At 70.9% G+C, this 56,218-nt stretch carries 51 protein-coding genes and 1 pseudogene (2 of these 52 running past the window's edge); 31 read left to right on the forward strand and 21 right to left on the reverse strand.

The genetic code is table 11. The annotated features are described in order from the left end of the window. From MFF64_RS04495 to MFF64_RS04505, 3 genes are all read left to right on the forward strand, one after another. Positions 1–435 carry the 3' portion of a serine hydrolase domain-containing protein gene (locus MFF64_RS04495; RefSeq protein WP_099908134.1) on the forward strand. The gene continues 927 nt to the left of window position 1, outside the view, so 435 of the gene's 1,362 nt are visible here — the last part of the coding sequence; its start codon lies beyond the left edge, outside the window; it ends in the stop codon at positions 433–435. Positions 436–554: 119 nt separating this feature from the next. Beyond that, entirely contained in the window at positions 555–1,724 is a 1,170-nt protein-coding gene (locus tag MFF64_RS04500; protein ID WP_099908136.1) for a M20 aminoacylase family protein, read from the forward strand. A 147-nt stretch (positions 1,725–1,871) separates the two neighbouring features. After that, positions 1,872–2,303 (forward strand): HIT family protein, encoded by a 432-nt coding sequence (locus MFF64_RS04505; protein WP_099908137.1) that lies wholly within the window; start codon positions 1,872–1,874, stop codon positions 2,301–2,303. A gap of 400 nt (positions 2,304–2,703) precedes the next feature. Here the strand turns inward: MFF64_RS04505 and MFF64_RS04510 are convergent, their stop codons facing one another. The 4 genes from MFF64_RS04510 to MFF64_RS04525 form a co-directional block, all read right to left on the reverse strand. Then, positions 2,704–4,857 (reverse strand): GumC family protein, encoded by a 2,154-nt coding sequence (locus tag MFF64_RS04510; protein WP_238189796.1) that lies wholly within the window; start codon positions 4,855–4,857, stop codon positions 2,704–2,706. Between the two features lie 97 nt (positions 4,858–4,954). Further along, a complete protein-coding gene (locus tag MFF64_RS04515; RefSeq protein WP_099907504.1) occupies positions 4,955–6,325 on the reverse strand; it encodes an O-antigen ligase family protein in 1,371 nt (456 codons plus the stop codon). Next, positions 6,319–7,644 carry a lipopolysaccharide biosynthesis protein gene (locus MFF64_RS04520; RefSeq protein WP_099907502.1) on the reverse strand — a complete coding sequence of 442 codons (1,326 nt, stop codon included), beginning with the start codon at positions 7,642–7,644 and terminating at the stop codon, positions 6,319–6,321. Before MFF64_RS04520 ends, MFF64_RS04515 begins: the two co-directional genes overlap by 7 nt. Next, positions 7,641–8,654: a lipid II:glycine glycyltransferase FemX gene (locus tag MFF64_RS04525; RefSeq protein ID WP_099907500.1), complete on the reverse strand. Its 1,014-nt coding sequence runs from the start codon at positions 8,652–8,654 to the stop codon at positions 7,641–7,643. The genes MFF64_RS04520 and MFF64_RS04525 overlap by 4 nt, the downstream gene beginning before the upstream one ends. Before the next feature lie 199 nt (positions 8,655–8,853). On the opposite strand from MFF64_RS04525, the gene MFF64_RS04530 reads away from it, so the two are divergent. From MFF64_RS04530 to ssb, 8 genes are all read left to right on the forward strand, one after another. After that, a complete protein-coding gene (locus tag MFF64_RS04530; protein ID WP_238189798.1) occupies positions 8,854–9,648 on the forward strand; it encodes a polysaccharide deacetylase family protein in 795 nt (264 codons plus the stop codon). Position 9,649: 1 nt separating this feature from the next. Further along, positions 9,650–10,753: a glycosyltransferase family 4 protein gene (locus MFF64_RS04535; protein WP_099907497.1), complete on the forward strand. Its 1,104-nt coding sequence runs from the start codon at positions 9,650–9,652 to the stop codon at positions 10,751–10,753. A 149-nt stretch (positions 10,754–10,902) separates the two neighbouring features. Next, the gene (locus MFF64_RS04540) at positions 10,903–11,175 is read left to right on the forward strand and encodes a hypothetical protein (RefSeq protein ID WP_099907495.1); all 273 of its coding nucleotides are present in this window, start codon (positions 10,903–10,905) and stop codon (positions 11,173–11,175) included. A 244-nt stretch (positions 11,176–11,419) separates the two neighbouring features. Then, on the forward strand, positions 11,420–12,697 hold the full coding sequence (locus tag MFF64_RS04545) for an O-acetylhomoserine aminocarboxypropyltransferase (RefSeq protein ID WP_099907493.1): 1,278 nt from the start codon (positions 11,420–11,422) through the stop codon (positions 12,695–12,697). A gap of 206 nt (positions 12,698–12,903) precedes the next feature. Beyond that, entirely contained in the window at positions 12,904–14,103 is a 1,200-nt protein-coding gene (locus tag MFF64_RS04550) for a sensor histidine kinase (protein ID WP_238189800.1), read from the forward strand. A 240-nt stretch (positions 14,104–14,343) separates the two neighbouring features. Beyond that, positions 14,344–14,703 carry a response regulator gene (locus tag MFF64_RS04555; protein ID WP_048449488.1) on the forward strand — a complete coding sequence of 120 codons (360 nt, stop codon included), beginning with the start codon at positions 14,344–14,346 and terminating at the stop codon, positions 14,701–14,703. 25 nt (positions 14,704–14,728) lie between these two features. After that, entirely contained in the window at positions 14,729–16,033 is a 1,305-nt protein-coding gene (locus MFF64_RS04560) for an O-acetylhomoserine aminocarboxypropyltransferase/cysteine synthase family protein (RefSeq protein ID WP_099901766.1), read from the forward strand. A gap of 216 nt (positions 16,034–16,249) precedes the next feature. Next, positions 16,250–16,810, forward strand: a complete 561-nt coding sequence (gene ssb, locus MFF64_RS04565) for a single-stranded DNA-binding protein (protein WP_099902934.1) — start codon at positions 16,250–16,252, stop codon at positions 16,808–16,810. A gap of 531 nt (positions 16,811–17,341) precedes the next feature. Here ssb and MFF64_RS04570 read toward each other — a convergent pair. Further along, entirely contained in the window at positions 17,342–19,516 is a 2,175-nt protein-coding gene (locus tag MFF64_RS04570) for a malate synthase G (RefSeq protein ID WP_238189802.1), read from the reverse strand. 266 nt (positions 19,517–19,782) lie between these two features. On the opposite strand from MFF64_RS04570, the gene MFF64_RS04575 reads away from it, so the two are divergent. Beyond that, the gene (locus MFF64_RS04575) at positions 19,783–20,541 is read left to right on the forward strand and encodes a DUF2076 domain-containing protein (protein ID WP_099901434.1); all 759 of its coding nucleotides are present in this window, start codon (positions 19,783–19,785) and stop codon (positions 20,539–20,541) included. A 63-nt stretch (positions 20,542–20,604) separates the two neighbouring features. Here the strand turns inward: MFF64_RS04575 and MFF64_RS04580 are convergent, their stop codons facing one another. Further along, entirely contained in the window at positions 20,605–21,531 is a 927-nt protein-coding gene (locus MFF64_RS04580) for a L,D-transpeptidase (RefSeq protein WP_438823056.1), read from the reverse strand. A gap of 270 nt (positions 21,532–21,801) precedes the next feature. Between MFF64_RS04580 and MFF64_RS04585 the strand changes: the two genes are divergently transcribed. Continuing rightward, positions 21,802–22,518: a chemotaxis protein gene (locus tag MFF64_RS04585; protein ID WP_099904676.1), complete on the forward strand. Its 717-nt coding sequence runs from the start codon at positions 21,802–21,804 to the stop codon at positions 22,516–22,518. Positions 22,519–22,655: 137 nt separating this feature from the next. Here MFF64_RS04585 and MFF64_RS04590 read toward each other — a convergent pair whose 3' ends face one another. Further along, entirely contained in the window at positions 22,656–23,765 is a 1,110-nt protein-coding gene (locus MFF64_RS04590) for a glycosyltransferase family 61 protein (protein WP_099904678.1), read from the reverse strand. 113 nt (positions 23,766–23,878) lie between these two features. Between MFF64_RS04590 and uvrC the strand changes: the two genes are divergently transcribed. From uvrC to MFF64_RS04610, 4 genes are all read left to right on the forward strand, one after another. Further along, positions 23,879–25,930 carry an excinuclease ABC subunit UvrC gene (uvrC, locus tag MFF64_RS04595; RefSeq protein WP_099904680.1) on the forward strand — a complete coding sequence of 684 codons (2,052 nt, stop codon included), beginning with the start codon at positions 23,879–23,881 and terminating at the stop codon, positions 25,928–25,930. Positions 25,931–26,009: 79 nt separating this feature from the next. Continuing rightward, positions 26,010–26,609 carry a CDP-diacylglycerol--glycerol-3-phosphate 3-phosphatidyltransferase gene (pgsA, locus tag MFF64_RS04600; protein WP_099899500.1) on the forward strand — a complete coding sequence of 200 codons (600 nt, stop codon included), beginning with the start codon at positions 26,010–26,012 and terminating at the stop codon, positions 26,607–26,609. 10 nt (positions 26,610–26,619) lie between these two features. Then, a complete protein-coding gene (gene moaD, locus MFF64_RS04605; protein ID WP_099899502.1) occupies positions 26,620–26,871 on the forward strand; it encodes a molybdopterin converting factor subunit 1 in 252 nt (83 codons plus the stop codon). 125 nt (positions 26,872–26,996) lie between these two features. Further along, on the forward strand, positions 26,997–28,043 hold the full coding sequence (locus MFF64_RS04610) for a DUF3616 domain-containing protein (RefSeq protein ID WP_099899504.1): 1,047 nt from the start codon (positions 26,997–26,999) through the stop codon (positions 28,041–28,043). 9 nt (positions 28,044–28,052) lie between these two features. On the opposite strand, the gene MFF64_RS04615 is transcribed toward MFF64_RS04610, so the two are convergent. The 3 genes from MFF64_RS04615 to MFF64_RS04625 all read right to left on the reverse strand — a co-directional run bounded on the left by MFF64_RS04615 (position 28,053) and on the right by MFF64_RS04625 (position 30,716). Continuing rightward, on the reverse strand, positions 28,053–28,991 hold the full coding sequence (locus tag MFF64_RS04615; RefSeq protein ID WP_099899506.1) for a metal ABC transporter solute-binding protein, Zn/Mn family: 939 nt from the start codon (positions 28,989–28,991) through the stop codon (positions 28,053–28,055). Positions 28,992–29,229: 238 nt separating this feature from the next. Further along, on the reverse strand, positions 29,230–30,528 hold the full coding sequence (locus tag MFF64_RS04620; RefSeq protein WP_099899508.1) for an OmpP1/FadL family transporter: 1,299 nt from the start codon (positions 30,526–30,528) through the stop codon (positions 29,230–29,232). After that, the gene (locus MFF64_RS04625) at positions 30,525–30,716 is read right to left on the reverse strand and encodes a hypothetical protein (protein WP_133123002.1); all 192 of its coding nucleotides are present in this window, start codon (positions 30,714–30,716) and stop codon (positions 30,525–30,527) included. The genes MFF64_RS04620 and MFF64_RS04625 overlap by 4 nt, the downstream gene beginning before the upstream one ends. Positions 30,717–30,915: 199 nt before the next feature. Between MFF64_RS04625 and MFF64_RS04630 the strand changes: the two genes are divergently transcribed. The 7 genes from MFF64_RS04630 (at position 30,916) to MFF64_RS04660 (ending at position 37,798) form a co-directional block, all read left to right on the forward strand. After that, on the forward strand, positions 30,916–31,800 hold the full coding sequence (locus MFF64_RS04630) for a fumarylacetoacetate hydrolase family protein (protein WP_099899510.1): 885 nt from the start codon (positions 30,916–30,918) through the stop codon (positions 31,798–31,800). Positions 31,801–31,973: 173 nt separating this feature from the next. Then, positions 31,974–32,600 carry a response regulator transcription factor gene (locus MFF64_RS04635; RefSeq protein ID WP_099899512.1) on the forward strand — a complete coding sequence of 209 codons (627 nt, stop codon included), beginning with the start codon at positions 31,974–31,976 and terminating at the stop codon, positions 32,598–32,600. A 239-nt stretch (positions 32,601–32,839) separates the two neighbouring features. Next, positions 32,840–33,205 carry a septal ring lytic transglycosylase RlpA family protein gene (locus MFF64_RS04640; protein ID WP_099899514.1) on the forward strand — a complete coding sequence of 122 codons (366 nt, stop codon included), beginning with the start codon at positions 32,840–32,842 and terminating at the stop codon, positions 33,203–33,205. Positions 33,206–33,743: 538 nt separating this feature from the next. Then, positions 33,744–33,983 (forward strand): hypothetical protein, encoded by a 240-nt coding sequence (locus tag MFF64_RS04645; protein WP_099899516.1) that lies wholly within the window; start codon positions 33,744–33,746, stop codon positions 33,981–33,983. Positions 33,984–34,462: 479 nt separating this feature from the next. After that, positions 34,463–35,938, forward strand: a complete 1,476-nt coding sequence (locus MFF64_RS04650) for a methyl-accepting chemotaxis protein (RefSeq protein ID WP_238189807.1) — start codon at positions 34,463–34,465, stop codon at positions 35,936–35,938. Between the two features lie 335 nt (positions 35,939–36,273). Continuing rightward, positions 36,274–36,465, forward strand: a complete 192-nt coding sequence (locus tag MFF64_RS04655) for a hypothetical protein (protein ID WP_099899520.1) — start codon at positions 36,274–36,276, stop codon at positions 36,463–36,465. Between the two features lie 298 nt (positions 36,466–36,763). Beyond that, entirely contained in the window at positions 36,764–37,798 is a 1,035-nt protein-coding gene (locus tag MFF64_RS04660) for a glycosyltransferase family 2 protein (RefSeq protein ID WP_238189809.1), read from the forward strand. A 51-nt stretch (positions 37,799–37,849) separates the two neighbouring features. On the opposite strand, the gene MFF64_RS04665 is transcribed toward MFF64_RS04660, so the two are convergent. Continuing rightward, entirely contained in the window at positions 37,850–38,053 is a 204-nt protein-coding gene (locus tag MFF64_RS04665; RefSeq protein WP_099901371.1) for a hypothetical protein, read from the reverse strand. Positions 38,054–38,389: 336 nt separating this feature from the next. On the opposite strand from MFF64_RS04665, the gene MFF64_RS04670 reads away from it, so the two are divergent. Beyond that, entirely contained in the window at positions 38,390–39,340 is a 951-nt protein-coding gene (locus tag MFF64_RS04670; protein ID WP_238189811.1) for a glycosyltransferase family 2 protein, read from the forward strand. Positions 39,341–39,370: 30 nt separating this feature from the next. On the opposite strand, the gene MFF64_RS04675 is transcribed toward MFF64_RS04670, so the two are convergent. Continuing rightward, positions 39,371–40,510 (reverse strand): anhydro-N-acetylmuramic acid kinase, encoded by a 1,140-nt coding sequence (locus tag MFF64_RS04675; protein WP_207768184.1) that lies wholly within the window; start codon positions 40,508–40,510, stop codon positions 39,371–39,373. A 141-nt stretch (positions 40,511–40,651) separates the two neighbouring features. Here MFF64_RS04675 and tyrS point away from each other — a divergent pair, with 141 nt between their 5' ends. Beyond that, a complete protein-coding gene (tyrS, locus tag MFF64_RS04680; RefSeq protein WP_099905685.1) occupies positions 40,652–41,926 on the forward strand; it encodes a tyrosine--tRNA ligase in 1,275 nt (424 codons plus the stop codon). Positions 41,927–42,086: 160 nt separating this feature from the next. On the opposite strand, the pseudogene MFF64_RS04685 reads toward tyrS, so the two are convergent. The 5 genes and pseudogenes from MFF64_RS04685 to MFF64_RS04705 all read right to left on the reverse strand — a co-directional run bounded on the left by MFF64_RS04685 (position 42,087) and on the right by MFF64_RS04705 (position 48,501). Then, a pseudogene (locus MFF64_RS04685) lies at positions 42,087–43,343 on the reverse strand (L-serine ammonia-lyase). Between the two features lie 35 nt (positions 43,344–43,378). Further along, on the reverse strand, positions 43,379–43,948 hold the full coding sequence (locus tag MFF64_RS04690) for a sarcosine oxidase subunit gamma (protein ID WP_099905683.1): 570 nt from the start codon (positions 43,946–43,948) through the stop codon (positions 43,379–43,381). Next, complete coding sequence (locus MFF64_RS04695) at positions 43,941–46,925, reverse strand: sarcosine oxidase subunit alpha family protein (RefSeq protein WP_238189814.1); 2,985 nt, start codon at positions 46,923–46,925, stop codon at positions 43,941–43,943. Before MFF64_RS04695 ends, MFF64_RS04690 begins: the two co-directional genes overlap by 8 nt. Further along, positions 46,925–47,215, reverse strand: coding sequence for a sarcosine oxidase subunit delta (locus tag MFF64_RS04700; protein ID WP_099901619.1), 291 nt, complete (start codon positions 47,213–47,215; stop codon positions 46,925–46,927). The genes MFF64_RS04695 and MFF64_RS04700 overlap by 1 nt, the downstream gene beginning before the upstream one ends. A 32-nt stretch (positions 47,216–47,247) precedes the next feature. After that, positions 47,248–48,501: a sarcosine oxidase subunit beta family protein gene (locus MFF64_RS04705; protein WP_238189816.1), complete on the reverse strand. Its 1,254-nt coding sequence runs from the start codon at positions 48,499–48,501 to the stop codon at positions 47,248–47,250. A gap of 244 nt (positions 48,502–48,745) precedes the next feature. Here MFF64_RS04705 and MFF64_RS38580 point away from each other — a divergent pair, with 244 nt between their 5' ends. Then, positions 48,746–49,675, forward strand: coding sequence for an IS630 family transposase (locus MFF64_RS38580; RefSeq protein WP_099904972.1), 930 nt, complete (start codon positions 48,746–48,748; stop codon positions 49,673–49,675). A gap of 225 nt (positions 49,676–49,900) precedes the next feature. Here MFF64_RS38580 and MFF64_RS04715 read toward each other — a convergent pair whose 3' ends face one another. The 3 genes from MFF64_RS04715 to MFF64_RS04725 all read right to left on the reverse strand — a co-directional run bounded on the left by MFF64_RS04715 (position 49,901) and on the right by MFF64_RS04725 (position 53,930). Further along, positions 49,901–50,977, reverse strand: a complete 1,077-nt coding sequence (locus tag MFF64_RS04715; RefSeq protein WP_099904970.1) for an alkene reductase — start codon at positions 50,975–50,977, stop codon at positions 49,901–49,903. 39 nt (positions 50,978–51,016) lie between these two features. After that, positions 51,017–52,435 (reverse strand): phosphatase PAP2 family protein, encoded by a 1,419-nt coding sequence (locus MFF64_RS04720; protein ID WP_099904968.1) that lies wholly within the window; start codon positions 52,433–52,435, stop codon positions 51,017–51,019. Between the two features lie 262 nt (positions 52,436–52,697). Next, entirely contained in the window at positions 52,698–53,930 is a 1,233-nt protein-coding gene (locus MFF64_RS04725) for an NAD(P)/FAD-dependent oxidoreductase (protein WP_099906679.1), read from the reverse strand. A gap of 332 nt (positions 53,931–54,262) precedes the next feature. Here MFF64_RS04725 and MFF64_RS04730 point away from each other — a divergent pair, with 332 nt between their 5' ends. The 3 genes from MFF64_RS04730 (at position 54,263) to MFF64_RS04740 (ending at position 55,510) form a co-directional block, all read left to right on the forward strand. Beyond that, on the forward strand, positions 54,263–54,775 hold the full coding sequence (locus MFF64_RS04730; protein ID WP_099906681.1) for a metallophosphoesterase family protein: 513 nt from the start codon (positions 54,263–54,265) through the stop codon (positions 54,773–54,775). 175 nt (positions 54,776–54,950) lie between these two features. Next, on the forward strand, positions 54,951–55,271 hold the full coding sequence (locus tag MFF64_RS04735) for a hypothetical protein (RefSeq protein ID WP_099906683.1): 321 nt from the start codon (positions 54,951–54,953) through the stop codon (positions 55,269–55,271). A 95-nt stretch (positions 55,272–55,366) separates the two neighbouring features. Beyond that, entirely contained in the window at positions 55,367–55,510 is a 144-nt protein-coding gene (locus MFF64_RS04740) for a hypothetical protein (RefSeq protein WP_165795839.1), read from the forward strand. Positions 55,511–55,556: 46 nt separating this feature from the next. Here MFF64_RS04740 and MFF64_RS04745 read toward each other — a convergent pair whose 3' ends face one another. Next, positions 55,557–55,814, reverse strand: a complete 258-nt coding sequence (locus tag MFF64_RS04745; protein ID WP_099906685.1) for a hypothetical protein — start codon at positions 55,812–55,814, stop codon at positions 55,557–55,559. Between the two features lie 167 nt (positions 55,815–55,981). On the opposite strand from MFF64_RS04745, the gene flaF reads away from it, so the two are divergent. Next, positions 55,982–56,218, forward strand: the 5' portion of a protein-coding gene (gene flaF / locus MFF64_RS04750; RefSeq protein WP_099906688.1) for a flagellar biosynthesis regulator FlaF. The gene runs 129 nt beyond the window's last position; 237 of the gene's 366 nt are visible here — the first part of the coding sequence; its start codon is at positions 55,982–55,984; its stop codon lies off the right edge, out of view.

A 56,218-nucleotide genomic window follows, 5' to 3' on the forward strand; every position in this document is an offset into this window, starting at 1 on the left:
GGCGCGGTGCCGAAGAACGATTCCGGCGGCGCCGGCGGCTACGGCACGGCCGCGGATTACCTTCGCTTCGCCCAGGCGCTCCTCGACGGCGGCAGCCTCGACGGTGCCCGGGTGCTCAGCCGCACCAGCGTCGAACTCATGACCGCCGACCATCTCGGCGACCGGATCAGGCCGGTGGTCAGCCCCGGCGAGCTGCTGATGGGCGTGCCCGGCTACACGTTCGGCCTCGGCTTCATGGTGCGGAAGGACGCCGGCATCGCCGGCGTGCCGGGCTCCAAGGGCGAGTTCCTATGGGCGGGCTATGCCGGCACGTTCTTCTGGGTCGATCCCAAGGAGGACCTGGCGGTGGTGATGATGACCCAGGCACCGGGACCGAGCCGGGCCTATTATCGGCGCGAGATCAAGCAGCTCGTCTACGGCGCCATCGCCGATTGAGGCATCGGGGGCGCGGGCAGTCATGCATCCGCGCCCCTGGACTCAGATGTACCGGCACCGGAGGATGCGCGCCGTCCGGCCCGCGCATCACGGGCCGAAGTCCGGAGCGTTCAAGCCGCATGTCCCCGATCGACCGCATCTCCGCCGACCTCGAGGCGCTCACCGCCATCCGACGCGATTTCCACGCCCATCCCGAGCTCGGCTTCGAGGAGGTGCGCACCTCCGGCATCGTGGCGGACAAGCTCGCCTCCTGGGGGATCGAGGTGCATCGCGAGGTCGGCCGCACCGGCGTCGTCGGCATCCTCAAGGGCCGCGGCACCAGCACCCGGCGCATCGGGCTGCGCGCCGACATGGACGCCCTGCCGATCGAGGAGGCGACCAACCTCCCCTACCGCTCGACCGTGCCGGGCAAGATGCACGCCTGCGGCCATGACGGCCACACCACGATGCTGCTCGGGGCCGCCAAGTACCTGGCCGAGACCCGCGACTTCGACGGGACCGCGGTGTTCATCTTCCAGCCCGCGGAGGAGGGCCTGGGGGGAGCCCGCGCCATGCTGGCCGACGGGCTGTTCGCGCGCTTCCCCTGCGACGAGGTCTACGGCCTGCACAACAACCCGAGCGGGCGGACCGGCGAGCTCTCGGTGCGGCCCGGCCCCGCCATGGCGGCGGCCGACTTCTTCGACATCCGGATCATCGGCCGCGGCGCCCACGGGGCGCAGCCGAACCGCGGCATCGACCCTGTGGTCGTCCAGGCCGCCCTGGTCCAGGCGCTGCAGACCATCGTCAGCCGCAATGCCGACCCGCTGCAATCGGCGGTGCTCTCGATCACCCAGGTCCATGCCGGCGCGGCCTACAACGTCATCCCGGAGGAGGCCCACCTCGCCGGCACGATCCGCACCTTCGACGACGACATCCGCGCCCTGGTCGCCAGGCGCATGCGCGAGATCGCGGCCGGCGTGGCGGCGACCTTCGGGGCCGAGATCACGGTCGAGATCCGCGACATCTTCTCGGTTCTGCGCAACAGCGAGGAGCAGACCCGCGCCGCCGCCGAGATCGCCACCGAATTGTTCGGCGCGGCCAAGGTCGACACCACGCCCGAGCCCAAGATGGGCAGCGAGGACTTCGCCGACATGCTGCACGCGGTGCCGGGCGCCTATGCCTGGCTCGGGGGCAAGGCCGGCGCGAACCTGCACAACGCCGCCTTCGATTTCGACGACGCGATCATCCCGCTCGGGGCGGCGTACCTCGCACGGCTGGTCGAGCGGCGTTCGGCGGCGGCGGCTGGCTGAGGCCGGTTCCGGGCGGAAGGGCGTTCGGGTAAGGTCCGGGCGACACCATCTCTCAGCGTCATCCCGGGTTCCGCTGCGCGGCCCCGGGCTGACGGGAGGGTGGCACGATCGGCGAGCGAGCCGATCAGACTCGACCAGGACAGGACGATGACCGGAACCGCCTACGACCCCCAGAACATCTTCGGCAAGATCCTCCGGGGCGAGGTGCCCTGCCACAAAGTCTACGAGAACGAGCACGTCATCGCGTTCATGGACGTGATGCCCCAGGCCGACGGCCACACGCTGGTGGTACCCAAGGCCGCGAGCCGCAACCTCCTCGACGCAGATCCGGCCGCGCTCGGCCACCTCTACGCCGCGGTGCAGATCGTGGCGCGCGCCGCCAAGGCGGCCTTCGCGGCCGATGGCGTGGCGGTCTACCAGTACAACGAGGCGGCGGCTGGCCAGACCGTGTTCCACCTCCACGTCCACGTCCTGCCCCGGCACGAGGGCGTGTCACCGCGCCGCCACGTCGACGGCATGGCGGATCCGGCGGTGCTGGCGCAGCATGCGGAGCGGATCCGGGCGGCGCTCGCGCATTGATCCGTCGACCGGTCGCAAGCCGCCACACAGGCGGGATCGCATCCATCGCGTACTGCCACCCGCGCCGTGCTCGCGGCTTCCGGCCAGGGAGCGGTCGTGCCGGACTTGAACCAGGGCGGGCAGGGGCCCCGCCGCATCAGGCACCCTGCGCAAGCAACTCATCGCTGTCCGATTCACGGTCGCTCGCGTGGGAGATCAGCCGTGCCTCGCAGTCCAGCCTGATCAGGCGCATCGCTGAGCCCAGGATGTGCGCCGGCTGACAGGATAGGTGCCGACGCTGGCACACTTGGCGTGCACATTTGGGAGAGGGGACCTGCGCTTCCTGTCTTCCCGGACAACTCCGCCCACAGGGAGAAGGGGGAGCCTGCCGTGTCCTCGAGCGGCTCGGATCACCCGCTCCCTACTTCCGCAGATCCGCATCCGTCACGACGAGCCGCGGTCGGCGGTTCGGGCCGATCGCCGTCAGCGCCCGATCCACCGCCGAGAGGCGGCCGCGCCGGGCGCTGACGGCGAGGAGGAGCGCCGGGATGCGCTCGTCGGCGATCAGGCGCTCCGTCACCACGTCACCGCCGACGAGGCCGAGATCGACGACGACGACGTCGGCATCGCTGCGCAGGAGCGCGTCCGCGAAGTGACCGGCGAGGTCCCGCGGCAGGTCCGACGGGCGGGGCAGCACCCGCAGGCCGGACGGCAGGGGCACGAGGGCGTCGGCGAGGGGCGCGCGGGCGCGCAAGGTTCCGGCGAGGTCCCGGGGCGCGGCGGCGCCGAGGTCGCGGGTGAGCAGCCCCTTCGGGTCGGCATCGACCAGAATCACCCGCTCGCGGTCCGCGGCCGCCGAGAGGGCGAGCGAGCGGGCGAGCACCGACTTGCCGGCCCGGTCGTCACCCGCGGTGACGAGGACGACGAGGGGGTTGCCACCCGACTTGCCGCCCGACTTGCCGTCCAGCTTGGCGCCCGGCTCGGCGGCGAGGCGGTGGCGCAGGCGCGCGAGCGCCACCTCGTAGGCCCCGTCGCCCCGGGTGGTGCCGAAATCGGCCCGCAGGGCCGCGGCGCTCGCGGCCTTGCGGGGCGCCCGCGGCAGGGCGTCGAGGCCGGTGCGGCCGAGATGGCCTTCGAGGCGACGGCGCGAACGGACGCGGCCGGCGAGCAGTTCGAGCCCGAGGCTGCCGACGAGGCCGAGGCCGAGGCCGGCGACCAGGGCGGCGCCGAACACGACCGGGGTCGGCGGGCCGATGCGCTTCTCCGGCGGCGAGGCCGGCGAGATGATGCGCGAGGCCGAGGTGTCGAGGCGCTGCTGCTCCTGCAGCTCCCGGGCCCGGACCAGGAAGGCCTCGTAGACCGCCCGGCTCGCCTCGACCTGACGTTCCAGCTCGCGCAGCTGCACGAAGTCGTCGCCGACCTTCAGCGCCTCGGCCTTGCGCCGATCCAGGGTCGTGGTGAGGACCCGGGCGCTCGCCTGGGCGGCCTCGAAGTCGTTGCGGCTCGCCGCGGCGATGCGGCGGATCTCGGCCTCGATCGCCGCGCGCAGGGCCTTCTCCTGCACCACCGCCGCCATGTAGCTCGGATGGCGCCTCCCCAAGGTCTCCTCGGCATCGGCGCGCAGGCGCTCGACGCCCGCGAGCTGCCCGCGCAGGGCCGTGATGGTCGGGTTCTGGACGATCTCGTTGGCGGAATCGAAGCGCCCGCCCGAGAGCACGCTCTCGATCTGGCGCAGGCGGGCGCCGGCCTCCAGCGCCTTCGCCCGGGCGGCACCGAGCTGGTCGCTGAGCTGGGTCAGCTGCTGCTCGCTCACCAGCTGCGAGCGGGTGCCGACGATGTTGCGCTTCGCCCGGAAGGCTTGCGCCTTGTCCTCCGCCTGGCGCAGGGCCTCGCGCAGCTCGGCCAAGCGCCCCTCGATCGCCTCGCCGGCCCGGCGGGTCGTGTCGGAGCGCGTCGCCGCATCGCGGGCGAGGTAGGTCTCGGCGATGCCGCGGGCGAGACGGGCGGCCTTCTCACGGTCCTCGGAGGTGACGCCGAGCTCGAGCACGAAGCTGCGCTCCAGGCGCCGCGCCCCCACGCGGTCGCGCAGGATCCTGAGCGCCGTCAGCCTGGGATCGGCCGGCGGCTCGGTGCGGCCGGTGAGCCGCGCGACCAGGCCCTTGATCGCGCCGAGCAGGGTCTCGCGGCCCTGGAACTCGGGGTCCTGCGTGAGGTCGAACCGGTCGACGGCCCGGCCGAGCACGTCGTCGGATGTCAGGACCCGGAGCTGGCTGTCGACGAGGAGGAGGCTCGCGTCGCTCGCCTGATCCGGCGGGGTCAGCCCGTCCTTGACCACCTGCAGCCCGCGCGGATCGATCAGGATCTGCGTCGAGGCGGCGTATTGCGGCGGGTTCAGCTGCGTCCAGGCCGCCGCGGCGGCGAGGCACAGCACGACGGGCAGCAGCACCGTGAGCCAGCGCAGGCGCACGGTGCGCAGGATCTCCCGCGGGTCGAGGAACCAGGGCTCGCGCCCCTCCTCCCTCCGCGGGACCGCACCGATGAGCAGCCCGTTTCGGACATTCTCGACCATGGTCATGATGCGCCCAAGGCTCCCCAAAGGCTCTCGCTGCGGGTCGGACCTGTTCCGTTCCGGGACGATCGGACGGGAAAACAGTCCTCGTGACCGCTCCGCTTCAAGCGGCGGGCCAGGGCCGCCTCGTCTCGCGCAGGGACGGGACGGGGCCGGCGGCGACCCTCGGCGCCTCGGCCTCGCGCCGCGCCGCCCGCGCGCAGGCCAGCACCGCCACGTAGGCCAGCACGTTGACGTTCCAGTCCTGGAACAGCCCGGGCGTCGTCATCCCGTTGAGGGCCAGCATCAGGATCAGGCAAGCGACGAGGCGGCGGGTGCCGCGATCGGCACGCGCGGCGAAGCGGACCGGCTCGATCAGGGTCAGGATCGCGAAGCACAGGCCGATGATCCCGGTGCCGGCCCAGGCGCTCAGGAACATGTTGTGCGAGCTGGTGATGAACACCGCGTCGCGGCCGAGCTCGTCGGCGAGCCCGGTGGTCGGGATCAGGAGCTGCACGAAGCGGTCGGCGGCCGAGAAGCCCGAGCCGAGCAGGCGGTCCTGCGTCGCCGCGATGAAGGTCGGCCAGAACTGGCCGCGGCCGGTGGCGTTGGCGAGCTCCACCCGGGGTTTCTGGAGGATGACCGAGAGGGCGTCGAGGAGGCCCGGGAAGTTCGACAGGCCGACCATCAGGAACAGGAACAGCACGAGCGAGACCAGCGCCAGGACGATGCCGGAGAAGCGCAGACCCGGGCGGCGCGAGGCGATCAGCAGCCCCGGCCCGACGGCGATCAGCGCCCCCGTCGAGGCGGCCGATCCCGCGACGACGAATCCCGCTGCCGCCAGCACCAGGTAGCGGCCCCGCCGCTTGTTCGGCGGACCGAACACGACCGCGAAGCCGAGGAGCGCGCAGACGAGCGGCATCATGTTGTTCTTGGCCGAGGAGAACACGATGCCGGAGGCGAGGTTCTGAAGGATCTCCGGCGTCACCGCGACGAGCCAGGCGAGCGTCACGATGGCGAGGATATCGGCCAGCCGCCGCCGGATGTCGGGCCGGTCGAAGATCAGGATCGAGGTCAGGGTGAACACCGCGAGTTCCGCGGTGCGGTAGAGCGTGTAGGTCGGCACGATCGACCAGGCGGCGCTCACCCCGTTCACGCCGATCATCATCGTGAACGGCAGGTAGGGCATCGCGAAGGGCAGCAGGAGGATGCGGCGGTCGGCGGCGACCTTCACGATCAGGTAGACGGCCGTGAGGCCGGTGAGCACGATGGTGACGACGTTCGAGGCCGTCAGCCCCTGCTCCAGCACGGCGTTGCCGTCCTCGCGCGGCACCGTGAAGACGAGAGGCATGAAGGCGAACACCACCAGCAGGGCGAGCGGCCAGAACAGCGGCGCGCCGCCGGAGGGCGGATGCGTCTCGAGACGGCGGCGCAGGACCGGATAGGCGACCGTGAACCAGGTCGCGACGCCGATGGCGATCAGGGCGTTCAGCATCGCGGGCTCTCCGCGCTTGAGGCCGGGGCTTTTCGAACGGGGGATCTCGGGGCGGGGGATTTCGGAGCCCCGGCGCGGCCGAGGGCCGCCAGGAGGGCGAGGAGCGAGGCGCCGTGCGCCAGCGCCACCACGGCCGCCGCGCCCGTGGCACCGTAGCGGGTGATGAGCGGCTGGATCAGCGCCAGCGACACCGCGAAGCTGACCGCGAAGGCACGGAAGATCACATCGGTGCGCCGCCGCGCCCGGAAGATCTGCGCCGCCATGTCCCGCAGGAAGATGAACACCACGCCGAGCGCCAGCCAGCGCAAGGACGGCGCGTAGGGCGCGTAAGGAGCCCCGAAGACGAGGCGCAGCCAGAGCTCCGCCGGCAAAGCCACGAGGGCGAGGAGGAGCCCGACCGGGACGCCGAGGCGGCGGGTGACGCCGATGAGATAGGCCCGGAGGGCTGCCTCGCCTCCGGTGTCGTAGGCCCGGCCGGCGCCGGTCGGCACCACGTTCTCGGTCGCGGCGAGCGTCAGGAGCACGAGGCCGACGAGGTATTGCGCCGCCCGCAAGCCACCCAGGGCCTCGTCGCCGAGGACACCCCCGGCCAGGATCCAGACCAGCTGCTCCTGCCCGAAGGTGACGAAGACGACCGGAAGGAGCCAGCGCGCCATCTGCCAGTGGCGCCGGGTGGCGACCGCGAGGTGCCGGCGCCCCGGCGCCGCCCGGCCGAGAAGCGCCGGCAGCGTGGTCAGGAACGCCGTCAGCGCCAGCACCTCGACGAGCCGCGCCGCATCGAGCGGGGTCCCGGCCGCCCACAGGCCCGCGACGGCGAGCGGGAACATCGCCGCCCGGGCGAGGTCCATGGCGAGGGCCCGCCCTCCCCGGCCATAGGCGAAGAGCAGCCGCCTGGCGGTGAGCTGGAGGTTCTGCGCCAGGGTGAGCGCACCGGCGGCGGCGACGAGATCGAGCGGGACCGCCTCGCCGCGGGCGGAGAAGTACAGGGCGAGCGCCCCGGCGACGCCGAGAGCCAGCCCCGCCGCCAGCACCAGGGCGCCGGCGCCGACCGCCGCCGCGTAACGGGCCGGATCGCGGACGGTGCCGGCGAGCGTCATCAGCGGCGCGGTGACGAGCGCGTTGTGCAGCCCCTGCGCGAAGCCTGCCACGATGAGCACTAGGGCGAAGCGCCCGAACCCCTCCATGTCGATCAGGCGCGCCGCCGCGATGCCGGCGAGGAAGCCGAAGCCGCTCACCGCCCCCTGGTCGAGCAGGGAGAGCAGGGCCGGTCCGCCGAGGCGCGCGGGCAGACGCGCGGGAAGTGCGGCGAAGATCCTCACCGGGCGAGCACCGCCCCGGCCGCCGCGGTGACGAGGCGGTGGCGGCCGTAGAGCCAGAGTGGTCCGCTCGACGCGACGTTGCGGGTGAGCCCGCGCTTGAAGTCGTAGACGCCGCGGTTGCTGGCCGGATCGATGCCGCCGAAATCGAATACCCGGCAGCCCTTCTCCATCCCGCGGCAGATGAAGTTCCACACGGCGAGATGGGCTGCCGAGCTGGCCTTGGCCCGCTCGGTCGAGGCGGTGAAGAAGTCGGTGAAGCGATCGCGGCTCAGGTGTGCGATGCGCACCAGGCAGAGCTCCTCTCCCTCCCGCACCTCGAGCATGACGTGACGCGGATCGTTCGCCGCGATGTCGCGGTAGGCGGCGGCGTCGAAATCGTTCGAGAAGCCCTTGCGGGTCTTGAGCGCCGCGTACATCGCCGTGAAGGCGTCGAAGGCGGAAAGCCGCTCGGCCGGATCGTCGAGGAAACGAACGGTGAGCGCCGCGTTGCGCTCGGCCTTGCGCAGGCGCTGGCGCCAGCGCGGATCCGCCCCGGCCAGGACCGCCTCGAGTCCGATCGTGAGGTCCACCTCCAGGGTGTGCCGGCCCGCGGTCGCGACCGGCCGGAACCCTGCCGCCAGGAGACCGAGCACCGCCCCAGGACTCTCGGTCCGGTTGAAATCGACCACCAGCAGGTCGAGCGGCCCGAGGGCCAAGCGGGCGAGCAGCGCGCGGACCACCGCCTCGCCGTGGCGCTCGCCCTTGTCGGTGAGGAGCGGCCCGCCCTGGATATAGGCCTGCCGCGCCGGGCCCCGGCGACGCATCTGTACCTGTGCCAGGCCGAGGAGGTCACCCCCCTCGTCGACGACGCTCAGCCGCTCGACGCCAGCGCCGCGGCGCGCCTTGTAGGTGCCCCAGCCCGAAGCCGAGAAGATGGTGCCGCGCGGCTGCCCCCAGACCGACTCGTCCCAGGTTGGCACGTCCGTCACGGGCAAGACCCGTAATCCAGTCTCACCGTCCGTCTTGGTCATGGGAATCCCGTGCCAGGATGCGACATCGCCCGCCGCCGATGCGCCCGTGACGCAAGCGGCGCACCGCCAGGTCGCGCTCCCGCCTCGTCGGACCGGACTCGTGCCGGGTCGATCGGCGTCCACGTGGTTTCGGGTCTAAGTGTTTTTCTTGGCTTGTCCCCGCCCCGGGCCGGTCTCAACTACGGCGGACGGCTTTCTCATGACGACGGGCGGGATGCTGCACTCCTTCAAGACACTCGCGCGCGATCATCCGGTGGTCCGGTCCCTGGTGCTGCGCGGGCTCGCCCGGCTGCGCCGGCTCGCTCACGCGCCGCCGGGCCTCTACACCCTGTGCTACCACCACGTGCCGGAGCGCCACCGGGCCGGCTTCGCGGCGCAGATCGCCTATCTGCAGCGGCACGGCCGGTTCGTCGGCGCGGACGAGGCGGTGACGTTGCTGGAGTCAGGCGCGGCCACGGCGGAGCGGCACTTCCTCGTCACCTTCGATGACGGCTACGCCGACACGGTCGAGGTCGCGTTGCCGGCTTTGCGCGCGGCTGGGGTGCCGGCGATCCTGTTCCTCGTCAGCGACTGGCTCGACGCGCCGCCGGCGAGCCCACCCGGCCCTTATGCCGGCCGGGATCTGGTGGCCGAATGGCTCGCCGCCGGCATGGAGATCGGCTCGCACAGCGCGAGCCACGCCCGCATCGCGACCCTCGACGACGCCGGGGCCGAACGGGAGATCGCTGCCTCCCGCGCGGCGCTGGAGGCGGCGACGGGGCGGCCGGTCCGGCATTTCGCCTGTCCCTGGGGCGTCGCGGAGCACGATTACCGGCCGGGCCGCGACCCGGGCCTGGCGCTCGCCGCCGGCTACGCCACCTTCTTCACCACGCGCCGCGGCGTCGCGACCGGCGGCCGCGACCTTCCGACGATGCCCCGCCACGTCCTCGAACCGGAATGGCCCCTGCACGAGCTTGACGCCCTGATGGGAGCCCGGCGTGCCAGGGGAGCCTGATTTGCCCGCCGCCGAGCGTCCCGTCGTGGTGGTGACCGGCGCCCTCGCCCCCTACACCCAGGTCCTCTACCGCGCGCTCGCCGCCGCCCTGGGCCGACCGCTCACCGTGCTCGCCTGCGCGGGCAAGGAGCCCGCGCGCCAGTGGGAACTCGCGGCAGCGGACGGCTACGGCTTCTCGGTGCTGCCGGGCCTGCGCTGGCACCGGGACGCGGTGCGCAACCTGTACGTCAATCCGAGCATCGTCCCCCGCCTCGCCTCCCTGCGGCCGGCCGCTGTGATCCTCAACGACTTCTCGCCCACCATGGCGATGGCGGCGCTCGCGGCCAGAGTCCTGCGCATCCCCTACGCCATCCGCACCGACGGCGTGCCGGAGACCGATCCCGGCGCGCGCTCGCCGGCGCACCGGGCCTTGCGCCGGGCAATCGTGCCGGGCGCCGCCTTCGGCCTCGCGCCGAGCGAGGGCAGCCGCACGCTGCTCGCCGCCTACGGGCTCGCGCCCGAGCGAGTGTTTCGCGCGCCGCTCTTTCCGGCCTGGACGCCCGCGCCGCGCCTGCCCGATCCCGAGGCGCGGCCCTACGACGTCCTGTTCTGCGGCATCCTCAACGAGGAGGTGAAGGGCGCGCGCTTCTTCACCGACGTGATGCGGGCCTGCGCCGCTGCCGGGCGCCCCTTGCGGGTGCGGGTGGCGGGCGACGGCCCGCTCCGGGCCGAGATGGCGGCGCGCTTGGCCGAGGCCGGGATCCCGGCCCGGTTCGACGGCTACCTCGCGCAAGCCCCGCTCGCCGAGGCCCACGCGTCGGCCCGGCTGATGCTCTTTCCGAGCCGCGGCGACGTGTGGGGCATCGTGGTCAACGAGGCGTTGCAGAGCGGGACCTCGGTCCTCGCCTCGCCCCATTCCGGTGCCGCCCGCGAATGGCTTGAGGCGCGCGGCTGCGGCACGGTGCGGCCGATGGAGGTCGAGGACTGGGCGCGCACGACCCTGGCGCTCCTCGACGACCCCGGCCGGCGGGCGCGCGAGCGGGAGGCGGCCGAGCGTTCGCTGCCAGACTTCTCGCTCAATCGCGCGGTCGAGGCGTACCGGGAGGGACTGGCCTCGATGAGGTGATGCGGCGTGGGGTTGCTGTTCCCGAGGACTCCTCACTGTCGGCCGGTTCGTGCGCGAGCCGGATCTTTCGCCCGAGCTCGGCGTTGGCACGCATCCAGCGTCCGCGGCGGGACTCAGCGGCGCGTCCGGCAGAGGGGCATGATCGACCGATGAGACTCTCCCTGATGGCCGCCCTCGCCTTCTCCATCCTGGCGCTTGCCGGTGCCGCCGAGGCGCAGGGCATTCCCGGCGGCATCGACCGCGGGGCCCGCGAGGGTAATCGGGTCGGCGGACCGATCGGCGGCATCGTCGGTGGAGCGGTCGGCGGGGCCGTGGGCGGCGTCAACGGCGTGCTCGGCATCGATCCGGGCCGGCGCGCCTACCGCACCGGCCTGCCGGGGCGGCGGCATCACCACCATCGCCGGCACCGCCATTACCGCTGAGGTCGCGGCTGCATGGACCGGTATTCACCGGCTGCCCGTCCTGGCGCACAGGCAGATCGATCCTGGAGACCGATCTTGCCGCTCGGGACTGTTTTGTAGACGTTGCTTCTCCACACTGGCTCACAGCCGTCCCGGCGCGCTGATCCTTCGGGTTCTACTGTGCGGATCGACGGCCGTCCCCGCTTGACCCCCGCCGCGTAGGGGTCCTAAGCACGTCGGCCAAAGATCGACGCCCGAGGACGCCATGACCGACCGCCAGCCCGGCTTCAACACCCTCGCGATCCATGCCGGCGCGGCGCCGGACGCCGCCACCGGCGCGCGGGCGACGCCGATCTACCAGACCACCTCGTTCGTGTTCGACGACGTGGATCACGCCGCTTCGCTGTTCGGGCTGCAGGCCTTCGGCAACATCTACAGCCGCATCACCAACCCGACCAACGCGGTGCTGGAGGAGCGCATCGCCGCCCTCGAGGGCGGCACCGCCGCCGTCGCGGTCGCCTCCGGCCACGCCGCCGAGTTCCTGGTGATGCACGCCCTGATGCAGCCGGGCGACGAGTTCATCGCGGCCAACAAGCTGTACGGCGGCTCGATCAACCAGTTCAATCATTCCTACAAGAACTTCGGCTGGAACGTCGTCTGGGCCGATACCGACGACCCGGCCTCGTTCGAGGCGGCGATCACGCCGCGCACCAAGGCGATCTTCATCGAGTCGATCGCCAATCCGGGCGGCGTCATCACCGACATCGCGGCGATCGCGGCGGTGGCGAAGCGCCACAACATCCCGCTCGTCGTCGACAACACCATGGCGACGCCGTACCTGATCCGCCCGTTCGAGCACGGCGCCGACATCGTGGTCCACTCGGCCACCAAGTTCCTCGGCGGCCATGGCAACTCGATCGGCGGCCTGATCGTCGACGGCGGCTCGTTCAACTGGGCCGGCGACGCGCGCTACCCGATGCTGTCGCAGCCGCGGCCGGAATATGCCGGCATGGTCCTGTCCGAGACCTTCGGCAATTTCGGCTTCGCCATCGCCGTGCGGGTGCTCGGCCTGCGCGACCTCGGGCCGGCGCTGTCGCCGTTCAACGCGTTCCTGATCATCAACGGCATCGAGACCCTGCCGCTGCGGATGCAGCGCCATTCCGACAACGCCAAGACGGTGGCCGAGCACCTGAGCCGCCACCCGGCGGTGGCCTGGGTGAGCTATCCGGGCCTCGAGACCGACCGCTACCACCAGTTGCATCGGAAGTACTGCCCGCACGGCGCCGGAGCGGTGTTCACCTTCGGCCTCAAGGGCGGCTACGAGGCCGGCGTGGCCCTGGTGTCGAACCTGAAGCTGTTCTCGCATCTGGCCAATATCGGCGATACCCGCTCGCTGGTGATCCACCCGGCCTCGACCACCCACCGCCAGCTCACCGACGAGCAGAAGACCCGGGCCGGCGCCGGCCCGGAGGTGGTGCGCCTCTCGATCGGCATCGAGGACCCGCGTGACCTGATCACCGACCTCGACCAGGCACTGGCCTGAGCCGCACGGCGCGCGTCCGGCCGCGACCATCGCGCGCGGCCGGTGCGCCCTTCCGTTGCAGGAGGGCGGCACGTGAAAAGGTCCCGCACGCATTGCAGCCAAGCCTGTTCCCGTGATCTACTGGGAGCGTCCAGTTTCGGCGCCGGGTGAGCCGATCCGCGCCGGTCGGGACGCATGCCGCCCAGGCGGGTCTGGAGGCTGGTGTGATGGTCGCCCCCGACGCCGAACGTGCCTTCCATGATGAGACCGCGCGCCAGCACACCATCCGCGAGGAGATCGCCCGGCTGCGCGCCCTGCTGCGCGACGCGGCCACCGCGACCGGCCAGCCCAGGGGCGGGGAGCCCCCCATCGCCCCCGAGTGGGAGGCGCGCCTCGCCACCGCCGAGGAGCTGAACGCGCGGCTGCGGGCGAGCGAGGCCTTCACCGCCCGACTCCTGGCGGCGAGCCGCGACAGCATCCAGGTGCTCGCCCTCGACGGGACGGTGCAATGGCTGAGCGAGAGCGGCCGCGCCGCCGCAGGCAGCCCCGACGAGGCGGTGATCGGCACCGCCTGGGCTTCGTCCTGGCCGGAACCCGGCGACCGCACCGCCGCGGAGGTGGCGCTCGCCGCCGCGAGGTCCGGGCGCACCGGCCGCTTCCGCGCGCCCTCCGGCAGCCGGGGCTCGGGTGGCCAAGGGTCGGGCAGCCAAGACCGGCGCTGGTGGGACGTGGTGGTCTCGGCCATCCAGGGACCCGACGGCCACCCCGAGCGCCTGCTGGCGGTCGCACGCGACGTGACCGAGGCGCACCGGGCCGAGGAGCAGCAGGCCCTGCTGATGGAGGAGATGGCCCATCGGGTGAAGAACACCCTGGCGCTGGTCCAGGCGGTCGCCGCCCAGACCCTGCGCAGCGCCCCGACCCTCGACGCGGCGATGGAGGCGTTCAACGGCCGTCTCATGGCGCTCTCCGACGCGCACGACGTGCTGATCCGCGGCGCCTGGGCGGCGGCGGATCTCGCGGCGGTGGTCGAGGGCGTGATGGCGCCGCATATCGACGCGGTGGCCGGCCGCGTCGTCGCCGCCGGGCCGAGCGTCAGCCTCGGACCCCGCTCGGTCCTGACCCTGTCCCTGATGCTGCACGAACTCGCCACCAACGCGGCGAAGTACGGCGCCCTGTCGAGCCCGGCGGGCCGCGTCGCCGTCACCTGGGACCTCGCGGGCGACGCGGAGGCGGTGCTGCGCCTGTGCTGGCGGGAGAGCGGCGGCCCGCCCGTCGTGCCGCCGACCCGCGGCGGGTTCGGCTCGCGGCTGATCGAGCGCAGCCTCGTGCACAGCTTCGGCGGCCGGGTCAGCCTGCGCTTTCCCCCCGAGGGTGCGGTGATGGAGCTCGAAGCGCCGCTCGCGGCGATGCAGGACGGGACGGCGTAGCCGTCACCAGGACGGGACGGCGTAGCCGTCACCAGGATGGGACGGCGTCCCGGTCCGCTCCCTCCACCGGCCACGCTTGACCCACGGGATGCAGGCCCATAGGCAGCACCCTTCGGCCGCAACCTTTCGCCCCCGCCCGCATTGCCCGCGATGACATCCGACCTGGACCGACACGATCAGGCTTCCCGTCAGGAAGATCCCCGTCAGGATGAGCTGGACGCTCCTTGCGACGCCGCACCGGTGGTGCTCCTCGTCGAGGATGACGGCCTCCTGCTGATGGAGGCCGCCGACACCCTGGCGGAGGCCGGCTTCACCGTGCTGGAGGCGCCCCACGCCGACCAGGCGCTCAAGGTGCTGGAGAGCCGGCCCGACGTCGAGGTGCTGATGACCGACGTCGACATGCCGCTCGGTTCGATGAACGGCTTCGCCCTCGCCCGCCTCGTCTCCCGGCGCTGGCCGCGCATCCCGGTGCTGGTGGTCTCCGGCATGGGCAGCCCCGGCCCGCACGACATGCCGCCGGGCGCGCGCTTCATCCCCAAGCCCTACGCGCCCTCGGCCTTGGTGCGCACCCTCCACGACACCGTGCGCCGCGCCGCCTGAGCCGCCCCTTCCACGGACGACCTCGATGACCGATCCGACCAAGCTGCACTCCGCCGAGCTCCATTTCGCGACTCGGGCGGTTCATGCCGGCACCGCCCCCGACCCGGCCACCGGCGCCCGGGCGCAGCCGATCTACTTCACCAACGGCTTCGTGTTCGAATCGAACGAGCAGGCCGCCGACATCTTCGCCATGCGGGCGACGGGCTTCTCGTATTCCCGCGGCTCGAACCCGACCGTGGCGGCCCTGGAGCGCCGGGTCGCCTCGCTCGAGGGCGCCAAGGCGGCGGTGGCGGTGGCCTCCGGCCAGTCGGCGATGCTGCTGGTGCTGATGACCCTGATGCGCTCGGGCGATGCCTACGTCGCCTCGGCGCGGCTGTTCGGCGGCTCGCTCGGGCTGATGCGCCGGCTGGAGGGGCGCTACGACCTCGTGCCGCAATTCACCCGCGGGCTGACGCCCGAGGACTTCGAATCCGCGATCACCGACAAGACCCGGGCGATCGTCTGCGAATCGATCGTCAATCCCTGCGGCACGGTGATCGACCTCGAGGGCGTCGCCGCGGTGGCGCGCAAGCATGGCCTGCCGCTCATCGTCGACAACACGCTGGCCTCTCCGGCCCTGATCCGCCCGATCGAGCACGGCGCCGACATCGTGGTCCACTCGACCTCGAAGTTCCTGTCGGGCTCCGGCACGGTGATCGGCGGCATCGTCTGCGACGGCGGTCGCTTCGACTGGAAGGCGTCGGGCCGCTATGACCTCGTCAACGAGCCCTGGCCGGACTATGACGGCCTCGTCGTCTCCGAGCGCTTCCCCGAGACCGCCTTCGCCACCGCCTGCCGGCTGTTCGGCCTGCGCGACCTCGGCCCCGGCCTGTCGCCGATGAATGCCTTCCTGACGCTCACCGGCACCGAGACCCTGCCGCTGCGCATGGAGCGCCACTGCGCGAACGCCAAGGCCGTCGCGGCCTTCCTGAAGGACCATCCGAAGGTGGCCTGGGTGAGCTATCCGTCGCTGCCGGGCCAGCCCGGCGAGGCGCTGGCCAACCGCTACTCGCCGCTGGGGGCCGGCTCCATCTTCACCGTCGGCTTCAAGGGCGGCGAGGCGGCGGCCCAGAAATTCATCACCGGGCTCAACCTGATCTCGCACCTCGTCAATATCGGTGAGATCAAGTCCCTGGCGATCCACCCGGCGACGACGACCCACCGCCAGCTCCCCGCTGCCGACAAGGAGGCCGCCCGGGTCGGGCCGGACACCGTGCGGCTGTCGATCGGTCTCGAAACGGTCGAGGACCTGATCGCCGACGTGGCCCAGTCCCTCGACGCCCTCGGCTGAGCCCCGCACCGTCCGGATCGTCCCCGGGCGGCGCTTGCCTCATCACTCGAACAAATGTAGAACATGCTCCGGCCATCGGCATGTGTGTAGCGGGCAAAAAGGCGCCCCTCCCCTTGCCGGTCCCGGCCTGTTCGGCCCAACTCGCGTGACCGAAGCGGTGGTCCGCGGCGTCGGCCGGGCATGCGCCCGAGTGAGATGGAACGAGAGGAGAGCGTGATGGCGGGCAGCGTGAACAAGGTGATCCTGGTGGGCAATCTCGGGCGTGACCCCGAGACCCGCCGGCTGGCCTCCGGCGATCCGGTGGTGAACCTGCGCCTCGCGACATCCGAGTCCTGGAAGGACAAGGCGACCGGCGAGCGCAAGGAGAAGACCGAGTGGCACTCGGTCGTGATCTACAACGAGAACCTGGCCCGCGTCGCCGAGCAGTACCTGCGCAAGGGCTCGAAGGTCTACGTCGAGGGCCAGCTGCAGACCCGCAAGTGGCAGGACCAGTCCGGCGTCGAGAAGTACACGACCGAGATCGTGCTGCAGCGCTTCCGCGGCGAGCTGACGATCCTCGACGGCCGCGGCGGCGGGGCCGAGGGCGGCATGGCCGAGATGGGCGGCGACGACATGGGCAGCGGCCAGATCAGCCGCGGCGGTGATTACGGCGGCGGCGGCGGCCGCAGCAGCTCCGGCGGACGCTCGTCCGGGGGCGGCGAGCGGCGCCCGGCCCCGTCATCGAGCGGCGGCAACCAGAAGCGCTACGATGATTTGGACGACGATATCCCGTTCTAGGGCTCTGACGTCCGACTCGGTGTATTGATGGCGGCCCGGATCGAAAGGTCCGGGCCGCCGCCGTTTTCAGCTTCCAAACAACCACCTGATCGAACAGCCTCAGCCGCGGTCGGATGGTCGTTGGAAGGCCTCGCACCAAGCGCCGCTTTCAGGCCGATCTTCTCGACGCCGAAGGGCCGGCCGAGGTCGCCCGCGCCACGATGGTGGCTCCGATCCCCCGTCCCTGATGGGCCTCCTCGACGCACAGGAGATAGACGTCCGTGCTGGGCTGCGTCGGCGCCAGCGTCGGCTTATGGCCGGAGAGATAGACCAGCGCGGTACGAAGACGGTATCGTACCACCGGTTGCCGAGCCGTCCGGTCAGCGAAGGGTCGGATACGACGCGGGCGTCGCTCACGAACCAGTCCTCGGGCCATCGCGCCTCGGGCGGCGCGCCATGCTGCCGATCGCGGATTCACATCCCGGCAACAGCCGCACGTCGCGGCAAGTCTGAGAGCGCCCGGCCCTGAAGCCGGGCGCCCTCTCCCTCGTCTCAGGCCGGCGCGCCCGCGGCCTTGGCCTCTCGCCGCCGCGCGTGCAGCACGTACTCGGTGTAGCCGTTGGGCTGCACCCGGCCCTTGAACACGAGATCGCAGGCGGCCTGGAAGGCCGGGCCGTCGAAGCCCGGCGCCATCGGACGGTAGAGCGGGTCGCCGGCATTCTGGCGGTCGACCACCTGGGCCATGCGCTTCATCGTCTCCATCACCTGCGCCTCAGAGACCACGCCGTGGTGCAGCCAGTTGGCGATGTGCTGGGACGAGATCCGCAGGGTGGCGCGGTCCTCCATGAGTGCCACGTCGTGGATGTCCGGCACCTTGGAGCAGCCGACGCCCTGATCGATCCAGCGCACGACGTAGCCGAGGATGCTCTGGACGTTGTTGTCGATCTCCTGCTGGACGTCGTCGGGGGCGAAGTTCGAGCGGGCGAGCGGGACCTGCAGGATCTCGTCGAGAGCCGAGCGCGGCCGGCGCGCCAGCTCCTGCTGGCGCGCCTTCACGTCGATCTCGTGGTAGTGCAGCGCGTGCAGGGTCGCGGCGGTCGGCGACGGCACCCAGGCGGTGCTGGCGCCGGCCTTCGGGTGGGCGCCCTTCTGCATCAGCATGTCGGCCATGGCGTCCGGCGCCGCCCACATCCCCTTGCCGATCTGCGCCCGGCCGAGCAGCCCGCAGGCGAGGCCGACATCGACGTTGTTCTCCTCGTAGCCCTTGATCCAGGGCGTGCCCTTCATGTCGTTCTTGCGGATGACCGGGCCGGCTTCCATCGAGGTGTGGATCTCGTCGCCGGTGCGGTCGAGGAAGCCGGTATTGATGAACACGACCCGCTCCTCCGCCGCCTTGATGCAGGCGGCGAGGTTCACCGTGGTGCGGCGCTCCTCGTCCATGATGCCCATCTTGAGGGTGTTGGGCGCCAAGCCCAGCATCGCCTCGACGCGCGTAAACAGCTCGACCGCGAAGGCGACCTCCTCCGGCCCGTGCATCTTGGGCTTGACGATGTAGACCGAGCCGCGGCGGCTGTTGCGGATGCCCGAATTGCTCTTCAGGTCGTGGATCGCGATCAGCGCCGTGACGGCGGCGTCGAGGATGCCCTCCGGCACCTCGGCGCCGGACTCGTCGAGCACCGCGTCGGTGAACATGTGGTGGCCGACATTGCGCACCAGCATCAGCGAGCGCCCGGGCACCGTCACCTCGCCCTCGCCGCTTGGCGCGGTGTAGGTCCGGTCGGGGTTGAGCTTGCGCTCGAAGCGGCGGCCATCCTTCTCGACCGGGGCCGAGAGGGTGCCGTTCATCAGGCCGAGCCAGTTGCGGTAGACCACGACCTTGTCGTCGGCGTCGACCGCGGCGACAGAGTCCTCAAGGTCCATGATGGTCGAGACCGCGGACTCGACCAGCACGTCGGCGACGCCGGCGGCGTCGAAGCGACCGATCCGGTGGGTGCGGTCGAGCACGATCTCGACGTGCAGGCCGTGATGGCGCAGGAGCAGCGCGCTCGGCGAGCGGGCCGGCCCGCGATAGCCGGCGAAGGCCTCCGGCCGGGCGAGCGGGATCGTGTCGCCGGTATTCATGTTGCCGACGAGCTGGCCCCCCTCGACCGCGTAGGTCACCACGTCGGCGTGGCGGCCGCCGGCGAGCGGCAGGGTGCGGTCGAGGAAGGCGCGGGCGCGGGCGACGACGCGGGCGCCGCGGGTGCGGTTGTAGCCGCCGCCCCGGGTGGCACCGCCCTCCTCCGACACCGCGTCGGTGCCGTAGAGCGCATCGTAGAGCGAGCCCCAGCGGGCGTTGGCAGCGTTCAGCGCGTAGCGGGCGTTCGAGGTCGGCACGACGAGCTGCGGGCCGGCGATCGTGGCGATCTCGTCGTCGACGTTGTCGGTCCGCACCTGGACCGGGCCCGGATCGGGCAGGAGGTAGCCGATCTCGGTGAGGAACGCCTTGTAGGCCGCCTCGTCCACCGGCTTGCCGACCCGGTCGCGGTGCCAGGCGTCGATCTTCGCCTGGATCGCGTCGCGGGTCTCGAGCAGCGCGCGGTTGCGGGGGCTCAAGTCGCGCACGATGGCCGACAGGCCGTTCCAGAACGCCTCCGGGGCGATCCCAGTCCCCGGCAGGGCTTCCTCGACCACGAAATCGTGCAGCACCCGGGCCACCGACACGCCACCGACCGTCTTGCGATCCATCAGTTTTCCTCCCGCGGGCATCCGCACGTGCCGCGTCTTCGCCCCCCTTAACAGGGGATGCGGGCGCCAGAAAGCCGGGGCGCGGGCGCAAGCTCCCGGGGCCGGCCGAGATTCGGGGATGAGACGACCTGTCGAAAACGTAATGTAAGCCGAGGGCGAAAATGCTCCGCTCGGGCGTTCCCTCCCCGTGACAAATGCCGGCCCCCCTCCCATCTCGTGGGCGCTGGGCCGGGCCCGCCCGCCGGCAACCGAAGGAGTACGGCTCCATGAACAGCGAAGAACGCGACGTCATCAACGGCATATTCCAGCGACTGGAGCAGGCCGCGCAGCAGCCCCGCGATGCCGACGCGGAGCGCTTCATCGCCGACAAGATCCGCGCCCAGCCCTACGCCCCCTATGCCTTGGCGCAGCTCGTCTACGTGCAGGAGGAGGCGATCAAGAGCCTCAACCAGCAGCTCGAGCAGGCGCGGGCGGAAGCGCAGCGGGGCGGCCAGGGAGCCGGCCAGGGCTCCGGCGGAGGCGGCTTCTTCTCCAGCATCTTCGGCGGCGGCTCGCGGCCTGAGCCGCAGCAGCCGCCGCAGCGCGCCGGCGCCTGGGGCAACCAGGGTGGCGGCTACGGCCAGCCGCAGCCCGGCTATGGCGGCCCGCAACAGGGTTACCCGCCGCAGCAGCCCGGTTATGGCGGTCCGCAGCAGGGTGGTCCCTGGGGTGGCCAGCAGGCGCCGCAGCAGCGCGGCGGCGGCTTCCTCGCCACGGCCCTGCCGATGGCCGCGGGCGCGGCGGGCGGCATGCTGCTCGGCAGCGCGCTCAGCAACGCCTTCGCGGGCGGCCACTCCTCCCTCGGCAGCATGGCGGGCCTCGGCGGCGCCGGCGCCGCCGGCGGGACCACGGTCGAGAACAACTATTTCGGCAATGCCGGCGGCAGCGAGGATTTCGGTGCCCCGCTCGGCGGCGACGATGCCGGCTTCCAGGACGCCTCGTACGACGGCGACATGGGCGACGGCGGCAGCGACGACTGGGTCTGACCAGTCGCATCGTTCAGCCTGAACGGGGCCCCGCCGCGGCAGCGCGGCGGGGCCTTCTCGTTGTCAGATCACCATCACGCGGGCGCCGACCGGAACGCGCTCGTAGAGGTCCATCACGTCCTCGTTCATCATGCGGATGCAGCCCGAGGAGACCGACTGGCCGATCGTGTGCGGCTCGTTGGTGCCGTGGATGCGGTAGAGCGACGAGCCGAGATAGAGGGCGCGGGCACCGAGCGGATTGGCGGGGCCGCCGGCCATGTGGCGCGGCAGGTCGGGGCGGCGGCGCAGCATCTCGGCGGGAGGGGTCCAGTCCGGCCATTCGCGCTTGGCGCTGACCGTCTTCATCCCCGACCAGGTGAAGCCCGGACGTCCGACGCCGATGCCGTAGCGCAGGGCCCGGCCCCCGGGCTGGACCAGATAGAGGAAGCGGGACGGCGTATCGATCACCACGGTGCCGGGCCGCTGCCCGCCGTCATAGGCGACCTCCTGGCGCTGGAAGCGCGGGTCCATCGCCCGGCCGATCCCCTCCTCCCGGGCCTCAGGCATCGGCGCCGGGCGGCCGCGGGGCGCCTCGAACGGGTCGGGCGCGTAGGCTTGGGTGGCTTGAGGCTGGTACACTTGAGGCTGGTACACCTGGGCCGGTACCGGGTCGCCGGAATGCAGGGCGGCCCCGGGCGCGACCGGCGCGTAGCCGACTTGCGCGCCCGACGTGCCGGCGGCCGCGTAGCCCGTGGTGCGGGCATAGGCCGGCCGCGGCCCGTAGGCGTCGGCGGCGTAGCCGGCCTGCCGGTAGCCCCGGCCCGTCAGGATCGTGCCGTCCGGGGCGACCGGCATCGGACGCAGCGGGCGGGCCACGGCGGCCGGGTCCTGCCCCGTCATCAGGAACTCGATGAAGCCGCCGCCATAGGTTCCCGGCGCTCCTTGGGCCAGGGCCGGCAGGGCTCCGAGACCTGCTCCGAGACCGGCTGCGATCGCCCCGGCCAGCACCATCCCGCGCACCACCATCGCACCCGTCCCCGAACCCCGCCGACCGCCGGCGATGGCGGCAGGAGAGCAGGACGGCCGGGACCGGACGGTGAAGGAACGTGGTGAGCGTTTCGCTAAATCCTTGCGGCGAATCATTAATTCGGCCGCATCGTGAATCCTTCGTCACCGCGACCGCGCGATCCGGCAGGCATTCAGCAATTCGCAAGCAATCCTGGGGATAGTGTCCCGCGTGGGCCGTGCGACGCGGCCGCGGTTGCAGGCTCTCTCGAACCCATGAAGAACAAGCGCTTCCGCATCGAGGACAGTCTCGGCGTTTCCTACGCTCCGGTCGAGGCGGCGCCTCCGCCGCCCTCGGCCAACGACGACCGGATCTCCGAGATCCTGGCGACGGTCAACGAGCTCAAGCGCCTGACCGAGACCACCACCGGCGACGTGATCGACGCCTGCCGGCGGGAGATGGCCGAGATCTACGGCATGCGCACCGAACTCGACGTGATGAAGGCCGCGATCGGCCGGACCAAGCACGAGATCGCGGTGCTGCACCGGCAGGATTTCGACGGCAAGGGCGTGCGCCGGGCCGCCGGCGAGCTGGACGCCGTCGTCGACGCCACCGAGCGGGCGACCACCACCATCCTGGCCGCGGTCGAGGACATCGAGACCCACGCCTCCGTGCTGCGCTCGACCGGCGGCCTCAAGGATCATTCCGACGTCGACGCGATCCTCGAGCGCACCGTGGTGCTGTACGAGGCCTGCAACTTCCAGGACCTGACCGGTCAGCGCATCAGCAAGATCGTCAGCGTGCTGAAGTTCGTCGAGGACCACATCGACCGGATGATCGAGGCCTGGGGCGGCCTGGAAGCCTTCAAGGACCTGATCGGCGAGCGCGCCGGGGTCAGCATCGACGACGAGAGCAGCCTGCTCAACGGACCGAAGCTCGACGAGGATCCGGGCCACGTCGACCAGAACGACATCGACGCGCTGTTCGACTGACGATCGGTGTGACCGGTGGCGAGGCTGCATCATCGCGCAACCGGTGAGATCGTGCCGCCGGGCATGCGGCGCAACGGGGTTTTCCATCCCATCCATGCCCCTCGTCGTGAGGTTGAGGATGGGATGAATCATGAAGGCTACGCAGGCCCGCGCCCGGCCATACGGCCGAGCCGCGACCACGCCGCCGACAGGACACCCCGCCCCGGGACCGGTGCGGTCGCCATCCTCTCCATCCGCCGCAGCAACCCTTCGGCGGCGGCACGCGGATCGGTGAGGGCCTGCTGGCTGCCGAAAGTCCCCGGCTCCGTCTCCGCCGTGCCCGGCTGGTGGAGATAGGCGACGGAATTGCCGCACAGGGCGTCGACGAGCAGGAAGGTCGGGTTGATCGCCGGTCCGGGGCTCAGCGCCACCACCCGCCGGCCGGGCGGCGCGAAGAGCGCGGTGTGCAGGGCCGAGCCGAGGGAACCCGCGACCATGCGCCGGCGGGCGAAGAGCCGGACCTGCTCCGAGAAGCTCATCGCCTCCGGGTGCAGGATCTCGACGCCCTCCCGCGCCAGGATCTCCGTGACCGCCTCCTCGTTCGCGAAGCGGCGCACGCCGCCCGACAGCCGCGTCTTGGCGAGGTAGGCCGGCCGCTCCTCGGCATCGACCTCGTCCGGGGCGTAGCAGCCGGCCCCGATCTCCCGGCACAAATCGCGGAAGACCGCGTGGGCGAATCCCTCCTCCTGGAAGGCGGGTGCCGGCACGATCGCGCGGCGCAGGCGCATCGGGGCCTCGAAGGCGTGGATGTCGCGCACGTCGAGGCCCAGCCGCGCCAGGATGTCGATGGCGAAGCGGTAGGGCTGCCAGAGGGCTTCGTGGGCCGGGGCGTAGCACAGGATCGGCGCAGTGGGTCGTGCGCGAAGCAGCGGCCAGAACCGCGGCAGCGTCGTGACCAGGAAATGCCCGTAATGCAGGTGCGCGCCGCCGAGGAAGAGGTAGGTCTCCTCCGGCGCCTCGGGCACGTCCATCGGCGAGCCGTCCGGCCAATCGTGCGGCCAGTCGGTGCGCTGCCAGGACGGCGTAGTGCCGGTCCCGCGGTAATCCACGCTCTCGGGCACGAAGCGGCGCGCGGCGTCGAACAGGGCCGAGGGCTGGCCTCGCGCCTCGCTGTGCGGCAGGTAGAGGACGTTCTCGACCGTCCGCACGGCGGGCAGGTCGCGCCGCGGGCGCGGGGTCCGGGGCGTCCGGCAATCGCGGAGCGTCATGCGGGGCGGGGCGTCACGGAGGCGGTCCTTCGGCGGGCGCGGGCGTAAGGGAGGCCTTTTAGCGCCCGGGCGCGGTCTTTCCAGCAGGCGGTGGGCCGCCTACATCGCGAGGCATGAGCCGACAGCCTGGGAACGACGTGCCGCCCGACGCCCTCGACACCCTCGAGGACGACGACGAGGCGGTGGACGCCCTCGACACCGCCCCCGAGATCGACTTCGACCTCGATGCCGGCGCCGGCGCGATTCAGGCCGGCACCGCGGTGATCCGCCGGTTCTGGACCACCCTGCCGACCTCGCCGGGCGTCTACCGGATGTTCGACGCCAAGGGCGACGTGCTCTACGTCGGCAAGGCCAAGAACCTGAAGAACCGGGTCGGTTCCTACGCGCGGGGCCAGGCGCACACGAACCGCATCGCCCGGATGATCGCCGAGACGGCCTCGATGGAGTTCGTCACCACGGCGACCGAAACCGAGGCGCTGCTGCTGGAGGCCAACCTCATCAAGCAGCTGAAGCCGCGCTTCAACGTGCTGATGCGGGACGACAAGTCCCTGCCCTACATCCTCCTGACAGCGGATTCCGACGCGCCGCAGCTCGTCAAGCATCGCGGGGCGCGGCGCCGGGCCGGCCACTATTACGGCCCCTTCGCCAGTGTCTGGGCGGTGAACCGAACGGTCAACGCGCTGCAGCGCGCCTTCCTGCTGCGCTCCTGCTCCGACAGCTACTTCGAGAACCGCACGCGGCCGTGCCTGCTCTACCAGATCAAGCGCTGTTCGGGCCCCTGCACCCACGAAATCTCGGTCGAGGATTATGCGGCACTCGCCGCGGAGGCGCGGGGATTCCTGTCGGGCAAGTCCAACGCCGTGAAGGAGCGCATGGCCGCCGAGATGCAGGCCGCCTCCGACGCCTGGGAGTTCGAGAAGGCGGCGCGGTACCGCGACCGCATCGCCGCGCTCGCTGCCATCCAGGGCGTGCAGGGCGTGAACACGCAAGGCATCGAGGAGGCCGACGTCTTCGCCCTCGACGAGCAGGCCGGCCAGTTCTGCATCGAGGTGTTCTTCTTCCGCAACTGGCAGAACTGGGGCAACCGGGCCTACTTCCCGAAGGCCGACCGCAGCATGACCCCGGCCGAGGTGCTGGCCTCGTTCCTGGCCCAGTTCTACGACGACAAGCCGGCGCCGCGGCTGGTGCTGGTCTCGCACGAGATCGAGGACGCGGAGCTGCTCGCCGCCGCGCTCTCGACCAAGGGGGAGACCCGGGTCGAGATCCATTCCCCGAAGCGCGGCGAACGCAAGAACCTCGTCGAGTACGCCGCCCGCAACGCCCGCGAGGCGCTGGCCCGGCGCCTCGCCGACACCGCCTCGCAGGGCAAGCTCCTGGCGGCGCTCGGCACGGCCTTCGGGCTCGCCCGGGCGCCGCGGCGGATCGAGGTCTACGACAACTCCCACATCATGGGGACGAACGCCGTCGGGGCGATGATCGTCGCGGGTCCCACCGGCTTCATGAAGACCCACTATCGGACCTTCACCATCAAGTCCGAGGAGGTGAAGCCCGGCGACGATTACGGCATGATGCGCGAGGTGCTGCAGCGCCGCTTCTCCCGCCTGGTGAAGGAGCATCCGCGCACGAGAGCCGAAGCCGACCGGGCGGCCGTCGAGGGTGGGCCGGCGGAGCCGGAGCCCGCGCCGGACCCGGCGGACACCGAGGCGTTTCCGGCCTGGCCCGATCTGGTGCTGATCGACGGCGGCCGCGGCCAGCTCGAGGCGGCCCGCAAGGCGCTCGACGAGGTCGGCGTCACCGACGTGCCGCTCGTCGGCATCGCCAAGGGGCGTGACCGCGATGCCGGGCGCGAGACCTTCTTCGTGCCCGGCCAGGCGCCCTTCCGGCTGCCGCCGCGGGACCCGACGCTCTACTTCGTCCAGCGCCTGCGCGACGAGGCTCACCGCTTCGCGATCGGGGCGCACCGGGCCAAGCGCAAGCGCGAGATGGTGAAGAACCCCCTCGACGAGATCCCGGGGGTGGGGCCGACTCGCAAGCGCGCTCTCCTGCACCATTTCGGGACCGTGAAGGCGATCCAGCGGGCGGCTCTGGAGGACCTCGCCAAGGCGCCCGGCGTCAACGCCGCTACGGCCCGGGCGGTCTACGACTTTTTTCATGCCGATGCGTGATTTGGAGGGTAGGCGTGACGCCGAGTCCGGGACGAGGTCTGTTGACGCCCCCTCCCCCCGCGTGGTTTCACCGACGGCGATGAACGTGGTCGTACCCCGGCGCCGCTCGAAGGCCCTGAACCTCGCCAACCTCCTCACCTACGGCCGTCTGGTCGCGGTGCCGGTTGTGGTGGCGCTGCTGTTCTGGCCGCAGGACGACACGGCGCGCTGGATCGCCGTCGCGGTCTTCGTCGCGGCCGCGATCACCGACTATCTCGACGGCTACGTCGCCCGCACCTACGCCCAGAGCTCGGCGCTGGGGCGGATGCTCGATCCGATCGCCGACAAGCTCCTCGTCGCCGCGAGCCTGCTGATGCTCTGCGCCGACGGGACGATCCGCGGATGGTCGCTCTGGGCGGCGATCGTGATTCTCTGCCGCGAGATCCTGGTCTCGGGCCTGCGCGAGTACCTCGCCGAACTGAAGGTCGGCGTGCCGGTGAGCCGGGTCGCGAAGTGGAAGACCGCGGTGCAGCTCGTGGCGCTCGGCGTGCTGATCGCGGGCCCCGCCGGCGAGCGCGTGCTGCCCGGCAACGGCACCCTCGGGCTCGTCCTGCTGTGGCTCGCCGCGGCGCTGACCCTCTATACCGGGTACGACTACATGCGCTCCGGCATCCGTCACGTCATCGACGACGAGAGATGAGCGAGGCACGATGAAGCTCGTCTACTTCGCCTGGGTCCGCGAGCGGATCGGCCGCCCCGACGAGACCCTCGACCTGCCGCCGGAGGTGGCGACGGTCGCCGACCTCGTCGCCTGGCTGAAGGGCCGCGGCGAGGAATACGCCTACGCCTTCGAGACCGAGGGCGTGGTCCGCGCCGCCGTCGACCGGGTCCATGCCAAGCCCGAGACGCATCTCGCTGGTGCGCGCGAGGTGGCGTTCTTCCCGCCGATGACCGGGGGGTGAGGCGGCTTCTTCTGTATCTCGGACAATCCAAACCTCCGATCCTCAGGATGAGGTTGTGAGTGGGATATCTGAAAGCACTTCCGGATAGATGATCCGTCCGTCGAACAGGCTTTGAGAGACTCCCGATGCCCCGCCCCCTGCCGCTCCTCGCGCTCCTGGTCTCGTCCCTCGCGGTCCGCGCCGCATCGGCCGAGCCGGTGACGGTCGGTCCGCTGCTGGAGCATCGCGGGATGTGCGAGGCCTCGGGTGCGGTGCCCTATCCGCGCGGCAGCTTCGGCGACCGGTTCCTGGTGGTCGACGACGAATCGACGGTGATGGCGCTCTACCGGGCCGGGGCGAGCGGCGATGCGCTGCCGCTGGCGGGCAGCGATCTGGGGCCGCAACTCGGCCTCTCGCCCGAGGACCGCAAAGCCGATTTCGAAGCCGCGACCTGGCTCGGGCCCGACCTCTACGTGCTCGGCTCGCACAGCCGCCGGCGCGGCGGCAAGCAGAGCCCCGGCCGCGGCCGCCTCGCCGCCGTGACGGTGACGGAGTCGGGTGGCGGGCCAGGCCTGAGCCCCAAGGGCCGCGCGGTGAAAGGCCTGCCGCAGGCCCTCGCCGCCCTGTCGCCACTTCTGGCCGCGCGGATCGGCCTCGACGTGCCGGCCCGGGACGACCTCGATCCGAAGCGCAAGGGCTTCAACATCGAGGGAATGGCGCCGCGTCCAGACGGCAAGTCCCTCTGGCTCGGCCTGCGCAATCCCCTCGACACCGACGCGAACGCCCTGCTGGTGCCGCTGGAGAACCCGGCCGAGGCGATCGCCGGCGCCGCCCCGCGCCTCGGCGCTCCGGTCGCCCTCGACCTCAAAGGCCGCGGCATCCGCGACCTCGCCTATGCGCCGGAGGCGAAGGCCACCCTGATCCTCGCGGGCGGTGCCGGCGGTGGTGGCGAGCCGTTCGATCTCTATCGCTGGTCGGGCGATCCGGCGGACAGGCCGGTCCGGGTGGAGGGCGCCGCCGCGGCCTTTGCCGGGATCACGGATTTCCAGCCCGAAGCCCTGCTGGTCAGCCCGGCCGGCGACCGGGTCCAGGTGCTGAGCGACGACGGCGAGGCCCTCGGCTCCGACGGCAAGCCGTGCGAGGAGTCGAAGGACGGCAAGCGGTTCCGGAGCCTGACGCTCGGCCTGCGCTGAGGCGTCCCGTCACCCGCTCAGCGCCGCCACGAACTCCTTCACGTTGTGGCGCATCATCTCGAGATAGGTCGGTGCCGGGCCGCCGGGCTCTGACAGGGCGTCGGAGAAGACCCGGCCGCCCGCCTTGGCCCCGCTCTCGCGGGCGATCTGCTGCATCAGCCGCGGGTCGGAGATGTTCTCGAGGAAGACCGCCGGGACCTTGTCGCGGCGGACCTGCCGCACGATTGCCGCGACGTCGCGGGCGGTGGCCTCGCTCTGGCTCGACACGCCCTGAGGGGCGAGGAAGCGCAGGCCGTAGGCCCGGGCGAAGTACCCGAAGGCGTCATGGGTGGTAACGATGCGCCGGCGCGCCTCCGGGATGCCGGCGAGCGCCGCGCGCACCTCCGCATCGAGACCGTCGAGCTGCGTCAGATAGGCCGCCGCGTTGGCCTGGTAGGCCGCTTTCCCCTCCGGATCGACGCTCACCAGGCCGTCGCGGATATTGGCGACGTAGCGCTTGGTGTTGGCGACGTTCTGCCAGGCATGCGGATCGGCGGCGTGGGAATGCCCGTGATCTTGCCCGTGATCTTGCCCGTGGCCGTCCCCGTCGTCCTCCTCGATCGGGACGATGCCCGTCGCGGCGACGACGACCTTGGCCCTGGTGCCGGAGGCCTTGATCAGGCGGTCGATCCAGCCCTCGAAGCCGAGGCCGTTGACCACCACGAGCCGGGCGGCCGCCACGGCCTGCGCGTCGGCCGGGGCCGGCACGAAGCTGTGCGCGTCGCCGTTCGGCCCGACCAGGGTGGTCACGGCGACCCGCGCCCCCCCGACCTGCCGCACGAGATCGCCGAGGATCGAGAAGGTCGCCACCACCCGGACGGGCTCCTCCGCCCGCGCCGGGACGATCCTGGCCAGCCCCGAGGCCATTCCCAAGACCAGCAGCAGCATCCCGATCCTCAACCTGCCCATCACCCATCCCTCGCTCGACGACGCGCCTCACCTAGGCCGACGCGAGGGAGATTGCAACATTGTTACAATTGGCGGGGATCGGGAGTCTGCCGCCGGGTTAACCTGTGTCGAGGACAGGCCCGCGGGGCGGGGCCAGGCTGGCGACCGTCACGCCGTTCTTGCCGCTCCCGCTGGGACGGTGTCACCGGCGGGCCGGACCATCATGCGCGAGCGGGATGCCCCGGCCCGCCGCCCTTACTCAGTACTTGCGCACCAGCGGCACCGCGACGGGAGCCGGGACCGGCGGAGTATCCCAGCGGTACTTCAGGCCGACCGAGACGATGTCGGCGCTGGCGTCGGTGGTGGCCAGGAAGGCGAGCGGCGCGGTGTAGAGCGGCTCGCCCGGCACCAGCGCGATCCGGTTGCGGCCGCCGACGGAGAACAGGTGCTGGTAGGAGACGTCGAACTGGATCTTCTCGCTGTAGCGGTAGCTCGCGCCGACCGAGGCGAAGTAGCGGTCGCCGTCGGGCAGGCGCGTCGAGCGGTTCGAGTTGTCGATCGGCGACTGCTCGTAGGCGAAGCCGAGGCGGCCGGTCCATTGCGGGGTGAAGTCGTACTCGGCGCCGACCGAGTAGTAGAACCCGTTCTTGTAGTTCAGCGGCAGGGAGGTCACCGGCCGGCCGAGCGCCAGCGAAACGATCGCCGGTGAGCCGAGGCGCGTCCAGTTATCCCACTCGAAGCCGAAATTCAGGCGGAAGTCCCGGGTAATCGCCTGGGTCAGGCCGACCGAGACCTTCTCGGGGGTGTTCAGCGAGGCGCGGACCTGTCCGATGCCGAAGGCCGAGCCCTCGATCTGGTGGTTGATCGAGGAGCGGTAGCCGACGCCGATCGTGGTGCCCTCCGAGAGCCGGGCCACCACGCCCGCGGTGAAGCCCCAGCCCCAGTCGTCGCCCTTGAGGAACGCCGTGTTCGCCGCCGGGGTGATGCCGGTGGCCTGGCGCAGGGTGAGCTTGAAGTATTCGAGCACCGGCCCGGCCGCGACCGACAGCCAGTCGTTCACCTTGTAGCCGATCACCGGGTTGAAGTTCAGCGAGAAGACCTTCGACGAGCGGCTGTAGGTCTGGCCGGCCCAGACCGGATCGGGCTTGGTGATGAGGCCGAACGGTGCCGCGCCGGACAGGCCGATGAACAGCCGGTCGTTGATCTGGTAGTTCGAGTAGGTCGCCGGCAGCACCGCCGCCTGGCCGATATCGCCCGAGCCGCCGAGCCCGATCAGCGGCGGGAAGGTGCCGGTCGTGGGCGTGATGGTGGCCGAGGGCACCACCAGGGTGGCGTTGAAATCCGAGTTCCAGCCGGGCTTCATCGTGACGACGGCCGGGTTCCAGAACATCGACGACAGGCCGCCGGAGCCGGAGGCCGCGCCCGCGAAGGCGAGGCCCATCGCCTGGGCGCTCTGCTCGCGCAACCCAAACGCCCCCGCCTGCGCCGCACCGCTCGCGCCGGCCAGCAGCATCAGCGATGCGCCGGCCAGCAGCGCCGCCCTCCTCGAACCCGTCATGACGTTACCTCGACACCCAAATGTCCATGCCGTGCGGCTTCATCGACGCCCACAGCTTGGGCAGGATGATGCGGCACCGGGCAGCCGGCAGGCAATCCCGGAGTCGTGGCCGCGCCGGACCGCCTCGCCTCGTCGACGAAGCCCTTCGACTTGTCGGACAACGCATCGATACTGTCGGCCGTCGGCATTCGATTCATCGATTGGAACGATGCCTGTAGAGGCGAAGACGTTGTCGATCGTTCCGGATCGCGGCGCCGACACGGTTTCGCCCCGGATGTGACGAAACTGCAACGGGCAGAGTGCCCTCGCGGCCTGCCTGCCGGGTTGCGGCGGCCCGGCACCGGCGCCAATGTCCCGGCCCGCGTGGATCTTGTTCGGAGAAGACCAATGAAGCTTGTGCGCTGGGGCGAGAACGGTGCGGAGAAGCCGGGCCTCGTCGACGGAAGCGGCGCGATCCGCGACCTGTCGGGCCTGATCCACGACATCACAGGCCCCACCCTCGCCGCCGACACCCTGGCGAACCTGCGCCGGATTGACCCCGCGACGCTGCCCGAGGTGCCGGCCGGCACGCGGCTGGGGCCTTGCGTCGGTCACGTGCGCAACTTCATCGCCATCGGTCTCAACTACGCAGACCATGCCGCCGAGACCGGCGCGGCGATCCCGGCCGAGCCGATCCTGTTCAACAAGGCGCCGTCCTGCATCGTCGGCCCGAACGACGACGTGATCCTCCCCAAGGGCTCGGCCAAGACCGACTGGGAGGTCGAGCTCGCCATCGTGATCGGCAAGCGCGCGTCCTACGTCCACGCCAACGAGGCGCTGGACTACGTCGCGGGCTACTGCGTCTGCCACGACGTGTCGGAGCGCGAGTTCCAGCTCGAGCGCGGCGGGACCTGGACCAAGGGCAAGGGCTGCCCGACCTTCGGGCCCCTTGGCCCGTGGCTCGTCACCCCGGACGAGATCGCCGACGTGCAGAATCTCGGCATGTGGCTCGACGTGAACGGGGAGCGGATGCAGACCGGCTCGACCCGCACGATGATCTTCGACTGCCGGCAGATCGTTTCCTACCTGTCCCACTTCATGCTGCTCGAGCCTGGCGACGTCATCACCACCGGCACGCCGCCCGGCGTCGGCATGGGCATGAAGCCGGCCCGCTTCCTGAAGGCCGGCGACGTCGTCACCCTCGGCATCGAGTCCCTGGGCGAGCAGCGCCAGACGGTCGTCGCCTTCGACGACTGGACCGCCAAGGTCTCGGCCGGCCAGCCGACCAACTGATACCGCCGCGTCTTCGAACGGACGCGTTCGAAGGTGCCAGGCAAGCCCGAACGGGCGCCGGTGCTGATGCGCCGCTCGCCTTCGCATCGACACGTCGATGCGAAGGCGCAAGGGTACGCGGTGAGACGGCCCGCGGGCTCCGTCCCGCGGGCTCCATCCGGAGGGGTGAAGTGATGGACGTGCTCGTCGTCGACGACCACCCGATCGTGCTGCAGGGATGCCGCCGGGTGCTGGAGGATGCCGGCGTCGAGACCGTGCACGAGGCCACCGGAATCGCCGCCGGCTATCGCCGCTTCCGCCGCCACCGCCCCGACCTCGTGGTGGCCGATCTCACCTTCCAGGGCGCATCGCTCAGCGGTCTCGCGCTGATCCGGCGGATCCGGGCGGTGGCCCCGGGCACCCGCATCCTGGTCTTCAGCATGCACGATGACCCGGAGATCGCCGCCCGCGCCCTGGAGAGCGGGGCGGCCGGCTATGTTCTCAAGGACACCGCCTCGTCGGAGCTGCACCTCGCCTTTGAGCGGGTGCGCGACGGCGGCACCTATGTCGCGCCCTCGCTCGCCGCCGAGGTCGACCGCTTGCGGCGCGAGGCGCCGGCCGCGCCACCCCTCACCCCGCGCGAGCGGCAGATCCTGGCGCGCCTCGGCGCCGGCCGCTCGCACGGGGCGATCGCCGACGAGCTGGGCCTGAGCTACAAGACCATCGCCAATGCCTGCACGCAGCTGCGCCGCAAGCTCGGCGCCCGCACCCTTGCGGACCTGATCCGCATCGCCCTGCGGGAGGCGGCGCGGAACCCCTGATCCGGCGGGCGCTGCCGGCCGCACCTGGCCGGCGGAACCTTGGCCCTACGATGGCGGCGACGGCGCGCCGCCCCGGAGCGGGCCATCCTTGGAAATCAGTTAACCAATGTAAACCACGCCAATCCATGAAATAAATATCTCCGAGTATACGCTAGAATATCTTAATTTTCACTGTTCCATAATGTCGCCTCTTTCGGTTTTATGTTGCGCGGCGTCAAGCAACAAAACGGGAATGCGAAATGGTTTCGAAGGCAAAGCTGGCGATCATCGGCCTCGCAGCAGCGGGCGCCGTCGGAGTGACGTTACAAGCCAGCACGCCCGCCGAAGCCCAGTCCGGTGCCGCCTCCTGGTACGGCCCCGGATTTCAGGGCCGGCGCACTGCGAATGGCGAGCGCTTCAACACGCACGCTCTCACGGCGGCTCATCGCCGCCTCCCCTTCGGCGCCCGGGTCCGGGTCACCAACACGGCAAATGGCCGCTCGGTGGTGGTGCGGATCAACGATCGCGGCCCCTATGTCGGCGGCCGGGTGATCGACCTGTCCCAGGCCTCCGCCCGGGCGATCGGCATGTCGGGCGTCGCCCGCGTGCGCCTCAGCCGCCTCTGAGCGGCGACCCGATCGGTCGCACCAAGACCTCTCCGGCACGGAAACGCCGTCCTCGGGCGAAGAGGATCCCGGCTCCAGGCGATCCTTCCGCCCCATGGCCGCGCGATCCAGCGTCCGACGCAATCTTCCGGAAACGGTCTGCGGCCAAGACGGCAGTCGATCCGTCCAGCCCCGATTCCGCCTCGCCTTGCGGGCGGTCCGGTTCGGGACGGATCGATTGGTTCGGGCGAGAGACGAGGAGCGCCGGTCGGGGCTGGTCGCGGCCTCCGCTCAGGCTCGAGTCTCGGATCACCCGCAGGGGACGCGTCTCCGCGGCCCTCCGGATGCAAGAGCATCGTCCGACGACGCGGATATCGGTTCGCCGCAGACAAGGCGGCAAACGCGAATGCCCGGAGCAGCGCCCGATTGCGACACGGTCGGGCGCTGCTCTAGATGCAACCCTACGGCCGAGGCAACTCATTGCAGCCGGAATCGTCGGGCAGGATGTCGCCTCCCCGATCAGAATTTGCCCCTCCATCCGTTCTCCCGGAGAGACGTCGTGCTCCTGCGCTCCACTCTGATTCTCGCCCTGACCACGGGCGCCGCTCTCGCTCAGCCGGTCATGGCCGACCGTGCGGTGCTCAAGCAGTACTGCACGGGCGATTACCTGACCTATTGCGGCAACCTGTCGCCGGACGGACCCGAAGTGCAGGCTTGCTTCCGCCAGAACAAGTCCAAGCTGTCCCCGGACTGCCAGGCCGCGATCACCAGTTACATGAGAGCGCAGCGCAGGGGGTGAGAACGGCGCCTGGCCTCTCCTCCACGGGATGGAGGCGGGGCCTCGCCGAGCCCGATCGTCCCGCAACCGCGTGCGGGAGATGCCGGTATCCCGGCCGGGGGAGATTCATCGAGGTCAATAATATCGCGTGCGAGTCATTAGCCCAATTATGGTTTGCGCCTTACCGAACCGGGCGCTTGGGGCGGCACCGCAAATCTCGATCGAACCTCCATGGCGCACTTGCCTGACGATGCCGCCGCCCCATCTCGTGCCTCACGTCGCTATTGCCTTGGTTCAGTCCGCTCAGGCTGCGAAGGCCTCCAGCAATGTTCCGGCAAGTCGTGTAATTTGGGTTCTTTGTTATTTTCTTTAAGGAAGACGCTGGCAAAGGGCAGGTATTTATTCTTATTTGGTGCTCTGACAGGTAAATTTACCCCCTTTACTCTTCAATAATAATTAAGGGGCACGGTCTCCGGCAGGTGCTGCGAGAGACTGCCCCCGTGTCCTTCCTCCAATCGAGCCACGCCGCGCTGCTCGCGGCTGTCGACCGGTCGCAAGCCCGGATCGAGTTCGACCCGTCCGGGACGATCCTGGACGCGAATGCCTGCTTCCAGGGCCTGACCGGTTACACCCTGGCCGAACTCAAGGGCCGGCACCACAGCTTATTGATACCGCCGGGCGAGCGGAACGGCTCGGATTACATAGCCTTCTGGCAGCGCCTGCGCGAGGGCCGGTTCGAGAGCCGGGAGTTTCGGCGAATCGCCAAGGACGGCCGGTCGATCTGGATTCAGGCCTCCTACAATCCGGTGCTCGATCGGCGCGGCCGCGTCGTCCGGATCGTGAAGCTCGCCTCCGACATCACCGCCCGCAAGGAGCACGACGCCTACCTGGCCGGCCAGATCGCCGCCCTCGACCGCTCGCAGGCGGTGATCCACTTCACCCCGGACGGGATGGTCGCCGAGGCCAACGCCGTCTTCCTCGGCGTGATGGGCTACACCCGCGACGAGGTGGTGGGGCGCCACCACAGCCAGTTCGTCTCCGAGTCCGAGCGGGCGAGTGCCGGCTATGCCGCGTTCTGGCAGGACCTGGCCGCGGGCCGCTACCAGGCCGGCGAGTTCCACCGCGTCGGCAAGGGCGGCCGCGAGGTGTGGATCTTCGGTGCCTACAACCCGGTGCTCGACCTCGACGGCAAGCTCTGCGCGGTGGTGAAGTTCGCCACCGACATCACCCAGCAGGTGCTCGACCGCGAGCGCCGGAGCGCGGGCCAGCGGGTGATCGAGGCGGACATCGCGGCGATCACGGTTGCGGTCTCGGAGGTGTCGGAGCAGGCCCGCGCCACCACCGAGCAGACGGTCCAGACCTCCGGCAACGTCGAGGCGGTGGCCGCCGGCACCGAGGAATTCGCGGCCTCGATCGCCGAGCTCGGCCGCCACGCCGAGGATGCCCGCACCGCCTCCGATGCAGCGGTGCGCAAGGCCCAGGATGCCGGCGGGATCGTGGCGAGCCTGACCCAGGCGGCGGACCGGATCGGCGAGGCGGTGTCGCTGATCCGGTCCATCGCCGACCAGACCAACCTGCTCGCGCTCAACGCCACCATCGAGGCGGCCCGGGCGGGGGTGGCCGGCAAGGGCTTCGCGGTCGTCGCCGCCGAGGTCAAGGCGCTCGCCGGTCAGTCGGCCCGGGCGACCCAGGAGATCGGCACGCAGATCGCCGCCGTGCAGGGCGCGACCTCCGGGGCGGTGGCGGCGATCGAGGCGATCGTCGCGGCGATCGGCTACGTCAGCGAGATCTCGGTCGGGGTGTCGAGCGCCATCACGCAGCAGGCCGCGGTGACCCGCGACATGTCGGCCAACATGCAGGATGCCGCCCGGAGCGTCGCCTCGGTGCGCCGGAACATGGAGCGGATCACCGGCTCCGCCGGCGACGTCGACACCTCGATCCGCAAGGTCTCCCAGGCGGCGCGGGCGCTCCTCTGACCGGCCTCGCCGCTCAGGCGCTGAGCCCGAGGAGCACCACCAGGGCGATCCCGAGGGCGAGGCACGAGGCTGCGGCGAACAGGACAGGCATCGGTGGGCCTCCGAAGGAGCGGCGACGGTCAGCGTCTTGGACCCGGAGTGAGGCCGCTCCGTGACGAAGGGTCAGGAAAGCGTGGCCGTAATGCCGTCGGCAGCGGTGCGGCGGTCCGGCTCGCAAGAGCGGAGCGGTCCAGCTCGCAAGAGCGGAGCGGTCCAGCTCGCGAGCGCGGCACCGCCTGACTCGCCCCGGGAGGCATGTTTCTGTAGAATGGCTCTCCGAGCAAGCAAGGAGAGCCATGCATCTCGTCGTGACGGCCCACACCCCGGACGGGCACCTCTCGTACCAGCGCTCCTCACCGGAGGCGGCCCTGGAGAAGGCAGACGAACTCGCGGCGGACGGCCACGAGTGGATCGTGATCACCGACATCACCGGCCGCCACTACGAGCCGGGCGAGTTCGACGACCTGTTCGTGCATCCGGGCAGCTGAGGGCGCGGGGGCGGGGCGCCCCCGTCCATCCCGCACCGGCATCGGAGCCCGACCATCCCGCGCGGGCGCGGGCTCCCCGGCCCGAACGCGACCGATCGACGTAAGCGCCCGCCCCCGAAATGCGGTCTGGTTCCTCCGACTCGACAAGGTTGCACCATCCGCGGCCCGTGATCTGATCGCGTCCTGCGTGCAGGACCGCGAGGCGCGGTCCTGCGACGCGCCGGCTGACCTTCCGCGACACGCGCGCAGCCGGGACATGCAGCCGGGACCTGCCAGTCAGGTCGGACGAGGGTCGGACATGCCGAGCGTCGACGTCATCATTCCCTGCTATCGCTACGCGGATTTCCTCGCCGAGAGCGTCGGCAGCGTCCTGGCGACCGAGAATTGCGACGTCCGCGTCCTGATCCTCGACGATGCCTCGCCCGATCACACGCCGGAGGTGGCCGGGGCCCTGTGCCGGGCCGATGCCCGGGTGGAATACGTCCGGCACGCGACCAACCGCGGCCATATCGCCACCTACAACGAGGGCTTGGACTGGGCGCGGGCGGAATGCCTGCTCCTGCTCTCCGCGGACGATTTCGTCACGCCCGGCGCGCTGGCGCGGGCCGCGCACCTCATGCACGCGCGGCCGGACCTGAGCCTGGTCTACGGTCCGTATCTCAGCGTCGAGGAGGGCAAGCCCCGCCCGGAGATGCCGTCGGCCGATCTGGACGCCGATCACACGATCTACGACACCCGCCAATTCTTCGCGCTCAACCGCTTCATCAACCCGATCCACACCTCGACCGCCGTTGTGCGCACGGCGATCCAGCACCGCGTCGGCGGCTACCGCGCGGAACTCACCCATTCCGGCGACCAGGAGATGTGGCTGCGGCTGGCGCTGCACGGATCCGTCGCCCGGATCGACCGGCCGCAGGGCGTCTGGCGCCAGCACGGCAGCAACATGTCGTCGTACTACTACGAGCAGATGCTTCGCGACATCGATCAGCGCAAGCTGATGTTCGACACCGTCTTCGGCTACCCCGAGGCCGCCGCGGTCGCGGAGATGGGCGGGCCGATGCGGCTGGGGCTCGCCATGTCGGCGGTGCGGCACGCCAGCCAGCCCTTCGACCGCGGAGACGTCGCGGGCGCCCGCCACATGATGGATCACGCCGCCGGCATCAGCCCGGCGGTGCGCCGCACGCGCCTGTGGTGGCTCCAGCGCGCCAAGCTGGCGATGGGCCCGCGCGCCTGGCAGGCGATACGTCCGGTCGTCACGAAGCGGCTCGGCCTGTCGCTCGGCCGCTTCGTCGCCCCGATCGAGCGCCCGGACGCCGTGCAGGACGCACGCTGAGAAGGACGCGCGCCGAGCGCCGAGGTGCAGGCGCGCGTCCCGACCGGCCGATCAGGCGGCGCCGAGGGCGTCGCGCGGGATCGGCGGCAGCGGACGACTGGGGAACGGAATGATCTGGCAGCGGCTCTCCGCCTCCGCGTCGCCGCGCCGGCGGGCCGAGCGCTCGACTGCGGAAGCGATCGCCAGCTTCGCGCGCGGGGAATAGCCCCGGCGGCGCAGCCAAGCCGGGATCGGGGAGAAGCGTCTCTTCGACATGGTTTCGTGTGCCGATGCAGGTGGGCGACGGCGTTAGTTCAAACATGGATGCCGGACCCGGGATACGCCGCTGCGTCCCAAACTCTTGTCCCAGAATCCCAACGCTCGACCGCGGCCTTGAAGTCCGGCACGACGGCCCGACCTCGATCGGCCGTGCTGCACGGCGAGACCTGCGGGTGCGTCGCGGGCGATCCACCTCCACCCTTCGCCGTAGCCGCTTTCGCCCTCCGACTGGAGGCTGGTGGCCGGAAGGCGCGGCTCTCCGGTGGGGGCCGGCCTGCTAATCAGGAACCGGACGCGGCGCGGACTCCCGCGCCCTAGCCCCGGGATTCCGCCATGGCCTCCTCCTTCGCCCCATGCGCCGCCGTCTCCATCGTGATCCCGCTGTTCCAGAAGGCGGACGTGATCGGGCAGACCGTCGAGGCGGTGCTCCGGCAGACCTTCGAGCAGTTCGAGCTGATCGTCGTCGATGATGGCTCGACGGATGGCGGCGGCGATGTCGTTGCGGCGTTCGACGATCCCCGGATCCGCCTCATCCGCCAGGCCAATGCCGGCTCCTCAGCGGCGCGCAACCGGGGTGTCGCCGCGGCGCGGAGCGACTGGATCGCCTTCCTCGACGCCGACGACATCTGGGCCGGCCGGCACCTCGAGAACCTCCTGGCGGCGGCCTCCCGCGGGGACGCGGTCGCGGTCTTCGCCAACCACCTGCTGGCCAGCCGCGCCGCGCCGGTGATGAGGGCCGACGTGCCCGACCAGCGCGTCGACGACGTGTTCGCCTTCGTGCTCGCGACCTACCCCTACGCCGTGCATCCGAGCAGCCTGCTGGTGGACCGGGCCGCGCTGATCCGGGCCGGCCTCTTCCCGGCCGGCGCCGTGATGGGCGAGGACACCGACACCTGGTGCCGGCTCGCCTTCGAGGGTCCGTTCCGCTACGTCGCCGAGCCGACCGCGGTCTACCGCGACGGCCATCCGACCAGCGTGCTCGCGCACCAGCTGCGCCGACGCCCGCTTCCGCCGCCCTTCGACCGGACGCTCACCGCGCTCCTGCGCCACGGCGCGGTGCCGCCCCACCTCGTCCGCTCCGCCGGCCGCTACCGCAACTTCCTGATGCTCGAATACGCCCGCCAGCTCCTCGACGTCGGCGATGCTGAAGCGGCGCGTGATACCTTACGCCGGCATTGCCGCCTCGCCGACGACCCCGTGCGCTACGCCAAGCGCTTCCTGCGGACGTGGTCGTTCGGGCACCGGCTCTACGCGCTGTCGCGACAATGGGTGCTGTCGCGGTGACGCGCTCCTCCGGGATGTCCGCTCCACCGGTTACCCTTCCGGCCGCGCCAGCACTCCACCGGTGATCGCCCGGCTCACGCCTGTCGTCGACGGGAAGGTGATCGGCAGGCCATCGAGCGAGCGCACCGCCAGGTACGCGAAGGCCTGGGCCTCCAGGAAGGCGGAGGACCAGCCGATGGCGTCGGCGGTCGTGATCTCGGCGCGCAGGTGGTAGTTGAGCTGGCGCAGCAACTCGCCGTTGCGGGCTCCGCCCCCGGCGACGATCCAGCGGGTCGGCGGGTCGGTGGCGTGGTCGAGGGCGCGGGCGACGGCCCGGGCCGTGAAGGCGGTGAGCGTCGCGGCGCCGTCCTCGGTCGAGAGCTGGCCGGCGAGCTTGTGCGAGAACCAGTTCCGGTCGAGGGATTTCGGCGGCTTGCGCGAGAAGAACGGGTGGATCAGGAGCCACGCGAGCAGCGGCTCGTCGGGCCGGCCGCGGGCGGCGGTGCGCCCGTTGTCGTCGAGGGCGTGGCCGGTGCGCTCGCGCATCCAGTCGTCGATCAGCGCGTTGCCCGGGCCGGTATCGAAGGCGAGGATTTGTCCGTCCCGGGCGATCAGGGTGGCGTTGGCCACTCCACCGATATTGAGGATGCCGAGGCTGTCGGTGAAGCCCGAGGCCTGGGCGAGCGCCCGGTGGAAGACCGGCACCAGCGGCGCTCCCTGCCCGCCCGCCTCGATGTCGGCGTTGCGCAGGTCCGACACGACCTTGATGCCGAGGCGGCGGCTCAAGGCGGCGCCGTCACCGATCTGCACGCTCATCTTCTGGTCGGGGCGGTGCACCACGGTCTGCCCGTGGAAGCCGATCACGTCGATGTCGGCGCAGGTGAGGCCGTTCTCGGCGAGGAAGTTCTCGACCGCCTCGGCGTGGAGGCGGGTCACCAGCTCCTCGGCTTGGCCCAGGCAGCCCGGGCGCTCGCTGCGCTCGGTCACGGCCTCGGCGTCGATCAGGGCCTGGCGCAGCAGCGCCCGGTCGTCGTCGGAATAGGCGCGGTAGCCCGTCGGTCCGAGCGGCTCGAGATAGCCGTTGTGGCTGCGCTCGACCCGGATCGTCTCGCCGTCGGTCTCGATCAGCGCGACGTCGACGCCGTCGAGGGAGGTGCCGCTCATCAGCCCGATCGCGCGTCGCATCGCCATCCCGAATCGCCCCCGTGCCTTTCGGGGCCGGCACTGCTATGGACCGACCCGTTCCGAATCCGACGGAGCTAGCATGGCGGCGCCGCGCTGTCGCGCCGCAGCCCACGGCAGATTGCCTTCACGAGACTGATCGAGAGTTCCATGGCCGCGCCCACCGACTTCGCGCCGCGTTCCGACTTCCTCCGCGTCCTGCTGGAGCGCGGCTACGTCCACCAATGCTCCGACTTTTCGGGCGTGGACGAGGCTGCCCGGGAGGGCCGGCTGACGGCCTATGTCGGCTACGATTGCACGGCGCCGTCGCTGCATATCGGCCACCTGCTCTCGATCATGATGCTGCACTGGCTCCAGGCGACCGGCGGCAAGCCGGTGGCGCTGATGGGCGGCGGCACCACCCGGGTCGGCGACCCGTCGGGCCGCGACGAGAGCCGCAAGATCCTGACGCTCGACCAGATCGAGGCCAACAAGGCCGAGATCGGCAAGACCTTCTCGCGCTTCCTCGATTTCGGCGCCGGTTCCAACGCCGCGCTGATGGCCGACAACGCCGAGTGGCTGACCACGCTCAACTACATCGAGATGCTGCGCGAGATCGGCCGGCACTTCTCGGTCAACCGGATGCTGTCGATGGACAGCGTGCGGCTGCGGTTGGAGCGCGACCAGGAGCTGTCGTTCCTGGAATTCAACTACATGATCCTGCAGGCCTACGACTTCGTCGAGCTGAACCGCCGCTACGGCGTGACGCTGCAGATGGGCGGCTCGGACCAGTGGGGCAACATCGTCACAGGCATCGATCTCGGCCGGCGCCTCGGCACGCCGCAGCTCCACGCCCTGACCTGCCCGCTGATGACGACGGCGTCCGGCGCCAAGATGGGCAAGACGGCCTCGGGCGCGGTCTGGCTCAACCCGGACATGCTGAGCCCGTACGAGTACTGGCAGTTCTGGCGCAACACCGAGGATGCCGATGTCGGCCGCTTCCTGCGCCTGTTCACCCTGATGCCCCTCGACGAAATCGCCCGGCTCGAGGCGCTCGGCGGCCAGGAGATCAACGAGGCCAAGAAGGTTCTCGCCACCGAGGCCACGGCCCTGCTGCACGGCCGCGAGGCGGCGGAGGGTGCCGCCGAGACGGCGCGGCGCACCTTCGAGGAGGGTGCGCTGGCCCAGAGCCTGCCGAGCGTCGAGGTGTCCCGCGCGGTGATCGAGGCAGGGCTCGGCGTGCTCTCGGCCTTCGGGCCGGACCACGCCGCGCTCGTTCCCTCGACCAGCGAGGCGCGCCGCCAGGTGAAGAGCGGCGGCCTCAGGGTCAACGACGCGCCCGTCATCGACGAGCGCGCGGTGATCGGCGTCGGAGACGTCACCCCGGAAGGCGTGGTGAAGCTGTCCTTCGGCCGCAAGAAGCACGTGCTGCTGCGGGTGGTGTGAGGGCGGCGGCCCACACCGGGATCCTCTGCTCCGCGCGGGGCTGCCTTGAACAGAATGAGCGCGAGTCTCCCTTCTCCGGGGTCGGAGAGGGGATCTCGCGCTCTATCCTGTTCCGAACGGTTCCCCGATCGATCTTTTCGCCCACGACGAAGCAGCGGCGTCAGCACGCCGCCACGTTGACGGCGAGCCCGCCGAGCGACGTCTCCTTGTACTTCGCCTGCATGTCGTGCCCGGTCTGGCGCATCGTCTCGATGACCTGATCGAGGCTGACGCAGTGCACGCCGTCGCCGTGCAGGGCGAGGGAGGCGGCGGCGACCGCCTTGTTAGCCCCGAAGGCGTTGCGCTCGATGCAGGGTATCTGGACCAGGCCGCCGACGGGATCGCAGGGCATGCCGAGATGGTGCTCCATGGCGATCTCGGCGGCATTCGCCACCTGGCGGGGGCAGCCCCCCAGGACGGAAGCAAGGCCCGCCGCCGCTATCGCGGCGGCCGAGCCGACCTCGCCCTGGCAGCCGACCTCGGCGCCGGAGATCGAGGCGCGGCTCTTGATGAGGCCGCCGATCGCCGCTGCGGTCAGCAAGTAGTCGCGGCCGCGCGCCTCGTCCCAGCCGGGGCAGAACTCGGCGGCGTAGCGCAGGACCGCCGGCACGATGCCCGCCGCCCCGTTGGTCGGCGCGGTGACGACCCGGCCGCCGGCGGCGTTCTCCTCGTTGACCGCCAACGCGAACAGGCTGATCCAGTCCATCGCCGCGTGGGCCGGCCGGCTGTTGGAGAGCTTGGCCGCCTCCAACGTCGCGTGCAGGCCGCGGGCGATGCAGGCGAACATCGCGTCGCGGATCGCGTCGAGCCCGGCATCGACCTCCGCCTCGGGGCGGAGAGCGCGCTCGTTCTCCCGCTGCACCTGCGCGATGGTGAGCCCGGTTCGTGCGCAAATCGCCAGGAGGTCGGCGCCGCTCGCGAAGGGATGAGGCACCGCGACCGCGGCGAGCCGCTCCCGGCCGCCTCGCCCTCGTTCTCCACGAAGCCGCCGACCGAGTAGCACACCACCTCGTCGAGCACCGCGCCGGCGTCATCAAGGGCGCGAAAGCGCATGCCGTTGGTGTGGCGTGGCGACGCCCGGCAGCCCGGTCTCGCCGGTCTCGGCCAAAGCCCGCACGTCGTCGGCGACGCCGTCGGGATCGATCGTGGCCGGGTCGTGCCCGAGCAGGCTGAGGCCGATGGCCGTGTCGGTGGCGTGATCCCGCCCGGTCCAGACGAGCGAGCCGAACAGCTCGACGCTCACCCGCGCCACGCCATCTCGAGGTGCGATCCGCGCGCGGAAGCGGCGCGCAGCGACCATCGGGCCGATCGTGTGCGAGCTCGACGGGCCGATGCCGATCTTGAACAGGTCGAAGGCACCGATCGTGGGTCGTCTCAGCGCCTGCTCACAGAACCAACCGATCGAACACGCGCTCAGCCAGCCGACCGGGCGGCCTCGACGAGGAAGCCGTGGACGTAGGTCGAGAACGAGCGCCAGCACTCGACGCGGTAATGCGGCACCGCGCCCGGACGCCGAATCAGGACGATCTCCGCCTTGCCCAGCAACGTGCGGGTCGCGGACCTCGCCGGGAAGGCAGCCTCGCCGAGATCGAGCGGGCAGCCGGCATTGAGCGCGATTGCGGCGCGCGCGCCGCTCACGTCGATGCCGACATTGCGGTGCGAGATGTCGACGATCGCGTGGGGCCGCTCCCCGAGATCGGCCGCGAGCGCTCCCGGCAGGGTGTCTCCTTCCGCCTCGTCGGCGCCGATCAGCCACTCGTCGGGCCCGAGGCGGGCGATCCAGCGACGCGCGTCGCCGCTTAACCTGTTGATCGGCCGGTCGAGCGCCAGGCCCGCCGCCGAGGCGACAGGATCGCGCACGCGCAGGGAGAGCCGCGCCTCGGCGCCTGCGGGCTGGATCACGATGCCGGACCCGGCCGGATCGGCGGCCGGGAAGCGGCCGAGGGGGAGCGCGCGGGCGGTGCGGTAGAGGGCCTCAAGCATGGATGCGCTCGCCTGTGGGATCGAGGAAGACCGGATCGACGACCGTGACGCGGGCAAAGCCCTCCGGCGTGGTGGCGTGGAGGTGGCCGCCGAGGCGCGCGCGCCCGTCCGCCACGAGGGCGAGCGCGATGGAGCGCCCGCAATTCGCACTTCCGTAGCTCGAGGTGACGTGGCCGAGCATTCGCATCGGGATCGGCTGGTCCGGATCGGCGACGAGCTGCGCGCCCTCATCGAGCACGAGGGCGGGATCGTCGGTGACGAGCCCGACGAGCTGCTTGCGGCCGGGGGCGACCACGTCGGGCCGGGCGAGCGAGCGCTTGCCGACGAAATCCTTCTTCGCCTTGGCGATCATGCCCGACAGCCCGACATCGTCCGGCGTCACGGTGCCGTCGGTCTCCTGGCCGACGATGATGTAGCCCTTCTCGGCCCGCAGCACGTGCATCGTCTCGGTGCCGTAAGGGGTGATCCCGAAGGGCTCGCCGGCCGCATGGACTGCTTCCCAGACCGCGAGCGCGTGATCGGACGGCACGTTGATCTCGAAGCCGAGTTCGCCGGTGAACGAGACGCGAAACAGCCGGGTCGGCACGCCGCAGATCGTGCCGGTGCGCATCGCCATGTGGGGGAAGGCCGCCGGCGACAGGTCGATCCCCTCGACGAGGGCTGAGATCACCGCGCGCGCCTTCGGCCCCTGGACGGCGATCACCGCCCATTGCTCGGTGGTCGAGGTCAGGAAGACTCGCAGATCCGGCCACTCGGTCTGGAGGTAGTCCTCCATATGGGCGAGCACCCGCGCGGCGCCGCCGGTCGTCGTGGTGACGTGGAAGCGATCGGGGGCGACGCGGGCCACCACGCCGTCGTCGAGGATGTAGCCGTCCTCCTTCAGCATCAGCCCGTAGCGGCAGCGCCCGACCTCGAGCTTCAGCCACGGGTTGATGTAGAGGCGGTTCATGAACTCGGCTGCGTCGGGCCCCACGACCTCGATCTTGCCGAGCGTCGAGGCGTCGAAGATCCCGACGCCCTCGCGCACCGCCTTGCACTCGCGGGCGACCGCGTCGTGCATGCTCTCGCCGGGTTTCGGGAAGTACCAGGCGCGGCGCCACAGGGCGACGTTCTCGAACGCCGCGCCGCGGGCTTCCGCCCAGGCGTGGATCGGCGTGGTGCGGATCGGATCGAACAGGGCATGGCGCGCCGGGCCGACGAGGGTGCCGAAGGTGACGGGCGTGTAGGGCGGCCGGAAGGTCGTGGTGCCGACGCTCGGCAGAGTGGTGTCGAGCTGCCCGGCGACGAGGCCGAGGGCGTTCATGTTCGAGGTCTTGCCCTGGTCCGTCGCCATGCCGGTCGTGGTGTAGCGCTTGACGTGCTCGATCGACCGAAAACCCTCGCGCACCGCGAGCCCGATATCCTTGGCGGTGACGTCGTTCTGGAAATCGACGAAGGCCCGGACCTTGGTCGGGTCGGCATCGGTCGGCATCGCGCGCACCGGCCGGAAGCCGGTCGGGGTCGGGCTCGCGGTGAAGCGGCGGCGCTCCGCCGACCCGGCCGCCGCGGCGCCGGCGGCGTCGCCCTCGGTGAGGCAGGCAGCGAGGTCGTAGGTGCCCTTCGCGGCACCCGCCGAGCGCTCTCCTTGAACCGACGTGCCGGGCACGAAGGCGTCGATGGCGGCATTGTAATCGAGCTTGCCGCGGGATTGCGAGAACAGGTGCACGGCCGGCGTCCAGCCGCCGGACATGCCGACGCAGTCGCACGGGATGAGATGGTGCGCCCCGCAGCGGCCGGCCCGGTCGACCGGCGCGACGACGAGGCCGGTGACGCGCTTGGCCCCCTTCGCACCGATCACCGTGTGGCCGGTCAGGACCTCGATGCCCGCGGCGCGCAAGGAAGCCAGCTCCGGCCCGCACTCGTCTTCCGAGCGCAGGTCGACGAGGGTGACGGCGAGGCCCGCCGCCCGGGCGTCGAGGGCAGCGGCATAGGCCGAGACGCCGCTCGTCGCGAACACGATCCGCCGGCCTGGCGCCACGCCGTACCGGTTGAGGAAGACCCGCACGCTCTCGGCGAGCAGGATGCCGGGCCGGTCGTTGTCGGCGAAGACCAGCGGGCGCTCGTGGGCGCCGGTGGCCAGCACTACCTTGCCGGCGCGGACCTGCCAGAGCCGCTCGCGCGGCGCCGTTCCGGGATTGGGCAGGTGGTCGGTGATCCGCTCGGCCAAAGCCACGTGATTGTGGTTGTAGTAGCCGAAGGCGGTGGTGCGGGAGAGCAGGATGACGTTCTCGCGCGAATCGAGCTCGACGAGGGCCGCCTCCAGCCACTGCGCCGCCGGACGCCCGTCGATCTCGGCGCTCGTGTCGTGCAGGAGCGTGCCGCCGGGCTCCGGCCCCTCGTCGGCGAGGATCACGCGCCGGCCCGTGCGGGCGGCGGCGAGCGCCGCCGCGAGGCCGGCGGGGCCCGCGCCGACCACCAGGACGTCGCAATGGGCGTGGCGGTTGGCGTAGCGGTCGGGATCGGGGACGGACGGCGCCTTGCCGAGGCCCGCAGCCGCTCGGATCACCGGCTCGTAGACCTGGTCCCAGAACTTCTTCGGCCACATGAAGGTCTTGTAGTAGAATCCGGCGACGAAGACCGGCGACAGCAGGTCGTTGATCGCACCGACATCGTGCTCGAGCGACGGCCAGTGGTTCTGCGAGTGCGTCGCCAGCCCGTCGCGGACCTCCACCACCGAGGCGCGGTTGTTCGGATCGACCCGGCCGGGGCCGCGATCGACCGAGAGCAGGGCGCTCGGCTCGTCCGAGCCGTGGCTCAGGATGCCGCGCGGGCGGTGATACTTGAACGAGCGCCCGACGAGGTGGATGCCGTTGGCGAGGAGCGCCGAGGCGACGCTGTCGCCGTGGAAGCCGTCGACCGTCCGGCCGTTGAAGGTGAAGCGGACCGGGCGCGTGCGGTCGATGCGGCCGCCCCGGGACAATCTGAACGGCTGTGCCATCACGCCCTCGCGTCGCTGGTCTGGGTGGGCTGCGCGCCCGTCGGGTAGGTCTCGAGGAAGCGGTCGCTCACCGTGTCGCGCAGCGCGTTGAACCAGCGCCCGCAGCCATGGGCGTGGCACCAGCGCTCGGCATGGACCCCGCGCGGGTTGGCGCGCACGAACAGGTGCTCGGCCCATTGCGCGTCGCTGAGCGCCGCCGGGTCGGCGGGCCGGGCGATATGGGCCTGTCCGCCGCAGCGGAACTCGGTCTCGGGTCGGTTGCCGCAATGGGGGCAGGCGATCAGCAGCATCGGGCGCCTCGTCGCGTCGGTGGATGTGGGGATCAGTGCGCGACGGCCGCGGCAGCGGCCTCGTCGATGAGGCGCCCGGTGCGGAAGCGGTCGAGGGTGAAGGGCGCGTTGATCGGGTGCGGCTCGCCGGTCGCGAGCGTGTGGGCGAAGACGTGGCCCGAGCCCGGCGTCGCCTTGAAGCCGCCGGTGCCCCAGCCGCAATTGACGAACAGGTTGTTGACCGGGGTCTTGCCGATGATCGGCGAGCGGTCCGGCGTCACGTCGACGATGCCGCCCCAGGAGCGCAGCATCCGCATCCGGGTGAATTGCGGAAACAGCTCGCAGATCGCGTCCAGCGTGTGGGTGGTGATGTGCAGCCCGCCCTGCTGGCTGTACGAGGTGTACTGGTCGGTGCCCGCCCCGATCACCAGCTCGCCCTTGTCCGACTGCGAGATGTAGGCGTGCACCGCGTTCGACATCACCACGCAGGGGAAGACCGGCTTGACCGGTTCGGACACGAGGGCCTGGAGCGGGTAGCTCTCGAGCGGCATGCGCAGGTCGGCCATCGCCATCACGGTCGAGGTGTGGCCGGCGGCCACGACCCCGATCCGGCCGGCCTTGATGAAGCCCCGCGTCGTCTCGACCCCGATCGCCGCACCAGCGGCGTCGCGGCGGATACCGGTGACGGCGCAGTTCTGGATGATGTCAACGCCGCGGGCATTCGCCCCGCGGGCATAGCCCCAGGCGACAGCGTCGTGGCGCGCGGTGCCGGCCCGGCGCTGCAGGGCGCCGCCGAGGACCGGGTAGCGCAGGCTCCCGGCGATCTCGAGCGGGGGGCAGAAGTCCTTGCACTGCTCCTTCGTCAGCCACTCGTTGTCGATGCCGTTGAGGCGGTTGGCGTAGATGTGGCGCTTGAAGGACTGCACGTCGTGCAGGGTGTGCGCGAGCATCAGGACGCCGCGCTGCGAGAACATGACGTTGTAGTTCAGCTCCTGGGACAGGCCCTCCCAGAGCTTGAGGGCGTGCTCGTAGAGCGCGGCGCTCTCGTCGTAGAGGTAGTTCGAGCGGATGATCGTGGTGTTGCGGCCGGTATTGCCGCCGCCGATCCACCCCTTCTCGACGACCGCCACGTTGGTGATTCCGTGCACGGTGGCGAGGTAGTAGGCGGTTGCGAGGCCGTGGCCGCCGCCGCCGACGATGACGACGTCATAGGCCGGCTTCGGCTGCGGGTCCCGCCACTGGCGGCCCCAGCCCCTGTGCCCCTTGAGGGACTCGGAGAGCAGCGACGAGAGGGAGAATCGGCGCATCGATCGGCCTTCCTGTGTTGCCGGATCATCGGAGCGGAGCGCCGCCGCGGCTTTCGCGACGGCGACCGCGAGTTTGGGATTTGCCACTTCACGGATCCGGCAAGGGCCCCTCCCCGATTCCCTTTCACGCTGGGGTACCGATCCTGCTTGCCCTGGGCGCCAGCCTTGGAGCCATTCTCAAGGAGCGATGCAAGTCCTCGAGCGATGCAAGCCCTCGAGCGATGCAAGCCTTCGACGGACGACGATGGTGGTCGGGAATGCCGACATGATGGCGAGGGATGGCGCTGCCGCTTCCGAGGAGGTGACGGCGGTCGGCTTCATGCTCGTCGAGCATTTCTCGATGATCGCCTTCTCGTCGGCGGTCGAGCCGCTGCGGCTCGCCAACCGGGCGGCGCGGCGCGAGCTCTACTGCTGTTCGCTATGGTCGGAGAACGGGCAGAGCTGCACCCATCAAGGAGTTGTTCGGGGTCGAGATGCACGAGCGCACGGTCGGCAAGCACCTGGCGGAACTTGGCTCCGTGCGGCTCTCGGTGCGCCCGCAGCCTTCCAAAACCGACGACCAGACCCGAGAGGCTTTCAAACAAACCTCGCCGCGCGCGTGGCGGAGATCCTGCCCGAACCCGCCCGCGACAAGCCGCTTGAGGTCTGGTTCCAGGACGAAGCCCGCGTCGGCCAGCAAGGCACGCCGACCCGGGTGAGGGCGCGCAAGGGCACGCGTCCGCGGGCACCGCGCGACCAGCGCTACAAGTGGACGTATCTGTTTGGCGCAGCCTGCCCGGCGCGCGGGACCAGCGCAGCTTTGGTGCTACCGACGGTCAACACGGAGATGATGTCACTGCACTTGGCCGAGATCAGCAAGCAGGTCGCGCCAGGCTCGCACGCGGTTCTGGTGCTGGACGGGGCTGGCTACCACGGCACGGCCAAGACACGCCGCCCGCACGGCTTGGTCGTGCCAGACAACATCACATTGCTGCACCTGCCGGAGGCGTCACCGGAGTTGACCCCGATGGAGCTGGTCTGGCAGTACCTGCGCCAGAACAAGCTCGCCAACCGGATATTCCGCGACTACCGCCAGATCGTCGACGCCTGCTGCGACGCCTGGAACTTCTTTGCTGACAACCCAGGCATCGTCACATCCATCACGGCGCGGGACTGGGTACAGATCAAACTCTAGGGCCGCTGGTATAAAAACCACTTCCGTTCCCGGACGACGGGAGCGTCCGCGAAAGGAGATCTGGGATCCAGAAGAGACCTGCCGCACAGCGGCTCCGGGTGCTGCATCGCTGCAGACGAATGCACGCTTCGCGGCGTCTTGCGCCGGATCCCGGATGTCCTTCCGCTATTGCTTCGGTCGTCCGGGCATGGCGGAAATTAACGGCGAGGGACCTGCTCGCCCGCCTCACGCCGCCGGCGGATAATCGACGTAGCCCGCCGCCCCGCCGGCATACCACGTCTCGGTGTCGTCGGCGGCGAGCGGGATGCCTTGCGCGATCCGGCGCGGCAGGTCGGGATTGGCGATGAAGGGCCGCCCGAACGCGATCGCGTCGGCCTCGCCGGCATCGAGGGCGGCCTGGCCCCGCACCCCGTCATAATCGGAATTGAGCACGAAGGCGCCGTGGAACGCCGCCCGCATCCGCGGCGCCACCGGCGGGCGCTCGGCCTTGCCGTTGGTGCCCTCGTAGCCGGGCTCCCGCACCTCCAGGAACGCGACGCCGATTTCGGAGAGTGCAGCAGACGCGGCCTCGAACAGCGGCTCGGGGTTGCTGTCGTTCACCCCCTGGCGCTCCTCGTTCGGCGACAGGCGCACGCCGGTGCGCTCGGGGCCGACGACCTCCGCCACCGCCGCCACGACCTCGCGCAGGAACCGGATGCGGTTCTCGATGGAGCCGCCGTAGCGGTCGGTGCGGAAATTGGCGTTGTCGCGCAGGAACTGGTCGATGAGGTAGCCGTTCGCGGCGTGGATCTGCACGCCGTCGAAGCCGGCTTCGAGCGCGTTGCGAGCCGCCTTGCGATAATCCTCCAGGACCGCCCGGATGTCGTCCTCGGTCATGGCACGCGCCTCGACATGGGGCGCCTTGCCCTCGTAGGTCCGCGCCAAGCCCGGCATCGTGGTGGCCGAGGACGAGACCGGCTGGCCGCGCCCGGGCAGGCTCGGATGCACCACCCGCCCCATGTGCCAGAGCTGCGACACGATCAATCCGCCCGCCGCGTGCACGGCGGCGGTGACCGGCCGCCAAGCCTCGACCTGCTCGGGACTCCAGATCCCGGGCGCGTAGGGCCAGCCGAGCCCCTGCGAACTGATTCCGGTCGCCTCGGAGATGATGAGGCCGGCCGAGGCGCGCTGGGCATAGTATTCGACCATCATCGCGGTCGGCACGTGGTCGCGAGTGGCCCGCGCCCGGGTGAGCGGCGCCATGAGCACCCGGTTGCGCGCGTCGAGCGCGCCGAGGCGGATCGGATCGAGGAGGCTGGGCATCGCGAACTCTGCTGCGTGTTCAGGGAAAAGCCGGGGGCGTCAGCGGGTCGTCTGCTGCTGCGGGCGCTTCGTCGCGGCCAGCGCCGCGGCCTTGCCGGCGGCGGCGTAGAGGTTCAGGCGCGAATAGACCCCGAAGGCCGAGCCGTCGTCGAGGAAGCCGCCGCCGGGTCCCTGCGTCTCGGTCAGGATGGCGTTCGCCTCCGCGAGGCTCAAGGAAGGGAAGGCCGCGGTCAGCAGGTAGCCGGCCTCGGGGGCGAGCTTGCCCACATCCTCGACCGTGTTGGCGGTGTTGGCGTGGACTACCGGCAGGCCGTAGGTCTGCGTGGTGTTGTAGAAGGCCTCGTTCGTCGCCGCGTCCCGGAACCGGCCGGTATCGGTGGCCGCGCAGGCGGCGACCGCCTCTCCGCAGGCATCCTTCAGCACGAGGGCGAGGTCGGCGCGGGCCGTCTCCAGGGCCGCGCGATAATCGGTGATCGCGACCGCGTCGTTGGTCTGCCGGCTCATCTCGTTGATGACGGCCGGGTTCTTGCGGATCTGGCCGACATAGGCCGGATCGTTGGCCAGCAGGTGGGCGACCGCGTGGAGCGCCACCGTGCGCCCGCCGAGCACGTCCATGGCGTAATGCGCGCCGACGACGATGCGGTTGTTGCCGTACTCGGCCGCCCGGACGATCATCTGCTGGTAACGCTCCGGGACGAGGAGCGCGAGGACCAGCGATTCGGTGTAGCCGTAGGTGGTGTGGCCACTCGGGTAGGACGGACTGTCGGTCAGGTTCTGGCTCGGCCCGTGCAGCCAGTCGAGGCTGTGCGAGGTGCGCTTGAAGTAATCGTCGCCGCGATAGGCGTAGAGGCGCGGCAAAGTCTGGAACGGGCGGGAATTGCCGAAGGCATCGGCCCCCTTGCTGCCGGCCGGCCGGTCATAGGCCTTGCCGAACACGTCCGGAACGCCGCCCCGCGCCGCGAAGATGCCGGCGGCCGCCTCGGAGACCGGGGCCTTGCCGTCGGTCGTTCCGTTGGCGAAGAAGTATTTCCCGGAATTCGAATCCGACTTCGTGATGTTGTTGGTGTAGCCGAGCAGGTCGGCCACCGACTGCGTCACGTTGCTGAACGTCTTGTAGTCGGCGTAGCGCGCCTTCGCTTGGTAGATCGCCCCGAGCCGGCTGCCGAGCCCGTCGGCGAGCTCGGTGGCGTTGCCGTCGGTGATGAAGCAGTCGCGGAGCGCGAGCTGGCGTTGCTCGTCGAGGGCCAAGAGGTGCGGCTGCGTCTGCGTGCCGAACTGGATGTCGCCGGTCACCTGCAGATTGGCGGCGAGCGCCGCCTTCCCTTCCTGCGTCTTCTGGAGGGCGCTGACCGGGGCGAGCCCGTGGAGGGCGACGAGGTTCGTGGCGGTCTGCGCCGCCGCCGCGCCGGGCAGCAGCAGGCAGAGAATCGCGGCACCGTGGATCGTGGCCCTGCGCATGACGTCTCCCCCGGATGGATTTTTTCGGGCGCCAGAAGACGACGCCGGCCGCGTCCTGTCCAGCCCGGTTGAGCGGCCCCGTCGGCGCCATTCCAGGGCAAACTCGGCCGCGTCCCCGCCGTCGAACACCCTTCGCGAGGCGCCGATCGCGGGCCTTGATAGGCTTTGTCGCCGAAACCCATACCATGGATGGTGGACCGACGCCGTCCGTGGCTTTTTTCGAGACGCCCCATCCTTTGGCTTGGCGCGGTCGGGTCCGGCATCAGCGGCGACCCGGGCGGAACGGCGCAGGCGGTACCAGCGGAGCCTCGCCCGACATCGCCTCGGCCAGCAGGCGACCGGAGGCCGGTCCGAGGGTGAAGCCCTGGTGCCCGTGGCCGAAATGAAACCACAGGCCCGGATGGCGCGGCGCGGGCCCGACGACCGGCAGCATGTCGGGCATGCAGGGGCGGATGCCGGACCAGGGCGCGTTCTCGCGGGGACCGCCGAGATCGAGGAGACCTGCCGCGGCGGCTTCCGCACGGGCGAGCTGAACCGGGCCGGTCGCGGCGTCCGGCCCCGCCAGCTCGGCGCCGGTGGTGATGCGCAGGCCCGCCGCCATCGGAGCGAGGACGGTGCCGTTCTGGGCGTCGTAGAGCGGCAGGTCCAGCGTCCGGGCATTGCGCCAGTGCCGGTGATAGCCGCGCTTGCGCACCATCGCGATCCGGTACCCGAACCGGCGCAGGAGAGCGGGCGACCACGGCCCGAGCGCCACCACCGCGGCCGCAGCCTCCACCGTGCCGTCCGTCGTTCGCACGCTCCAACCCCGCCCTGCCGGCGCGAGGCTGTCCGCCTCGCCCCGGAGCAGCGTCCCGCCGCGCCGGGCGAACAGGGCGGCATAGGACGCCACGAGGGCGCCCGGATCCCGCACGGACCACGGATCCTCCCAGTGGATCGCCCCCGCTCCCGTCCGCTTCAGCACCGGCTCCGCCGCGGCGAGATCGGCGGAGGACAGCGCCCGCGCGCGAACCCCGTAGCGCGCCCGCAGGCGCTCGGCCTCCGCCACGGCCTCGTCCATCGCCCGCCTGTCGCGGTGGAGCACGCGAAAGCCGTCCCGGCGGACGAGGTCGGCGGCGCCCGCCGCCTCGATCAGCGCCGCATGCTCGGGGACCGCGTGCCCGATGAGACCTGCATAGGCGTGCGAGGCGACCGCGTGCCGGCGCGGGCCTGAGTGCCACCAGTAGCGCAGGAGCGGCCCGAGATGGCGGTGGAGGGAGCGGAGCTCGTAATGGACGTCGTTGCTGCGGCCGGTGGCGATCGCCCACAAGGCCGCCCGGTCGCGTGGCATGGCGTAGGGCTCGACCGCCTCGCTCTGGATGATCCCGGCATTGCCGTAGCTCGTCTCCCGCCCCGGCCCGCCCCGGTCGACGAGGGCGACCGACCATCCGCGCTGCTGCAGGTGGAGGGCGGTGCCGATGCCGACCATGCCGGCGCCCAGAACGATCGCGCTGCGCAACTCACCGCCTCGGGGTTGGGAAGATTCGTGACAGGAGGATTTGTGCCAAGAGGATTTGTGCCAAGAGGATTCGTGCCAAGAGGATTTGTGCCAGGACGAGTCGTGGGTTCGTCGCCGCCGGGCAGGACGCGGTCACGATACGCAGGGCGCGCGGCGGTGCAACCGAAGGCCCGGCCTCGGAGAGGTCGCGCCGCGAATGTTTCGTCCGGCGTGCCGCACGAATTCTCGCTGCAGGAGGCGCAGCGATCCGCGAGACATGTGCAGGAACGGCGTCTCGCTTGCCGGAACCCGGCCGCCCGTCGCGATTTCCGGAGGGCCACCCGGGACCTCGCATGACCACCTATTTCACCAGTGACACCCATTTCGGCGACCCGCGGGTGCTCCGCATCGACCGCCGGCCCTTCCCCGACCTCGCGACCCACGACGCGGCCCTCGTCGAGAACTGGAACGCCGTGGTGGAACCGGACGACACGGTCTGGCATCTCGGCGACTTCGCCCTCGGACCGCCGCCGGAGCGGGTCCAGGCCCTTCTCTCGGCGCTCAACGGGCATAAGCACCTGATCGTGGGCAACAACGACAGTCCGGCGACGCTTGCCGCGCGCGGGTGGCTCAGCATTGCGCATTACGCCGAGATCGACGTCGACGGGCACCACCTCGTCCTGTGCCACTATGCATTCCGAACCTGGAACCGCATGGGCCGGGGCGTCCTGAACCTGCACGGCCACTCGCACGGCAAGCTGAAACCGGCGACCCGGCAATACGATGTCGGCGTCGATGCCTGGGACTTCCACCCGGTGACACTGGAAACGATCCGCGCGACGCCGCGCCGGCGCACGACGACCTGAGGCTTTCCGCGTTCACCTCGCTCGGGATCCCTGCCATCCATCTGAGCAGTTTTGCGCGGAACCCCCTGGGCGCCCCCGACGTTCCTCGCTCACAAGAAGCAAGCTTGGCATCACGCTTCATCCATGGGGCAGATCGCCGCAGCTGCGAATCCTAAATCAGTCGATGAGTTCAACGATGACCACACCGCGTCGTCTCCCGCTCGGCTGGCCGCTCGCCGCCGCCCTCGTGATCCTGGCCGGCCCGGCCCTGGCCCAGCCGGCCTGCGTCAGTGCCCAGCGCAAGATCGACGAGGCCGGCGCCCTGCGGTTCCAGGCCCGGCAGGATGCGCGCATCGGCGACCGCGACCGGGTCTGCGACAATCTCGGTGACGCCGAGGACCGCTACGAGGATGCCCGCGACCGGCTCGACGATTGCGGCCTCGGCGTCGCCTCGGTCGATCTCAAGACCGCCATCCGCTCGGTGCGCCAGGAGAAGCGGTTCTTCCGCTGCGATTGAGCGCGTGCCGTAGCGCACACCTTTTCACCCGCAATTAACCCATCACTCACAACGGGCGGTGCCGGGACGCGGCACGCCAGATCGGATCACCAGCCATGACCAGCGCCAGCCAGACCCCGTCCGAGGCCCGCCTCTCCGCTCCGGCCGCCGGTGCCCACTCCTTCACCGCGGCGCTCTGTGGGTTCCTGGGCTCGACGGCGGCCACGACCGTGGTGATGTTGCTGCTCAGCAGCGTCTGAGCGCCCACGCCGCCCGGCCGACACGTTTGGCCCAAGGAGCGCTCCTCTAGGGCGCCACGGACCAGAATCGCCGCCGGGCGAACAGCATGTCCGGCTGGCCGACCTGCGGGCTTCCCGCCTGCACATGGGCCTGCACCGGAGGCGGTGGCGGGCAGACCGGATCCGGACGTCGCGTCTGGATCATGACCGGCTCCGGCCGCACGATGCCCATCTTCACCTGGACGTCCGGATTGCGCAGGGCCGCGACCGTCGCCACGGCGGCCATCAATGCGCCCGTGGTGGCGCCGAGGAGGAAATTCAGCATAGCGGCCGGTCCTTGCGCCGACATCGTAGCGGTTTGAGGGCGAAACCCCGACTTGTGAGGCAAGCCGGATGCCGCAACGTCGGGCTTCTTTCACAACCCTAGCTTAACAAATCGATGGCAGACCTGCCCCCGGGTGCCGCTTCAGCGGCAAGCCAGAGAGGCAGACGATGAGCTACGCGGCGAACGCCTACGCGCGAACGGCCCAGGTGGCGCTGACACCCCGCGAGGCAGAGGCCGCGGTGCTGATCAAGGCGGCGGCCCGCCTGCAGGCGATCCAGGACAATTGGGACGTCCAGCAGACGACGCTGAACGAGGCTCTCGGCTTCAACCGCAAGGTCTGGACGCTGCTCTCCTCCGCCGCGACGGAGCCGGATGCGCCTCTCCCGGAGGAGCTGAAGACCGCA

It is taken from the genome of Methylobacterium frigidaeris, assembly GCF_022179185.1.
Taxonomy (GTDB): Bacteria; Pseudomonadota; Alphaproteobacteria; order Rhizobiales; family Beijerinckiaceae; genus Methylobacterium; species Methylobacterium frigidaeris.

Excerpts from the sequence above, each read along its gene's own strand:
- MFF64_RS04630 (WP_099899510.1), top strand. The coding sequence starts at position 30,916 with ATGAAGCTTGTGCGCTGGGGCGAGAACGGTGCGGAGAAGCCGGGCCTC.
- MFF64_RS04740 (WP_165795839.1), top strand. The coding sequence starts at position 55,367 with ATGACCAGCGCCAGCCAGACCCCGTCCGAGGCCCGCCTCTCCGCTCCG.
- MFF64_RS04625 (WP_133123002.1), bottom strand. The coding sequence starts at position 30,716 with ATGCCGACGGCCGACAGTATCGATGCGTTGTCCGACAAGTCGAAGGGC.
- MFF64_RS04560 (WP_099901766.1), top strand. The coding sequence starts at position 14,729 with ATGACCGATCCGACCAAGCTGCACTCCGCCGAGCTCCATTTCGCGACT.
- MFF64_RS04715 (WP_099904970.1), bottom strand. The coding sequence starts at position 50,977 with ATGCCCAGCCTCCTCGATCCGATCCGCCTCGGCGCGCTCGACGCGCGC.
- MFF64_RS04610 (WP_099899504.1), top strand. The coding sequence starts at position 26,997 with ATGCCCCGCCCCCTGCCGCTCCTCGCGCTCCTGGTCTCGTCCCTCGCG.
- uvrC (WP_099904680.1), top strand. The coding sequence starts at position 23,879 with ATGAGCCGACAGCCTGGGAACGACGTGCCGCCCGACGCCCTCGACACC.
- MFF64_RS04575 (WP_099901434.1), top strand. The coding sequence starts at position 19,783 with ATGAACAGCGAAGAACGCGACGTCATCAACGGCATATTCCAGCGACTG.
- MFF64_RS04660 (WP_238189809.1), top strand. The coding sequence starts at position 36,764 with ATGCCGAGCGTCGACGTCATCATTCCCTGCTATCGCTACGCGGATTTC.
- MFF64_RS04505 (WP_099908137.1), top strand. The coding sequence starts at position 1,872 with ATGACCGGAACCGCCTACGACCCCCAGAACATCTTCGGCAAGATCCTC.
- MFF64_RS04670 (WP_238189811.1), top strand. The coding sequence starts at position 38,390 with ATGGCCTCCTCCTTCGCCCCATGCGCCGCCGTCTCCATCGTGATCCCG.
- MFF64_RS04730 (WP_099906681.1), top strand. The coding sequence starts at position 54,263 with ATGACCACCTATTTCACCAGTGACACCCATTTCGGCGACCCGCGGGTG.
- MFF64_RS04530 (WP_238189798.1), top strand. The coding sequence starts at position 8,854 with ATGACGACGGGCGGGATGCTGCACTCCTTCAAGACACTCGCGCGCGAT.
- MFF64_RS04620 (WP_099899508.1), bottom strand. The coding sequence starts at position 30,528 with ATGACGGGTTCGAGGAGGGCGGCGCTGCTGGCCGGCGCATCGCTGATG.
- MFF64_RS04695 (WP_238189814.1), bottom strand. The coding sequence starts at position 46,925 with ATGGCACAGCCGTTCAGATTGTCCCGGGGCGGCCGCATCGACCGCACG.
- MFF64_RS04745 (WP_099906685.1), bottom strand. The coding sequence starts at position 55,814 with ATGCTGAATTTCCTCCTCGGCGCCACCACGGGCGCATTGATGGCCGCC.
- MFF64_RS04735 (WP_099906683.1), top strand. The coding sequence starts at position 54,951 with ATGACCACACCGCGTCGTCTCCCGCTCGGCTGGCCGCTCGCCGCCGCC.
- MFF64_RS04510 (WP_238189796.1), bottom strand. The coding sequence starts at position 4,857 with ATGACCATGGTCGAGAATGTCCGAAACGGGCTGCTCATCGGTGCGGTC.
- MFF64_RS04635 (WP_099899512.1), top strand. The coding sequence starts at position 31,974 with ATGGACGTGCTCGTCGTCGACGACCACCCGATCGTGCTGCAGGGATGC.
- MFF64_RS04500 (WP_099908136.1), top strand. The coding sequence starts at position 555 with ATGTCCCCGATCGACCGCATCTCCGCCGACCTCGAGGCGCTCACCGCC.
- MFF64_RS04640 (WP_099899514.1), top strand. The coding sequence starts at position 32,840 with ATGGTTTCGAAGGCAAAGCTGGCGATCATCGGCCTCGCAGCAGCGGGC.
- MFF64_RS04515 (WP_099907504.1), bottom strand. The coding sequence starts at position 6,325 with ATGCTGAACGCCCTGATCGCCATCGGCGTCGCGACCTGGTTCACGGTC.
- MFF64_RS04540 (WP_099907495.1), top strand. The coding sequence starts at position 10,903 with ATGAGACTCTCCCTGATGGCCGCCCTCGCCTTCTCCATCCTGGCGCTT.
- MFF64_RS38580 (WP_099904972.1), top strand. The coding sequence starts at position 48,746 with ATGGTGGTCGGGAATGCCGACATGATGGCGAGGGATGGCGCTGCCGCT.
- MFF64_RS04590 (WP_099904678.1), bottom strand. The coding sequence starts at position 23,765 with ATGACGCTCCGCGATTGCCGGACGCCCCGGACCCCGCGCCCGCGGCGC.
- MFF64_RS04690 (WP_099905683.1), bottom strand. The coding sequence starts at position 43,948 with ATGCTTGAGGCCCTCTACCGCACCGCCCGCGCGCTCCCCCTCGGCCGC.
- MFF64_RS04525 (WP_099907500.1), bottom strand. The coding sequence starts at position 8,654 with ATGACCAAGACGGACGGTGAGACTGGATTACGGGTCTTGCCCGTGACG.
- ssb (WP_099902934.1), top strand. The coding sequence starts at position 16,250 with ATGGCGGGCAGCGTGAACAAGGTGATCCTGGTGGGCAATCTCGGGCGT.
- MFF64_RS04615 (WP_099899506.1), bottom strand. The coding sequence starts at position 28,991 with ATGGGCAGGTTGAGGATCGGGATGCTGCTGCTGGTCTTGGGAATGGCC.
- MFF64_RS04550 (WP_238189800.1), top strand. The coding sequence starts at position 12,904 with ATGGTCGCCCCCGACGCCGAACGTGCCTTCCATGATGAGACCGCGCGC.
- MFF64_RS04570 (WP_238189802.1), bottom strand. The coding sequence starts at position 19,516 with ATGGATCGCAAGACGGTCGGTGGCGTGTCGGTGGCCCGGGTGCTGCAC.
- tyrS (WP_099905685.1), top strand. The coding sequence starts at position 40,652 with ATGGCCGCGCCCACCGACTTCGCGCCGCGTTCCGACTTCCTCCGCGTC.
- MFF64_RS04665 (WP_099901371.1), bottom strand. The coding sequence starts at position 38,053 with ATGTCGAAGAGACGCTTCTCCCCGATCCCGGCTTGGCTGCGCCGCCGG.
- MFF64_RS04705 (WP_238189816.1), bottom strand. The coding sequence starts at position 48,501 with ATGCGCCGATTCTCCCTCTCGTCGCTGCTCTCCGAGTCCCTCAAGGGG.
- MFF64_RS04700 (WP_099901619.1), bottom strand. The coding sequence starts at position 47,215 with ATGCTGCTGATCGCCTGCCCCCATTGCGGCAACCGACCCGAGACCGAG.
- MFF64_RS04585 (WP_099904676.1), top strand. The coding sequence starts at position 21,802 with ATGAAGAACAAGCGCTTCCGCATCGAGGACAGTCTCGGCGTTTCCTAC.
- MFF64_RS04655 (WP_099899520.1), top strand. The coding sequence starts at position 36,274 with ATGCATCTCGTCGTGACGGCCCACACCCCGGACGGGCACCTCTCGTAC.
- moaD (WP_099899502.1), top strand. The coding sequence starts at position 26,620 with ATGAAGCTCGTCTACTTCGCCTGGGTCCGCGAGCGGATCGGCCGCCCC.
- MFF64_RS04675 (WP_207768184.1), bottom strand. The coding sequence starts at position 40,510 with ATGGCGATGCGACGCGCGATCGGGCTGATGAGCGGCACCTCCCTCGAC.
- MFF64_RS04545 (WP_099907493.1), top strand. The coding sequence starts at position 11,420 with ATGACCGACCGCCAGCCCGGCTTCAACACCCTCGCGATCCATGCCGGC.
- MFF64_RS04720 (WP_099904968.1), bottom strand. The coding sequence starts at position 52,435 with ATGCGCAGGGCCACGATCCACGGTGCCGCGATTCTCTGCCTGCTGCTG.
- pgsA (WP_099899500.1), top strand. The coding sequence starts at position 26,010 with ATGAACGTGGTCGTACCCCGGCGCCGCTCGAAGGCCCTGAACCTCGCC.
- MFF64_RS04580 (WP_438823056.1), bottom strand. The coding sequence starts at position 21,531 with ATGGTGCTGGCCGGGGCGATCGCAGCCGGTCTCGGAGCAGGTCTCGGA.